Annotated in this window: 30 protein-coding genes; 14 read left to right on the plus strand and 16 right to left on the minus strand. The window is 42.7% G+C overall.

Annotation, left to right across the window (positions count from 1 at the left end; all coding sequences use genetic code 11):
• Positions 1-80 precede the first annotated feature (80 nt).
• Positions 81-857: a S1/P1 nuclease gene (locus B3O12_RS13960; protein ID WP_286756719.1), complete on the minus strand. Its 777-nt coding sequence runs from the start codon at positions 855-857 to the stop codon at positions 81-83.
• 283 nt (positions 858-1,140) lie between these two features.
• On the opposite strand from B3O12_RS13960, the gene B3O12_RS13965 reads away from it, so the two are divergent.
• Entirely contained in the window at positions 1,141-1,830 is a 690-nt protein-coding gene (locus B3O12_RS13965; RefSeq protein ID WP_286756720.1) for a YciI family protein, read from the plus strand.
• Between the two features lie 71 nt (positions 1,831-1,901).
• Here B3O12_RS13965 and B3O12_RS13970 read toward each other — a convergent pair whose 3' ends face one another.
• On the minus strand, positions 1,902-2,879 hold the full coding sequence (locus B3O12_RS13970; RefSeq protein WP_286756721.1) for an NADPH:quinone oxidoreductase family protein: 978 nt from the start codon (positions 2,877-2,879) through the stop codon (positions 1,902-1,904).
• A 101-nt stretch (positions 2,880-2,980) separates the two neighbouring features.
• Between B3O12_RS13970 and B3O12_RS13975 the strand changes: the two genes are divergently transcribed.
• Both B3O12_RS13975 and B3O12_RS13980 read left to right on the plus strand, forming a co-directional pair.
• Positions 2,981-3,355, plus strand: coding sequence for a hypothetical protein (locus B3O12_RS13975; RefSeq protein WP_189631251.1), 375 nt, complete (start codon positions 2,981-2,983; stop codon positions 3,353-3,355).
• An 88-nt stretch (positions 3,356-3,443) separates the two neighbouring features.
• The gene (locus B3O12_RS13980; protein WP_286756722.1) at positions 3,444-3,833 is read left to right on the plus strand and encodes a hypothetical protein; all 390 of its coding nucleotides are present in this window, start codon (positions 3,444-3,446) and stop codon (positions 3,831-3,833) included.
• A 3-nt stretch (positions 3,834-3,836) separates the two neighbouring features.
• On the opposite strand, the gene B3O12_RS13985 is transcribed toward B3O12_RS13980, so the two are convergent.
• The 13 genes from B3O12_RS13985 to B3O12_RS14045 form a co-directional block, all read right to left on the minus strand.
• Positions 3,837-4,703 carry an ABC transporter ATP-binding protein gene (locus B3O12_RS13985; protein ID WP_286756723.1) on the minus strand — a complete coding sequence of 289 codons (867 nt, stop codon included), beginning with the start codon at positions 4,701-4,703 and terminating at the stop codon, positions 3,837-3,839.
• The gene (gene modB, locus B3O12_RS13990; protein ID WP_286756724.1) at positions 4,696-5,370 is read right to left on the minus strand and encodes a molybdate ABC transporter permease subunit; all 675 of its coding nucleotides are present in this window, start codon (positions 5,368-5,370) and stop codon (positions 4,696-4,698) included. The genes B3O12_RS13985 and modB overlap by 8 nt, the downstream gene beginning before the upstream one ends.
• On the minus strand, positions 5,367-5,768 hold the full coding sequence (locus tag B3O12_RS13995) for a TOBE domain-containing protein (RefSeq protein WP_189631255.1): 402 nt from the start codon (positions 5,766-5,768) through the stop codon (positions 5,367-5,369). The genes modB and B3O12_RS13995 overlap by 4 nt, the downstream gene beginning before the upstream one ends.
• A gap of 368 nt (positions 5,769-6,136) precedes the next feature.
• Positions 6,137-6,925, minus strand: a complete 789-nt coding sequence (gene modA, locus B3O12_RS14000) for a molybdate ABC transporter substrate-binding protein (protein ID WP_286756725.1) — start codon at positions 6,923-6,925, stop codon at positions 6,137-6,139.
• Positions 6,922-8,022: a hypothetical protein gene (locus B3O12_RS14005; protein ID WP_286756726.1), complete on the minus strand. Its 1,101-nt coding sequence runs from the start codon at positions 8,020-8,022 to the stop codon at positions 6,922-6,924. The genes modA and B3O12_RS14005 overlap by 4 nt, the downstream gene beginning before the upstream one ends.
• Positions 8,019-10,946, minus strand: a complete 2,928-nt coding sequence (locus B3O12_RS14010; protein ID WP_286756727.1) for an FAD-binding and (Fe-S)-binding domain-containing protein — start codon at positions 10,944-10,946, stop codon at positions 8,019-8,021. The genes B3O12_RS14005 and B3O12_RS14010 overlap by 4 nt, the downstream gene beginning before the upstream one ends.
• Positions 10,947-11,085: 139 nt before the next feature.
• The gene (locus B3O12_RS14015; protein ID WP_286756728.1) at positions 11,086-11,472 is read right to left on the minus strand and encodes a type II toxin-antitoxin system VapC family toxin; all 387 of its coding nucleotides are present in this window, start codon (positions 11,470-11,472) and stop codon (positions 11,086-11,088) included.
• A gap of 5 nt (positions 11,473-11,477) precedes the next feature.
• Positions 11,478-11,684, minus strand: a complete 207-nt coding sequence (locus B3O12_RS14020; RefSeq protein WP_286756729.1) for a type II toxin-antitoxin system VapB family antitoxin — start codon at positions 11,682-11,684, stop codon at positions 11,478-11,480.
• A gap of 106 nt (positions 11,685-11,790) precedes the next feature.
• The gene (locus B3O12_RS14025; RefSeq protein WP_286756730.1) at positions 11,791-12,459 is read right to left on the minus strand and encodes a competence protein CoiA family protein; all 669 of its coding nucleotides are present in this window, start codon (positions 12,457-12,459) and stop codon (positions 11,791-11,793) included.
• A gap of 77 nt (positions 12,460-12,536) precedes the next feature.
• Positions 12,537-13,121 carry a hypothetical protein gene (locus B3O12_RS14030; protein WP_286756731.1) on the minus strand — a complete coding sequence of 195 codons (585 nt, stop codon included), beginning with the start codon at positions 13,119-13,121 and terminating at the stop codon, positions 12,537-12,539.
• Positions 13,122-13,141: 20 nt separating this feature from the next.
• Entirely contained in the window at positions 13,142-14,479 is a 1,338-nt protein-coding gene (locus tag B3O12_RS14035; protein ID WP_286756732.1) for a sensor histidine kinase, read from the minus strand.
• Positions 14,469-15,845 carry a sigma-54-dependent transcriptional regulator gene (locus B3O12_RS14040; protein WP_286756733.1) on the minus strand — a complete coding sequence of 459 codons (1,377 nt, stop codon included), beginning with the start codon at positions 15,843-15,845 and terminating at the stop codon, positions 14,469-14,471. The genes B3O12_RS14035 and B3O12_RS14040 overlap by 11 nt, the downstream gene beginning before the upstream one ends.
• Positions 15,846-16,169: 324 nt before the next feature.
• Complete coding sequence (locus tag B3O12_RS14045) at positions 16,170-16,541, minus strand: endonuclease domain-containing protein (protein ID WP_286756734.1); 372 nt, start codon at positions 16,539-16,541, stop codon at positions 16,170-16,172.
• Between the two features lie 530 nt (positions 16,542-17,071).
• Here B3O12_RS14045 and B3O12_RS14050 point away from each other — a divergent pair.
• The 11 genes from B3O12_RS14050 to B3O12_RS14100 all read left to right on the plus strand — a co-directional run bounded on the left by B3O12_RS14050 (position 17,072) and on the right by B3O12_RS14100 (position 38,389).
• Complete coding sequence (locus B3O12_RS14050; RefSeq protein WP_286756736.1) at positions 17,072-19,435, plus strand: ABC transporter permease; 2,364 nt, start codon at positions 17,072-17,074, stop codon at positions 19,433-19,435.
• Between the two features lie 79 nt (positions 19,436-19,514).
• On the plus strand, positions 19,515-21,905 hold the full coding sequence (locus B3O12_RS14055) for an FtsX-like permease family protein (RefSeq protein ID WP_286756738.1): 2,391 nt from the start codon (positions 19,515-19,517) through the stop codon (positions 21,903-21,905).
• A gap of 136 nt (positions 21,906-22,041) precedes the next feature.
• Positions 22,042-24,408: an ABC transporter permease gene (locus B3O12_RS14060; RefSeq protein ID WP_286756739.1), complete on the plus strand. Its 2,367-nt coding sequence runs from the start codon at positions 22,042-22,044 to the stop codon at positions 24,406-24,408.
• 82 nt (positions 24,409-24,490) lie between these two features.
• A complete protein-coding gene (locus B3O12_RS14065; protein WP_286756741.1) occupies positions 24,491-26,905 on the plus strand; it encodes an ABC transporter permease in 2,415 nt (804 codons plus the stop codon).
• Positions 26,906-27,007: 102 nt separating this feature from the next.
• A complete protein-coding gene (locus B3O12_RS14070) occupies positions 27,008-29,365 on the plus strand; it encodes an ABC transporter permease (RefSeq protein WP_286756742.1) in 2,358 nt (785 codons plus the stop codon).
• A 101-nt stretch (positions 29,366-29,466) separates the two neighbouring features.
• Positions 29,467-30,141 (plus strand): DUF2064 domain-containing protein, encoded by a 675-nt coding sequence (locus B3O12_RS14075; protein ID WP_286756744.1) that lies wholly within the window; start codon positions 29,467-29,469, stop codon positions 30,139-30,141.
• A 48-nt stretch (positions 30,142-30,189) separates the two neighbouring features.
• Entirely contained in the window at positions 30,190-33,390 is a 3,201-nt protein-coding gene (locus B3O12_RS14080; RefSeq protein ID WP_286756746.1) for a SusC/RagA family TonB-linked outer membrane protein, read from the plus strand.
• A 10-nt stretch (positions 33,391-33,400) separates the two neighbouring features.
• Positions 33,401-34,843, plus strand: coding sequence for a SusD/RagB family nutrient-binding outer membrane lipoprotein (locus tag B3O12_RS14085; protein ID WP_286756747.1), 1,443 nt, complete (start codon positions 33,401-33,403; stop codon positions 34,841-34,843).
• 250 nt (positions 34,844-35,093) lie between these two features.
• Positions 35,094-36,452, plus strand: a complete 1,359-nt coding sequence (locus tag B3O12_RS14090) for a sodium:solute symporter family transporter (RefSeq protein ID WP_286756748.1) — start codon at positions 35,094-35,096, stop codon at positions 36,450-36,452.
• Complete coding sequence (locus B3O12_RS14095) at positions 36,436-37,266, plus strand: metallophosphoesterase family protein (protein WP_286756749.1); 831 nt, start codon at positions 36,436-36,438, stop codon at positions 37,264-37,266. Before B3O12_RS14090 ends, B3O12_RS14095 begins: the two co-directional genes overlap by 17 nt.
• 79 nt (positions 37,267-37,345) lie before the next feature.
• Positions 37,346-38,389, plus strand: coding sequence for a hypothetical protein (locus B3O12_RS14100; RefSeq protein ID WP_286756750.1), 1,044 nt, complete (start codon positions 37,346-37,348; stop codon positions 38,387-38,389).
• Positions 38,390-38,756: 367 nt separating this feature from the next.
• Here B3O12_RS14100 and hrpB read toward each other — a convergent pair whose 3' ends face one another.
• Positions 38,757-41,240 (minus strand): ATP-dependent helicase HrpB, encoded by a 2,484-nt coding sequence (gene hrpB, locus B3O12_RS14105; protein ID WP_286756751.1) that lies wholly within the window; start codon positions 41,238-41,240, stop codon positions 38,757-38,759.
• Between the last annotated feature and the right edge of the window lie 244 nt (positions 41,241-41,484).

Raw genomic sequence — 41,484 nt, forward strand, 5'->3', positions numbered from 1 at the left:
TTAGGGGCTTCAAATGCCCATCAGTGTTTCATGCCATGAACTCTGAAGAATTCGGTGAACGAAAGATGTAACCTCTTGAGTTACTCATAAATTTCGTTGATCACACCAGCTAAGCGTACGCCAGCTTGAAGCACCCTAAGCTTAATAATGTCGAAGTACTTATAGCCATATTCATAGCTTATTCGCCCGTCTTCAGGAATATCATAAACCTGTTTACGGTAAGACATAGACTCATATGCCCATTCTCGCACCGTAGCCGATTGCCATTCCTTAATTTGAGTTTTAGAAGCATGATTTACCCAATCGGCAAATTCGGTATAGCTCAATTGTTTGCCATCAATCATGCGGCTGTCCCATACGCTATGCAGATTAGTGTTACTTCCAAAGTACTGAACTCGAACATCATTTCCGCCTCTATCTTCACCATTCCCCACATGCAAAGGCTGATGAATATCGCCAACCAGATGTACTAAAAACTTGAGTTTAGTGGCTTCTTCTTGGGCCGAAAGTTGCCCGGCCTTTAACTCTTCGATAATGGTTTCAATGGCCCAAATTACATCACCTCCTTCTTGCTCGGGTGCTTCCTCATATGTCATGCCATCGGGTATTGTGCAATAATGCCAGGTATTGGCATAATCGTAGGAGCGATCCGACCTTATTTCATCCATCCATGTGCTCACTTCGGCCAATGTTTCTGAGCCCAGAACACGTTGCACCTGCTTTCTGGCTTTTTTACTCAGCATACCATCGGCAATATGTCCTATAGTTCGATGTCCGGTTTGACCCCAGAAATAACTACTTGAAGTCATGGAAACGGTAGCCACCAGGATTAAGGAAAGAGCAAGGAGTTTTCTCATGTTGTAAATTTTGTGCTAAGATAAGGATGTATTGATTTGGAAACAGCGTTTAGGATGTAGCTTATGTGAATTATACTTTACGGTTTGATGAACCAGGTTTTAACAGGCTCTCTATCTCCGGTAGAGTCTCTCAAAGAGAACTTAGATGCCGTTTAGTTCTATGCTCGGTGTGCCCTGCAGGAGAAAAGCTGGTCGAGTGAAAATTTCTGTGGACATCCTTCAGACTCATAACTTCTAAACTTCCAAAAACCTTATTACTTTCATTATTCATTAGTCTATTGATATGAAACTCAAAATAACCTGGCTGACACTATTCTTAATGGTTGCCACGCAATCTTACGGGCAATATGGAGATGGTAGGTATACCTTCGTTTTCCTGAACACGAATCCAGACAGGGCTGAGCTACCCAAGGAGCAAGTAGATAGCCTTCAAGCGGGACATTTAGCCAACATTAACCGATTGGTGAAGGAAAAGAAGATGATCGCTGCGGGGCCCTTCTACACGGGCGGTGGAATTTTTCTATTCGATACCAATATGGCTGATACGGAAGCAATTTTGAATTCTGATCCGGCCATTTCTGCCGGACGTTTTAAGCTGGAAGTCTACCCGTTTGATCTGATGGAAGGGAAATTATGTACACTTTGGCACAAGGATGAAGCCGATGTAGAAATGACTACCTACTATTTTGTGCGTTTTGAGCCAAATAAGGATAATGAGAATATTGTTGGGGTAAAAACTAATCGTTTTACTGAAAATTTGCTGAAAGAGCTAAAGGGAAAGTACAAAGACAAAGCTGAGTTAGTCGGAGCCATTAATCTCAATACCAACGAGGGTCAGATTATTATATATAAATCAGGTCAGGAGGGAGGAATTGAAGAGCTTTTCGCCAACCATGAATTGGTGAAAAAGGGCTTAATGACCTATTATCACAGACAGATTTATTTCCCGAAGGGTATTTTCTGTGAAGATTAAGCCCGGTTATTGTCGAGCTGGATTCGGCATAGATATGGCTCAGTTGGAGGGGAGCACGGTATACCTTAACTCTAATCAATAATCACCACATTCTTACCGATTACTTTTCTGTCCATAAGGTCTCGAATAGCTTGAGCGCCTCGCTTTAAGGGATATTCTTTATGGATATGCTGTTTCACTTTTCCTTCTTGAATCCATTGAAGAATCTGCTCGAAGTTCCTCTTGCTTTCTTTGGGTTGCTTTTGAGCAAAAGCCCCCCAGAAAACACCTACAATGGAAGCTCCTTTGAGCAGAGGCAGGTTCATTCTGATGGCAGAAGGAGCACCAGCGGCAAAACCTACTACTAAATACCTTCCGCCCCAAGCCAAAGAGCGAACTGCGGGTTCAGCATATTGATCTCCAACAGGGTCGTATATTACGTCAAAGCCATCTCCATTCGTCATGGCTTTGGCTTTTTCCTTGAGATTTTGTTCTGAGTAGTTGAGGGTTTCATCGGCTCCGGCTTGCAGGCAGATTTCTAGCTTTTCTTCAGAACTTGCAGCGGCCATCACATGCGCGCCCATTTGCTTGCCAATCTGAACTGCGGCTAGTCCAACTCCACCAGAAGCCCCCAAAACCAGCAGCTTTTCGCCTTTTTTTAATTGTGCTCGCTGTTTTAGAGCATAAAGCGATGTGCCAAAATTATACATGGTTGTTGCAGCAGTAATCATGTCCATGCCCTCAGGAACAGGCATACATTTGTGCGATTCAGCCACCACGTACTCAGCCATGCCTCCCCAGCCGGTGAGAGCAAAAACCAAGTCGCCCTGGCTTAGGTGTTTCACTTCACTACCCACTTCCACCACCCGACCGGCCACTTCGCCACCGGGAGCAAAAGGGAGCTGAGGTTTGAATTGGTACTTGTTCTGAATAATCAGCGCATCAGGGAAGTTCACTCCACAGGCATGCACTTCGATAAGCACCTGTTGCTCATTGGGCACGGGGAGTGGAAGCGTTTTCACAGAAAGGTTTTCCGGTAGCCCGAATTGTTCGCACACTAATGCTTTCATGCTTACAAACTCATATCTATCCATTAGAAAAGCAACTCTCTCTGCACTAAATTCCAACCTTTTTTGGTCGAGTATGGTCTAACCACACAAACACTAGAATCATGAAGAAATTGAGTATTGCTTTGGCGTTCATTGCTCTGGTAAGTCTTTCATCTTGCGAAAACGAAGGTGAAACCTGTTTGGAGGTGAAAATAGTAGCCGAACTTTGCGGAAATGCGGTTGTTCAGGTTGTTTCGGGCAATGCGGGCATTCCAGTAACTGAAAGTTGGACAGACCATAACAACGTTACGTACGATAATGTCTTCAGTACCTTTCTCGATCCATGCGATAGTTATTTACCGGCCCGGGGAGAAACTGTTTTAATGAAGATTACGAAGGAACGAAAAGAGACTGATTGTGCAGTTTGCCTGGCCTTACCGGCCAATAGTCCCAAGCAGTTCTACTATACCGAAATAGTTACTGACTGTGGTATGTAGAATCGTTACTAAACAATATAAGAGGTGGAATACTAAAAGCTACCATAGCCAATGGAGTTCTTTGGTTCTGTAAACACAAATAATTAAGATGAAAAGACTTAGCATTATTCTTTCCTTATTGACTGCATTGGTCATTAGCTCATGTGACAATCAACCTACTGTTGATTGTGTTCAGGTAAAAATTATCGATCAGATATGCGGCAATGCAATTTTCCAAGTGATAGGGGGAGCCGTACCTGACGATGTCGCCAATACGTGGACGGATAGTAGCGGTACAACTTATGAGAATGTGTTTACAACTATGGTGAGTCCATGTGACAGTGGTGTCCAAATTGGCGACATACTGTTTGTGAAAATTGTTGACCAAAGACCTGCCTCCGACTGTTTGGTTTGTACTGCCATGTTGGCCGATACACCTAAACCGTTCTTACATACGGTAATTTCCAAAGAGTGTGAGGTTGGAGGAGGTGATTTTTAGAAGCTAAACTTTCTTAATTATAGGGTTGAAAGCCTTCGATGCAACGATTACTTCATCACCAATTCGAAGGCTTTTTTGTTCCACATCACTAATCACCACTTTGATCAGTTGATTACCCACTAACACTGAAGCAATAGCCAATAATTCTTCCTCCTGAATGTCTATTACCGTTCCGGTAAATTGAAACTTTCCGCTGAGACTCTTATTTCCGAATACCTCAGTGGGTTTGCCTTCTCGAACAACTTTTCCCTCTTCAATCTCAATAATTCTATCAGCTAGCTTAAGTGCTTCTGAGGGGTCGTGGGTAACCATTATGGTTGTGAGTTTATACTTTTTATGAACTTCCTTTAGATACTCCTGAAGCCTGATTCTCATCGGTCTGTCCAAGGCCGAAAGGGGCTCGTCCAGAAGTAATAGCCCTGGCTTTTGCACTAGAGTTCTGGCCAAAGCAACCCGTTGTTGCTGCCCGCCCGATAGTATAGTCGGTTTCTGATTTCTCAAACCCTTTATTTCCATAATGTCGAGCAACTCCTCCATATCAGATTCCGACTGGCCGCCCCTTAAGGCGTATTTTAAATTACCTTCTACCGTCATATTAGGAAAGAGGGAATACTGCTGGAAAACTAGCCCACAGTCCCGTTCTTGTGGCTTCAGGTTGATTTTTGGGCCGAACCAAGTTTGATCATTGAACTGAATTTTTCCGGAATCAGGATTCATCAACCCGGCAATCATTCGGAGTAATGAGGTCTTTCCGGCTCCTGATTGGCCCGAAATCACTAAAAACTCACCGGGGCGACATTGAAATTCTAAGTCAAGTTCAAGCCTGCCACGGGCTGCTTCCAATCGCTTAATCACTTTTACTTCAAGCATGCTTTCCGGTAAGGTTAGTTTTCTTGTTCAAGCTGTAAACGGTCACCAAAATACTGAAACTGATAAGCAGCAGAACCAGCGCATATTGATGTGCTGCGGCATAGTTCAGCGACTCCACCTCATCGTAAATGGCAATGGAAGCCACTTTAGTAACTCCGGGTATATTGCCACCAATCATTAAAACCACTCCAAATTCGCCCATCGTATGGGCAAAGGAAAGTACTATGGCGGTTAGAATAGAGGGTTTGATGTTTGGTAAAAGAACGTGAAGTAAGGTCGTGAACTTAGATTGACCTAAAACATATGAAGACTCTTTCATGTTTAATGAAAGGCTGGTGAGCCCCGACTGAATGGGCTGTACCATAAACGGAAGACTGTAGATCATGGAAGCAAGCACAAGCCCGGGAAAAGAGAAAAGTAGTTGAACACCAATCGTTTCCTGCAACCAGTTGCCAAAGGCATTGTTCGGACTGAAGGCCACCAATAGATAAAAGCCAAGTACGGTAGGAGGTAGCACCAATGGTAAGCTGATCATTGATTCAACTACTGGTTTTATCTTCGATTTAGTTTCAGCCAGCCAATTGGCTAGAGGAACAGAAACCACAAACAACAGTATAGTGGTTACCAAAGCCAACTCTAAGGACAATATGATGGGGGACCAGTTCATTCCCTGGAAAGCATTAATTCGTTGGTTTTGATTAGGGCAAAAACCTCTTGCCCCACAGTTAGTTCCAGTTCATCAGCCGATACAGCAGTGATGATGGAGGTGATTGGGCCAACTTGAGTCTGCAGAGTGATCCGGGCCAAGAGTTCACCTTTTTGAAGAGCAATGATGGAGCCGGGAATCTGATTTTGCAAGCTGATGGGTAAGTTGGGCGTTGTTGCCACTGAAACCTCAAGTTCTTTAAAAATCACGCTTACTTCCTGATTTATTTGCAGATAATCGGCTGTTTGAGGCGTATCAATTACAATACTTTTCAGCTTTAAGCCAATGGCCTCTAAGCTCACTAATGAAAAGCTACCGGAGGTTTTGATGTCTATGATTTTGGCTTTGAAAGAGTTCAATTCAGAGTATTGTTGATAATTTCAAAAGTTAGACCCGTCACCCTGAAACGTACCTGTGGCAAAGACAGGTTTCAGGGTCTTTTAAATTCTGAATCAAGTTGCTATCAGATCCTAAAATAAATTCAGCTAGATTCTGAAATAAATTCAGCTAGATTCTGAAATGAATTCAACTAGATTCTGAAATGAATTCAGAATGACGTTACCCAATGTTTTGAGTTAGTCAGCTTAAATTTGCTAAGAAAATCCATGTATTCTTCATAGAAGGTGGTTTTTCTAAGGTTAGAAGTTGACTGTGCCTCCAACCCATCTGCCTGGAGGGATCTTTGGACACTGCTGGTTTAGAATTAAGCTGTAACAACGAGCAGGCACTAAAGCCTTTCTTCGGTGGGGAAAGGTTTGGATGGGGGAGTCTTATAACCAAACTTCTGCAATAGGGCTTTACCCTTCTCAGAAAGCACAAATTCCATAAAACGCTGGGCTTCATCAGTCATGCTTCGTTCATTTCTGAGTATAACCATAGCCTGATTGATAGGGGCGTGTAGGCTATCGGGTATTGTAATCCAATTCCCTTTACTCGACATATTGGGAGAAAGCACAACTGACTTTGCGGTGAAGCCGTATTCTGCTGCGCCTGAAAGAACAAATTGATTGACTTGAGAAATGCTTTCACCATAGACCAGTTTGCTATTGACCATGTCATATAAATCTAAGTTCCTTAGCACCTGCATGGCAGCCTCCCCATAAGGGGCTGTTTTAGGATTGGCCAAGGCGATATGATTAGTCTCTTTTCTGGTGATCTCAATTACTCTATGAAGTGGAGATTTTCGGCTTGTCCAAAGTACCAACTGACCTTGGGCATAGATTATGGGTTCACCAATGGTATTACCGGTAGCCTTGAGCGCTTCCGGGAATTTCATATCTGCTGAGAAGAAAAGATCGTAAGGTGCACCTTCTTGAATTTGTGCTGTGAGCTTACCGGATGAGCCAAGGATGATCTCACATTCGGTTCCCGTTTCGGCTTCATACGCTTCCACCAAGGCATTCATAGCAAACTGCATATTGGCAGCTGTGGCGATGGCGAGTTTGTCGGTTTGGTCAGAACAGGCGGAAAGGAAACTGACGATGCCAAGAGATAATATCTGGAGTAGGTTCTTCATAAGCAAGCACAACCAAACTGATCCGTAGTATTTACTAAAATAGGAATGAAGGTTTCTTCAACTCTCAATATGAGCATTAGACCAGGAGTTTCCCCGCTTGAAGCATAAGCAAAATAGAGATGATCAGAACCTGCAAGCTTGGCAAACACATTGAAATTACTACTTGGACAATCACCACATCTATTGATATTGATCTGTTGATCAATTCGTTCATCTCTGTAAGCCTCCAAATCAAAATCTAACATTGAGCCCATTTTAAGGTGCTTAGTCAAATTTTCTCTATTAGAAACCTGATAGAAATACTCCGTTTCACACTCCGAAGTAGCAGTGCCAAATGCTGTGAGGTTTATATCTGTTTTTATTGACTCAGAGTATCCATAGAATTTGGAATTTTGAAACACAGAGATGGTGTCAAGGACACCCTCATTAAATCTGATAGGAATATTATTCTCCTGCTCAAAAGTCCATTCTTGACTATTTTCGTACTTTTTCACCAATAATCGATCCTTATCTATCACCTGATAGTTATTCTTTACCTTAAGATGATGTTGAGTACTGTATGTGCCAGATGGAGCATTAGATAAATGGACGATGGCAAAAATGATTGATTCGGGAGCATACCTTTCCGCATGCTTTTCAACTGATGAATTCAGCTCTTTTGCTAATCGATTTATGAATGCCTTATTTTTTTGACTTATACCTGAATCCTTCTTGGAAGGTTCGAGGACGAATAAATTGAAATAATCTAGACTGAGTTTTCTAACTGCGGAAAGTTGTCTCCAGTATTCCCTACAGAAAGGCCACCAGTCCTCACCTTCAAAATTGATAGTATCAGAAAAATTAACTGGATTTTCTTCTAACGCTTCTTTGTAAAGTTGAAGCAGTCTGGCTTGCTTATCTTCCAGCTTTTCAAAATCCGGTTCTTTAGATATAGGCTTAATAGAAGACTCAAACTGCTTTGGAGTCAACTTTTCAATGGTTTGAATTTCACTTTTATCAGGTGACTCCTCAGACTCCTTTAAAGAATCCTTCCTCTCTGCTTCACAGGAAAGAACTAGGCAAAGTATAAAGAGGTATCTAGTGTGTGCCCTCATCATAAATTACCTTGTAGATTCGAAAACAAGATCTCCACCACATGCAGCGCTTTTCTTCCCGTTCCATCTTTGATCTGATGACGGCAGCTGGTGCCTGAAGCAGCTATAATTACTTCTTCCGGTTGTTTTCTCACAGTAGGGAAGAGCACCAATTCTCCAATCTTCATGGAGAGTTTATAATGTTCCTTTTCGTAGCCGAAAGAGCCAGCCATTCCACAGCATCCTGAGGGAATCATATGCACTTCAAAGTTCTTCGGCAGACTCAGTATCTTCTTAGTAGGCGTCATACTGGAAAGCGACTTCTGGTGACAATGTCCATGCACTTTGATCAGTTTCTTTTCTGCAGAAAACTGCTCCGCTTTGATATAACCTCGATCAATTTCTCTGGCTAAAAACTCTTCTATAGTAAAGACATGCTTGGCTAGATTACGCGCTTTTTCCTGCAGCTCGCCCCGTGTTAGGCCTATAAACTCATCTCTGAAAGTGAGGATAGCGGAAGGCTCTATGCCCACTAAAGGCACTTCTTCCGAGACTATATCCGCAAACAGCTTCACATTGGCTTCGGCCAGTTCTTTGGCTTCGTCCAACAGTCCTTTGGAGAGTTGAGGCCTGCCACAATCCGGGTGATCTACAAAGGTGACTTCATAGCCGAGTTTATCGAGTAGCAAGACGGCCTTCTTACCAATTTCAGCATCGTTGTAATTGGTGAATTCATCGCAATAGAAGTAAACTCTTTTGTCTTTCTTTTCAGGTCGGAATTCTTTGTTTAGCCAACGTTTAAGTGGTTTCTTGGCCAGTTCAGGCATACTGCGTTCCTTGGCAAAACCAGCAATGGACTTGGCCAAATTTCCTGTGAGCTGATTGCTGAAAATCATATCATAAGCCCAGGGTACTCTGCTGGCCAACTTCATGCTTTTGGAGAAATGGGCAATGCGTTTGGCTCTTGTAGGAACTCCCTTTTCCTTATAATACTGATACTGCCATTCAGCCTTGAGTTTAGCCATATCGACATTAGAGGGACATTCAGAAGAACAGCCTTTGCAGCTTAGGCAAAGGTCCATTACTTCCTTAATTTCTTCATGAGCGAAAGGATTGGCTTTGTCTGAACGGGTCAGCATTTCTCTCAAAATATTGGCCCTGGCTCTGGTGGTCTCTTTCTCGTTTCGGGTAGCCATATAGCTGGGACACATGGTGCCACCACTCAGCTCCGATTTGCGGCAGTCACCCGATCCATTGCAAAGTTCAGCACTTCTGAGAATCCCCTGGTTTTCAGAGAAATCGAACATGGTGTCGAACTCTCTGGTCTCCTGATCTACATCGTAGCGAAGGAAACTGTCCATTGGAGGGGTGTCTACTATTTTGCCCGGATTGAAGATATTCTGAGGATCCCAGATTTGCTTCATCTGCTTGATTAGCTCATAGTTGTGTTCACCCACCATTTGAGGAATAAACTCGCCTCTAAGTCTTCCATCACCATGTTCTCCTGAAAGTGAACCTTTATATTTCTTAACCAGCGTAGCAATTTCTTCGGCTATGATTCTGAATTGCTTTTGTCCTTCGGCCGTTTTCAGATTTAGAATTGGCCGCAAGTGTAATTCACCAGAACCGGCATGGGCATAATGCACAGAGTATAAGCCATGTTTTTCGAGAATTTGATTGAATTCTGCGATATAGGCGGGGAAATCCTGTACATCTACAGCCGTGTCTTCAATAACCGGTGCAGGCTTGGCATCGCCAGGAACATTAGAGAGCAGCCCGAGTCCGGCTTTTCTGAGGTTCCACACGGATTTGATCTGTTCCCCCTGAATAACCGGATAGGCATATCCTCTTCCTTCAGCTTTTAGGTTGGAGATTAGATCAGTGACTTTTTGGTCGGCTTCTTCAGGTGTTTCGCCATTCAATTCGACCACCAGAATGGCTTGTGGATCACCTTCTACGAAGAATCGCAGTTCGCGATACATTGGGTTGCGTTTGGTGGCTTGCAAAATGTAATCGTCCATTAGTTCGCAGGCCGATGGCGCATATTTCAACGCCACCAAATTAGCTTTAAGGCTATCGTCAATAGTTTCTGAGTGGATACATACCAGTCGTTTGTTGTTGGGCGGAAGAGGAGTGAGCTTAATCTTCGCTTTGGTCACCATACAGAGTGTACCTTCAGAACCGGCAATAAGGCTACAGAAATTGAATGGAGTGCCTCCTTCGGTAAATGGTTCATGCCTGAGCAACATATCTAATGCATAACCGGTATTTCTTCTGGGGATATCGGCTTTTGGAAAGTGCTCTACAATTTCCTTTTGATTTGCCTCATTGCTCAACATCTCTCTTGTTTTATAGTAGATGTTGTTATGCAATAAACCTGTAGTAGAAAGCCCATTACATCGGCTCAGAAATTCACCGGAGTCCATGGGGCCAAACCAGGCTTCTGAACCATCGGACAGAATGGTTTCAACTTCTAGTAAATGTTCACGAGTACTTCCATAAACCACTGAATTAGAGCCGCATGAGTTGTTTCCAATCATGCCGCCAATCATAGCCCTGTTAGCCGTTGAGGTCTCAGGCGCGAAGAAGAATCCATGGTCAGCCAGGTGCTTATTGAGGTCATCTCGAACAATGCCCGGCTCCACCCAGGCATAGCCTTCCTGAGCATTCACTTCCAGGATTTGGCTATAGTTTTTGGAGAGGTCTACTACAATGCCACCGCCCACTACCTGACCGGCCAGAGAGGTTCCTGCTGTTCGGGGAATCAGTGAAGTATTATTCTCTGAAGCGAATTTGACTAATGCAATAAGGTCTTGTTTGCCCTTTGGAACGGCTACAGCAAGAGGTAATTCTCTGTAGGCCGAAGCATCGGTGGCATAGAGCCTTCTGTGGGTTTCGTCAGTATATAAATCTCCACTGAGGGAGCTAAGTAATGGCTGCCAATTCATTGAGAGGCAAAATAGCCGATGTGAGTTTTTAAAGGAAGGGGAAGAGGGGAATTATTTGTGCAATCGTGGTAGAGCAGCTAGTCTTAGGGTCTCCCTAAGACTTCAAATAGACGGTCTAAGCGAGACAGTACCACTAGTACTACCAAAGAATTTCTAAATTCTTGTACCCTTTGAAATTTCCGTCTTTTGTAATTACAGAAATATTCTCTGTTTTAGCTGTTGATATGATTATCCGATCGAATGGGTCTCTATGTGCTTCCTCCAAGTCAAGCAGATTACAAATATGCTCAAATGTAATCGGTAAGATTTCAATATCGTTTTGGTGAAGTAGGTCAGAGAGTTCTTTAAATCTTGTGTCAATTGAAAGCTTGTCAAGCTTAATCTTAATAGCTATTTCCCATAGTGAAGCGATGCTTACATAGCATTTGTTCTTTCTGTCAAGGATGATATGTTTGGCCTTTTTAGAAATAGAGTTGTTACCTGATAGAAACCAGAGTAGTGTGTGCGTGTCTAGTAAAAATCCCATGAGGTTTACATGTATTCCTTAAAGTCTGCTAGTGGTTCATCAAAATCTTTGGACATGGAAATCTTTCCTTTTAACACACCGAATTGGCGATTCTTTGGAGTTTCCTCATCCTTCTTAGTTTTCTTTTTGAGAGATTCCACAAAATCACGAACCTCCTGCTTTACATGCGCTGGGAGATTATTGATTAGAGTATAAAGACTTAGATTTTCCATAATCGTAATTATTCAAAGATAACGAAATGAAGTGAATTGGGTTCAATTTGTCTAGTCATAGTAATGTAGGTAACGGTTAAAATCGTATTACTTATTTTTTGTTGTGTTATTCATTTTTGTGGTCTATATAATATTGATAATCTCCACCATATTTATCTATGAAGCCTTTCTTATTTATCATCTTTCCGGTTCCTCTAGGAGTTCCTAATCCTGATTTTATCCAGAATAACGTATCATCACCGAAGTCTACAAACACATGTCTCTTAGACGTTTTCCAGCATTTTCGGGCATAACTCCATTCATAACAAATATGAGCTTCTTCAAATGTTCGTTCATAATCACTCAAATACCAATCAGGATGTCTTTTGGGAAATGGAATAGGTCGAAAATTTTCCTTAAAACTGTTTCCATTTATTACCCAAATCATTCTTTCCCCGTAAAATAGCTCTCTTTCTTCAATTACACTTTTGGCTATTGGGGAGTTTTGAAGTTCTATAACCACATTGCTATCGGTAAGTATGTCTGCAGTATGCCAAGCTTTACCCTTCTTGACGATTCTCTCTGAATGCTCAACTCCAAAAGTTAGTTTCCAGTGCTTATGCCAATATGTTTCTGGTTCATAACAAGAGTCACAAGCATCGTTATTTTTATGTGCCCAATGCCAAATATAAATGTCTCCACATTTTGAGTAAACTTGCTCTTTACAATGTGGACATAAGCCCATCTGTGATGGTTCGGCTAATTTCTTTTTATGATTAATAAAAGCCCAAATCATAGGAGATATTTCAAGTATTATGGGGTCCCAAGAGCACGTTGGGACATCTCTCTACCGTGTTATTTTGTTCATTTTGATTAACCTATTTGGTATTCATTAAGGTCGGTAACGAATAACTTCAAAATATCACCTCGTTTGAGGTCTTTATTTTTATGTCCAATATCTCTTCTAATTTCAAACAACAAATCCTCTAATAGCACTAGAACTTCCAGACTCTCTAGCGTTGAATGTTTATGCATTTTGGAATACTCAGCTGAAAGTTTTTTCCACTTTACATAAGCTTTAAGAGATCTATCTGATAGCCATAAAGTGGATTTCTTGTTCATTGACCAAAAGTCCTTTTGCAGATCCTCGGAATTTAACTTGGCATCATTGCTTGCTGTTTCAAATACCTTGAAAATAAAGTTAATGAACTCTTGATAAGTAGGCAGTTTCTGTTCCCTTATTTGGCGCTCAATCTCTTTCTTCTTCTCAAAATATCTAGTTATGTAATACCCTATAATTGTGACAAGGCCAGCAATAACAGTCGCTAATATGTTTGTATCAATTCGCTCAAAGTTTCTTGCAAGAAAGACACCCCCCTTATAGACCATTAGAAATGAAAATAGAAGAATGAGTATGGCCAGAATAAGACCTATAATTTGTGTGTATTTGGAATTCATGAGATTGTTGAATAAGTATTTTAAAAACTAAGTATAAATATAGCACCTTTTCCAATCTCACTTTCTACTCTTAGGTCACCACCATGGAGCTGCATGATTTGTTTGGATAGACTTAGCCCAATACCTGAACCACGCTTTTTGGTGGAGTAGAAGGGCATGAAAATCTTCTCTTTGGCTTCATCGGTAATGCCCGGGCCATTGTCCTGAATTGAGACAGTGGTTTTGCCGTCACGGAAGTCAACTTTTACCTCAACTTTTCCATCTGGCTGATTTTCAATGGCTTCTCTGGCATTCTTAATCAGGTTGATGAGCACTTGTTCAATTAACTGGTCGTCTAAGGAGACGATGGTTTCGCGCTTGAGAGTTTTCAATACCAATTGACCCTCAGTGAACTCATTTCTCATCAAAGCCACAGAGCTTTCCACCACTCTGTTAATGTCGCGCTTTTGGAGATTGGGTTCCGGTAGGTTCGTATAGTCGCGATAGGCATTGATAAAGTTGATGAGCCCATCAGATCGACCTGATATGGTGCGCAGACCTTCTTCAAGATCGTCCAGGCTATCATCAGAAATGAGGTTGGCATTGGGGGAGCGTTGTACATCTTCGGCTATCACTTCCTTCAGGGTGGAGGTGAGGGATGAAATAGGCGCAATGGAGTTCATAATCTCATGCCGCAACACTTTGGTAAGGTTCTGCCAGGCTTCTAACTCACGCGATTGAAGTTCAGCCTTAATGTCTTGGAAGGCTAACAATCGAAATGATTCATTGCTCAATTTGTATCGCGTAATAAACACCGCCAACTCGCTGCCATTCTTGGTCTTATAAATAATTCTTGAATGACTGCCCAGTTCCTTCAAAATCTCCCTGATTTCTGGATAAGAACGGTTGATGGAGACATTTCGGTCATTATTGAGGTTAAGCAGGTTCAGGGCTGATCGGTTAATGAACTTCACCTTGTTTTCCTCATCGATGGACACTATGCCCGAGGCTATGTTTTCAACCACTACTTGTAATTCCTGAAAGAACTCCTCACGTTTCTGGCGTTCCAGCAAAATGGCATCAATCACCTCTTTGAAAGCCATATTGAGCTCCTTGAAAGTCTTTCCCAGCTTATTATCATGGGTGAAGCTCATGTTGAAGTCGTTGTACTTGATGGCATCGAAAAAGCGCCTGAGCTTCTTGTTGGTACTTTCTATGTAGTTGAAGAGCTCAAAGACTTCGAAGATGATCAGGAAGCCGGTTACCACAGTGGTCACGTACTTCTCATCGAAGAATATCAGGTAAACAAAGGCCGAAACGGTGATGAATAGAATAATCACTCGCAGTAGCACAAATAAGCGGAAACGGTTAAAGCCCATACTTCTCTAGTCTTCGGTACAAAGATGAACGTGTAAGTCCCAGTTCCTGAGCGGCATGGGTAATGTTTCCGTTGTGTTTGGCCAAAACCTTACGGATCAGAATTCGCTCTACATCTTCCAGATTATACTGCTCCAGGTTGATTTCACTCTGGTCTTTTGGCTGATTTGAAGAATTAAAGAAGAAGTCTTCCGGCTGCAGAATGTTGTCTCTGCTCATAATTACAGCCCTTTCTACAGCATGTTGAAGCTCACGCACATTGCCCGGCCAGTGATACTTTTCCAGTCGCTTTATTGTGGCCTCCGAGAACTTATAAATGTCCTTGTTGTACTTCTTAGCAAACTGCTCCAAGTAATGCTCTGCCAGTAGGCGAATATCTTCATGTCGCTCTTTTAGTGATGGCAAGGTTACTTCAATAGTGTTGATTCGGTACAATAAATCTTGCCTGAACTCTCCCTTTTGCACCATTTCATAAAGCGGCATGTTGGTGGCGCAGATCAAGCGAATGTCTACATCCAGCACCTTATTCGAACCAACTCGTGAAATGCGCTTATTCTGCAAGGCTGTCAATAGTTTGGCCTGTAGCGCAGGAGAGAGGTTGCCGATTTCATCGAGGAAAAGGGTTCCGCCATTGGCCACCTCAAAGCGTCCTGCACGATCGGTTTTGGCATCGGTAAAAGCACCGCGTACATGCCCAAATAACTCCGATTCGAAGAGGGTCTCGGTGATAGCACCTAAATCTACAGTCACAAAAGGCTTGTCTGCTCTATTGGAGTTTCGGTGAATTGCACGGGCTATCAGTTCTTTTCCGGTTCCGTTTTCACCTAAAACCAGTACGTTGGCATCGGTTCCGGCTACTCGATCAATGGTATCAAACACCTTGATCATCGCTTGAGATTGACCGATAATATCTTTGAACTTATGATCTAACTCTTCTCTCATAAGTTCCTGTTGGTCTTTGAGTTGCTGAACTTCTGCTTTGGATGACCTAAGCTTGATTGCCGAGAGCATGGTAGCCAGCAGCTTCTCATTTTCCCAAGGCTTCATCACAAAGTCTGTAGCTCCAGCTTTAATGGCTCTAACAGCCATATCTACTGAGCCAAAAGCAGTGATCAATACCACCACAGCAGAGGGATCAATCTCCAGAATTTTATCCAGCCAATGAAAGCCTTCCTGACCCGAATTTACATCCTGCGTGAAGTTCATATCCAGCAGAATCACATCGTACGATTCATTCTTGAGCAGGTCAGGAATTAGGGTGGGGTCCTTCTCCAGATCAATCTGCCCGAAATGGCGTTTCAGGAAAATACGAGCTGCTTTGAGCAGGTCTTCGTTGTCGTCTATAATGAGTATGCGTCCTGTTTTCATGTTTGAGTTTCTGTGCTTTTAATCCTTATAACTCTCTTTTCAAAAGGTAAATTACTAGCAGATAAACATCTATGGAATTGATCGGAATGATGTTTGCAAGGATACTCCTCCTTGGCGAAGGAGGTTGGGATGATTGACCTAAAAGTAGTCTCTAATCCCCCAGCCCCCTTTTCAAAAAGGGGGAAGGTTTGTGCTAGAATCTTGTTTCTCATCTGTAGCGGCTTTTGTGGTTCACCATGTTTTTATAATGTCTTTAAGTTATGTACTCCCGTTTTTCCCTTTGGCGAAGTCTGCCTGCAAAGGCAAGGGGTGGGGGGATTGGCTCTATTTGTTTCTATCTAAAATCTCTTTTGGCACAAATCTCTTCAGGTAATGATAGACCGCAGTTACATCATCTATTACCAACTTTTCAGGTATTCTAATCACCTGATATCCAAGTTCCTTCAGTCTATTGTCTCGAATTTCATCTTCTCTTGTAATTTGATCGTGATATTTTCCATCCAATTCAATGATCAATTTCAATTCCCGACAGATAAAGTCGACTATATAGTTTTCGATAATGAATTGCCTGTTGAATTGAAGTCTATAAAAACCTTTGCCTCTGAGAACGTATTTCCAGAGTATTGTTTCACCTGGTGTCGACTCATTTCTGAGTCTTCTGGCGTTTTGTTTTAAGTGTTTATTGTAGGTGTTCATAATGTGTTTATCATTTCTAATCCCCCTGGCCCCCCTTTTCAAAAAGGGGGAGTGTTTGTGCTAGAATCGTGTATTTCATCTATTTCGACTTTAGCAGTTCTAAACTTTTTTAAGTTCTGGCCTTTTACCATTGCTTGATTAACCGTCATTCCCGTGAAAACGGGAATCCCTATCTGGCCTTTAGGTTTTAATAGAGATTCCCGCCTGCGCGGGAATAACGTTCTAGTAAAATTCTTTCCCCTAAATCCCCTAAAGGGGACTTGGCCTTCGATGAAACTAGTCTTTATCCCCAACTTCTGCCTTTACCAGCGGGCAGGCTTTAGGTTTAAGGTAAAAGCTGGACAAATCAACCCACCTCCAACAATATACACAAATACTACCGTCCGTCAGCGGACGGTAAAGTTCGCTAGCGAATAGTGTTGAATAGCTGAGGTGTGTTTATTTACTGAAAATCAATTAGTTAAGTTTGGCATATTGCTTGGAAAGAAGTTGACGGGTATGAGCCCAACGGTCAAAATACTTCAACAATTATGTTTAAAAACTACCTCAAGACGGCCAGCCGCTATCTTCTCAAAAACAAAGGTTATACCTTCATCAATGTATTTGGCTTGTCCATTGGGCTTGCTGCCTTTATTCTCCTAAGCTTGTTCGTAAAAGTTGAGTTTAGCTATGATGAGCACCTAAGCCAAAAAGATTTGATTTATCAGGTGTACCTTAAAGATACTACTAACAAGACACCTCGATTTGCCATGCAAACTATGGCCCCCGTTGGCCCATTAATGGTAGAACAGGTTCCTGAAATTGTTGAAAGTACCCGCTTTGGTTCCATGAGTAAGAAAGTGCTTAAAATGAACAATCAGCGCTTTTTGACAGACGGTCTTCGATACACAGATCCTGAAACACTGAATTTCTTCGATCTCACCCCGGCAGAGGGTTCAGGTAGTTTGAGATTGGAAAAATCCGATATCATACTCGCAGAAAGTGAAGCGATTAAAGTTTATGGCTCTGTTCGGTCCGCTATTGGTCAAACGATTGAGATTGTAGGGCTGAAATCCTTTCAAGTTGCTGGTATTTTTAAGGACTTACCAGATAATACACATGTTAGTTTTAAATATCTCATCTCCTTCGAAAACGCTAATGATGCTTTCTTTTCAGGAATCAACTTTGTTATGCAAAAGACGATTTTTGATTGGGGTGTGGTTTCTGCCTTCCCCTTGTATGTAAAGCTAAATTCAGCGGATTTAGACTTAGAAGCCATTGAGCAAAAAATGAATGAAGCTCTCCAGCCTCATCAAGAGAACCATGTAGCTAAGCTTCTACCGGTTACTGAAGTGTATTTTTCAGAATTGAATCGTGGTTACTTCGGAAAGAAGGGAGAAAAAGATAAGGTCCAACTTTATCTAATCATTGCCATTGTTATTCTCAGTGTAGCCATTATCAACTATATGAACCTGGCCACAGCACGCTATTCCAAACGATCGAGGGAAGTGGGTATTCGCAAGACCGTTGGTGGGCATAAAATGCAATTGGCAAGACAGTTTTTGACAGAGTCATTCGTCATAACTTTCGTAGGATTAATCTTGGCCATATGTATTGTAGAGATATGTTCGCCTGCCCTGAGCAATTTTGTAGGCAAATCCATAGGGATAGATTATAGTACCTATCAAACCTATTTGGTACTAATTCTCATTGTAGTTTTAGTAAGCTTTCTGGCAGGAATTTATCCGGCATCATTCCTTTCCCGATTCAATGCCATAGAGGTTCTATCAGGAAGGGCAACCGGTGGTAAAAAGGGGTCTAAATTCAGAACTGCCCTAGTCGGTTTTCAGGTTTTCATTTGTCTCGGTCTCATCTCTGTTACCATGATAGTCTTACAACAGTTCAAATACATGTCGAATTTGGATTTAGGATTTGATCATGATCAAATAGTGGGTGTCTCTATGGCCGACAAAGGGATAGCCGAAAATTATGAGACATTCAAAAATGAACTGCTTAAAAATGCGTCTATTGAGTCTGTAACAGGAGCTTCTTTTTCTGTTTTTGATGGCAGTGCAAGTTTTTTTATGACACCGGAAGGAATGGAAGAGGATGTTCCTATAACTTTTATGAATGTTGAGCGAAATTTTGTTCAGCAATTAGGAATTACCATTGACGATGGCTCCGATTTTCCTAAGGAAGGAGAATTAAATACCAGGGAAATTCTCATCAATCGAACCGCACAAGAAAAGTTTGGTTGGGATTCATCCATAGGTAAAACAATAGGTGAGTATAAGGTCTTAGGACAAGTTGAAGACTTCATTTATGGCTCGGCCAGGGAAACCATTAAACCCTTAATGATTGTGCCTTCTAAAAGTGGCTTTACCTATGCTTATGTGAAGATTTCTGGTGGAAATGTAAGGGCGGCTATGGATCATCTGCAAGCCACCTTTGAAAGCATGGCTAGTGACTATCCTTTTGATTATAACTTTCTGGACGATGTTTTTGCAAAGAAGTACGAGCAGGAGGAGAAGCTTTCCAGAGTGTTTTCAACCTTCACCATACTGGCCATAATTGTTGCCGGGCTGGGAATTTTGGGACTGTCTATTTTCATTGCCGAATCGCGCATCAAAGAAGTGGGCATCAGGAAAATACTTGGAGCCAACATCGGCCAGCTCATTTGGCTATTGAACAGTGGCATTACCAAACTAATTCTCCTTGTAGCCTTAATCACTCTGCCTTTGGTTTATCATTTTATGTCTGAATGGCTCGATGGTTTTGTCTACAATATTTCCATTAGTGTATTTACCATGCTCACTCCGCTAATCGCTTTGATTGCAGTGGTGTGGACAATACTCATATTTCAGTCACTAAAATCGGCAAACGCAAACCCGGTAAACGCACTGAGAACGGAATAAAAGGGTCGGTTCAAAGTGCTAAGTTCCAAGTGCAATGCGGCTTGACTTAAACTTTGAACATTAAACATAAAACTGAAAAATGCTCAAAAACTATATCAACATAGCACTTAGGTCGCTCAAAAGACAAAAGAGCTACTCCATCATCAACATTGCAGGACTCTCTGTAGGCATAATGGCCTGTATTATCATTATGCTTTATGTGAAGGCCGAAGCTTCTTATGAACGCTTCTATCCTGAATCTGAGAAAATATACAGGCTGAGCAGCGTGTTTACTACCAACGGAAACAGAGAAGATTTGGCGGTTACTCCGGCCAGAATTACAGCTATTTCAGACCAAAATTTTCCTGAAATCGAAGAAATCACTTTCGTTTATGATTGGTCAATTGGCCGTGAGCTGTTAGTGGAACATGGTGAAAATCGGTTCATTGAGTCGGAGGTATACTTTGCCGACACCAGTTATTTCAAAGTGTTTCAACATATGTTTTTAGAGGGCAATGCGGCTACCGCTCTAGACGATCCTAATGCTTTGGTAATGACAGAGTCTACCGCCTTGAAGTATTTTGGCCGAACAACCGATGTGGTTGGCACCACTCTAAAAATCAATAATCAAGACGCTATAATTACAGGGGTTATCCAGGATTTTCAGGGCAATACCTCACTGCATTTCGACCTGGTCATGTCTATGTCTACCGTGGGCGAACCGCCCTCTAACCGATGGTTTCCCATGAACTACTTCACCTATGTGAAAGTAGCTGATGAAAGTGCAGCACAAGCCTATTTGAATAAATTGAATACATATATCGATGATGAAGTAGGGGAGTCGTTCAGGGCGGCAGGTATTGAAATGGCCTTTGACATTCAGCCCATTACAGAAATGCACTTTGATACTGCCAAAGGGAGCGACTACCCGGAAAAAATTTCCAGAAACCTACTGTACTCATTGGTGGCTATAGCCTTGTTCATTTTGCTGATCGCCTGTATCAACTATATCAATCTTAGCACTGCTAAATCGGAAAAAAGGGCCAAAGAAGTAGGGGTAAGAAAAGTTTTGGGAGCCTATAGAGCCCAACTTATTTGGCAGTTTTATGGCGAAACCTTTCTGATTACCCTTTTTGCCGTGATTATTGGTGTGGTAATGGCCGAGTTACTCTTGCCTTTTTTCAACACCATGGCGGGCACCAGTCTGAGTATTGATTTACTAGGCGATAATTACTTCATCCCAAGTCTTTTGGCCATTGTTCTGTTAGTTAGCCTTATTTCAGGAAGTTACCCGGCCAGTTTTCTCTCTTCGTTTCAGCCTTCCAAAGTATTGAAAAGCACTTTCAGCCAGAAAGGGGGCAATACCTTTAGAAGGGTGCTGGTCACTATTCAGTTTTGCGTCAGTGTGTTTCTCATCACAGGAACATTGATTATCTACAATCAACTTCAATTTGTTCAGAGCAAAGAGATAGGCTACGACCAGAGTCAGTTGGTTTACATGCAGCTTTCCGATACTCCTGCGCGCAATGCCTACAATTCGCTTAAAAATGGTTTTAAAGCCATTACAGGAGTAGAAAATGTATCGGGCTCTAATAACCTTATTACCAATGTGGTTTCCGGATGGGGTGCTGTACTCGAAGGCAGACCAGCCGATTTTCAGGTTTCCTTTAGAGGCATGAATGGTGACCTTGACTTTTTAGAAACTTTTGGTCTAAAGCTTTTGAGTGGTGAATCATTTCAGTCCAGGTCTGATTGGGATTCTACCGTATACTACCTGGTCAATAAAACGGGTATAGATGCCCTGGGACTGACTCAGGAAAATGCCATAGGTAAGAAGTTTGGACTTGATGAAAGCATGATGGGCACCATAGTAGGGGTGGTCGAAGATTTTCACCTCGCCAGCTTACATCAGAAAATAGAGCCACTAGCTGTTTTTACCGGGCCTCAACGATTTAAGAGCCTTATGTATGCCCGTGTAAACATGGAGCGTATAGAGCAGGTAAAAGCAGAAATGGCCGAGGTTTGGTCTGAGCTTGTACCACACCGTCCCTTCGACCTGAAGTTTGTAGATGATTCTGTGCGATCACTGTATGAGAAGGATAAACAGCTGGGGGAAATAGTATTGTCTTTTACTTCTCTAGCCATTGTAATAGGCTGTTTGGGGCTGTTTGGGCTGGCTTCATATCTGGCTGAAAAACGCACTAAAGAAATTGGTATAAGAAAAGTATTGGGAGCAGATGTGAGCAAGATTGTTATGCTTCTTTCACAGGAATATCTCAAGATTGTTTTAATCGCCAATGTTATAGGCTGGCCTTTGGCTTACTATTTCATGGATAAATGGCTGAATGGATTTGCCTATAGAATTGATATCGGCTGGTATTTCTTTGCCATTTCAGGTCTGGCAACCGTTATGGTGGCTTTAATTACTGTGTCCTACCAGTCTATTAAAGCGGCTATTTCCAATCCTATTAAGGCTTTGAGGTATGAGTAGTTTGGTTCAATGTTTAAGGTTTAATGTTCATTGTTGAACCAACATGAAACATAAAACTTAGAACATAAAACTTTAAACACCCCATGTACTGAGGAATAATTGGAAAATACATTAATGAAAACTAGCAGCGGAAGTAATGAATAAACTTACACAATTCCTTAAAAGTGGCATCAAGTCGTTGAAAAGAGAGCGCTACTATGCACTGCTCAACATTCTTGGGCTTGGTTTAGGTATTTTCTGTTTTCTGCTCACTTCGCTCTATGTAAAGGATGAGTTGACCCACGATAAGTGGCATAAGAATGCAGAGAATATCTATAAGCCGCAAAGAACTCTCGAAACCCCAACCGGTTCTATGACTCTGCAGCCTGCTTTTCCCTTGGGAGAGGCTTTGGTTAAAGAAAGTCCAGGCGTTAAGGAGGCTGTTAACATAAGCTATTCACAGATTGCAAAGTATACTGTGAAGGGAGAGGAGTTTGATACAAAACTGCTACATAACACCACCGGCTCTTTGTTCAAAATATTTGATTTTGATTTAGCGATTGGCGATCCCCAAAAAGCACTTTCTGTGCCCGATGGAGTCGTTATTTCTCATGAATTAGCTGAAAGGCATTTCAGAAATGAAAACCCAATGGGCGAAATCATCGAAATTGAGAATCATGGAAATTACCGTGTCACTGGAGTACTTAAGCCAATACCGGGAAACTCACATCTTCAGTTTGACCTCCTTATTCCAATCGATTTTACTAAGGGTCATTATGTGAATATCGAAGGTAATTGGCGCTTTGGTATGGGGGTGCAATATCTATTGGTTGAAGAAGGGTATGACCTGGAAAAACTCGAGGAAGAGGCCAGTGAAATTATGAGAAAAAATACTGGAGATGATGTGGCATTAACTTTTTCGTTTGGCAAATTCAGTGAGCTTTACCTATCTGGGGAAACCTCCAGACCAATAGGAGGAATGTTTGGTGGTCAGGAAAAATACATCGTAATCTTCAGTGTGGTTGGAACCCTTATGTTGTTGGTAGCTTCATTCAATTACATCAACCTCACAACTTCCAGGTCGTTTGCCAGGGCCAAGGATTTTGCCATCAGAAAGGTTGTTGGTGCTTCCAGAAGCAGATTGGTTGCCAATCAATTAGGAGAAACTTTTTTCGTTGCACTATTGGCTCTCACAGTGGCAATTATAGGCATTGAACTCGTTTTGCCCGGATTTAATGAGCTAATTGATAAAAGACTTTCATTAGATATTGTTTCAGACCCTTCTGCTTTAGCACTTCTCATTGGAGTTCTTCTTCTAGTAGTTGTCATTTCTGGTTTATACCCAGCACTGATGGGTAGTCGGTTTCATCTTTCCAGAATTCTTAAGGGTAACCTCCCTAATTCAAAGGGATCGATAGTGAGAAAAGCCTTGATTGTTATTCAATTTACCATTTGCACCGGAGTATTGGCGAGCGCACTAATCATTCGTTTTCAGGCTAATCATATGATCAATATGGATTTAGGGTATAATTCTCAAAACATTCTCAGTATTGAAATGAGGACAGGTGGGATGTATAATAACCGAGAGGTATTTCGAAATGAGCTAGCCAGATCTACAGCAATTGAAATGGTTTCTGCAGGACCAATTCCCAAGACTAGCAGCGTAATGATTATAGAGCTTGGCGAAGGAGAAAACAGAAGAAACGAAATTTTTACAATTGGGAATGCGGAAAAGAACTTTCTAGAAATAGCAGGACTTGAGCTGTTGGCTGGTGATACCTTCTTATCCCTTCCGGAAGCTAGTTTGAATAATGGTGTGATAATTAATAAAACTGCAGTAGAGGCTCTCGGATTCTCCCCGAAAGAAGCCATTGGAGAGAAAATTAAAGGTACAGATTTAAGGATTGTGGGAGTGGTTAAAGACTTTCATATCAGTGCTACCAAGTCTAAAATAAAGCCATTGATGATAAGTTATAAGCCTGATCAGGTATTTAATACTTTGCTGAGGTATAAGGCTGGAGATCAGGAGAAGGTTATCGCCTATGCAGAATCTGTTTGGAAGGATTTAGGAGCGAGTGAACCAATGGGTTATGATATCATAGAAAACTACTTTGATGATGCTTTCAAAAGTGAAGAAGCTCTGATTTCTATTTTCAATGGATTGACCATTATGCTGATTACTGTTGCCGGACTTGGGCTTTTTGCTCTGGCGGTCTTCGAGAGTCAGATTCGGGAGAAAGAGCTGTGTATCCGAAAAGTGCTGGGAGCCGGCTTATGGGATTTGTTAAAGAACCTAAATCTACGCTTTGTATTGCTTATTGCATTGGCCATGGTTATTGCCGTTCCGGTAACGCAATATCTGATTAAAGGCTGGCTCGAGGGCTTCCCATATCGCATTAATTCAACCAATCTTTACTTTGTTCTATCCTCTGGTGTTGTACTGCTGTTGGCTGTAGCCATGCTTACCCTTCAGGGAGTGAATAGTGTGAGAAAAAACCCGGCTGAAGTACTTAGAAATGAATAAAAACCAGTTCAAAGTTCAATGTTTTAAGTTCCAAGTTGGGGCATCTAACCACGAGCTATGAACCTTAAATAATGAACGAGTTATGCTAAAAAACTACCTGAAAATCGCTATCAGAAACCTCAGTAAGCACAAAGGGTACTCTTTCATAAACATTTTTGGCCTGGCTGTGGGCATTTGTTGCTGCCTGCTCATTTTTCTCTATGTGAAAGATGAACTGACTTACGATAGATTTCAATCAAAGGCCAACCGTATTTACCGAATAAACTCTGTGATCGACTGGTTCGGCAATAAAGATACCATGGGGGCCACTAACAGGGTAGAAGCCTTCGAGTATACCCAGCGCATACCAGAAATAGTAGACTTTACGAGGTTTTCTTCTGCCACTATTGTGGTTCAGAAAAATGAGGAATGGGTGCAAGAATATGGCTCGTTTTATACAGACCCCGGTACATTCCGCATATTCGACTTTAGGGTGTTGGATGGCTCTTTAGAAGAGGCACTCTCCAACATCAACTCTGTGGTGATTAATCGGACTATGGCCGAGAAGTATTTTGGCTCGGTAAAGGTGGCTGGCAGACAACTAAACATTAAACTGGAAGGAAATGTAGAGAAGTACGTGATTGATGCCGTTTTTGAAGACTTACCTCACAATAGTTCTTTATATGGACAGGCCTATTTTTCATGGCAGAAGTTTGAGCGAGTTCGTCCACTCAGAAACCCGACAAGGGCATGGTCAAATATTGGCTATACTTCGGTGGTCCTATTAGATAAGGAAAATGTCGACATTCAGCTTCTTGAGCAAAAATTAAAAGAAGTTCGGCTTACACTAAACCCCGATGAAAAAGAAGGTGAATGGGCAAGAAACATAGATAGTAAGCTTCAGGCTTTTACCTCCATTCATCTCGATAAGGAAATCTCCAGCTCGGCAGGATTGAGAAGTTCCAGCAACCCCACCTATTCTTACATACTATCAGGCATTGGTTTTCTAATTTTGCTACTGGCCTGCATCAATTTTGCCAACCTATCAGTAGCACGTTCAATACCACGCGCCAAAGAAATTGGTATTCGAAAAGTACTGGGCGCGCGCAAAAAGCAAGTGGCCTGGCAATTTTTAGGAGAGGCCTTGTACATATCTATCATAGCCTTTGTTCTGGGACTCATTCTGGCCGAACTTTTCTTACCCACCTTTAGCCAATTAACCAATAAATCATTCTCTTCAGGCATTATTCAAGATGCCTATCTTGTATTGGCCTGCCTGGGAGTAGTTGCATTAAGTGCTTTGTTGGCAGGGGCTTATCCAGCCTTTGTGGTGGCACGTTTTCAGATACTTAAAAGCCTGAGTGGAAAAGTTAAGCTGCAAGGGCGTCAATACCTTACCAAAGGACTTGTGCTCTTTCAGTTTGCTATAGCAGCTATTCTGGTTATTGGCACCCTGGCCATGAATAGGCAGATTTCCTTTCTGCTGAATACGGATTTGGGCTATGAAGATAAAAATATGGCTGTAATGCAGTTGGGTGGTAATCGGTCGCAGGCCGGTGTGATAATGTCCGAGCTTTTAAAGAACCCAAATATTTCTATGACCTCATATTCCGATGGCTTTGGATCGGCCACTTCGTTGGGTTATAACAATAAAGAATTTTTCTCGGCCTACACAGAAGTGGATACCAATTTCATTCATCTGATGGACCTTGATCTGGTAGCTGGAAGAAACCTGAAACCCTTGCGCGATGTGTACCCTAAAGGGACAGATACATTGACCAACCTAATTGTGACCGAAAACTTTATTGAAAAAGCAGGAATAGAAGGTGACGCTGTAGGCACATTTTTAACTGGGGGCGGGGGTGATGATGCCAAAGATCAGTACAGGATTGTTGGAGTGGTAAAGGACTTCATTTATTCTTCTGCCAAGAATGGAGTATCTCCTGTAGTAATGATTGCCGGCAACCCCGACAATGGAGACTTTGGGTCTATTAGCATGCGCTACCAACCGGAATACAGTACTCAATTAGAGGCAACACTAAACGAAATATGGAGAAAGGTTGATCCTTACACCCCTTTGCAATTCTTCTTTCAGGAAGAAATTAACCGAAATAGTTATGGAGAAGAAAAACGTTGGAAATCGATAATTACAACAGCATCAGTAATTGCCATCATTATTTCTTGTCTTGGCCTTTTCGGAATGGCCCATCTTTCTGCTCAACAACGACAAAAAGAAATAGGGGTACGAAAAGTACTAGGAGCTACTGTAGGTCAGTTAGTCTACATGCTTAACCTCAGTTTTACCAAACTGGTGCTTTTGGCTTCACTAGTGGCTATACCTGTAGCTTATTATTTTCTGGATGATTGGTTGTCGAATTTTGCGTTTCGAATAAACCTGGGGGCTTTGTTGTTTTTAGCGCCTACACTGCTTACTCTGTCCATAGCCTTACTAACGGTAACGGTGCAATCGTTCAGGACAGCTAGTGCCAACCCTGTAGACTCATTGAGAGATGAATAGAATAGATCAGTTCAAAGTTCCATGTTTTAGGTTCATAGAGTACCGTACCATCATGAACTATGAACCATAAACAATGAACCACTCCACTTAAACTAAAAACACATGATTAAGAATTACCTCAAAACTGCCATTAGAAATATTAGAAGAAACAAGCTTTGTGCAGGACTCAATATTCTAGGGTTGAGCATTGGCTTGGGTTCATTCTTTATCATTTATCTGTTTTTGCAAAATGAGCTGGCTTATGATCAGTTCCATGAAAAAAAGGACAGGATTTATCGGGTTGTTCATGCTCTCAACAATGTGGGTTCACATAAATATGGTGCGGGAATTACACCTGCTTTAGGGCCTGCAATCAGAGAAGAAGTACCTGAGATAGAGGCTTACAGTAGATTAGATAATTGGAATAAATCAGTGATTATTCCAGGCATAGCCGATTCTACAGATAATGTGCAAACCGCTTCAGTTGACCCTGAATTCCTCGACTTCTTTCACTTGGAAATACTGGCTGGAAGCAAAGAAAATGCCTTGGATAACGATGCCGGAGTACTGCTGAATGAGTCGAAAGCTATTCGGTATTTTGGGTCACCACAAGCAGCCTTGGGGCAAACTCTTATGGTAAGCCGTTCTAAACCGCTTCTGGTAAAGGGAGTGTTTAAGGATTTACCGAAAACCACTTCCATTAAAGCAGAATTGATTGTTCCCATTATGGCGGTTAATTCCTACCGGGGAGACAATATGACTAAGTGGAACCTTAGTTATGGTGATCAATTATATGTTCTGTTAGCCTTTGGAGTAGATCCAAATTTGGTATCTGAAAAGATACTTAAGGTAGGGAAGGAAAAGAGTAAAGGTAAGGGAGTTGAGTTTAAAGACGTTCAACTTCAGCCTTTGAGAGATGTTCATTTTTCCTTAACCACTGCTGGCCCTGTACAGGAGAAAACGGACAAGCAGTACATATTCATTTTCACCCTAGTGGCCATATTCATATTGGTTTGTGCAGTATTCAACTATATCAGTTTGGCACTTTCGCAATCTGTTGAGCGAACCAAGGAGATTGGCATTAGAAAAGTGGCCGGAGCAGTTCGGTTTCAACTCTTCAGACAGTTCATCACTGAGTCCTTTTTGCATGTGACACTCAGCTTTCTGGTGGCCATTATTTTAGTTGAATTACTAACGCCTGAATTGGAAAACCTGATTGGAAGGGATTTAGAGTTTAGTGTATTAGGCGAACCCGTTTTGTTGATTGAGAGCATCGTTTTCTCAATGGTAGTGGCTGTGCTTTGTGCGCTTTACCCAGCCTATTTGAGTACAAGATTGAGTGTGGTTCAAATATTCAGGAGTGGAAGAGGAAGCTTTTCCACTAAGAGACTCATTAACGCGGTAAGCGTCTTCCAGATAGTAGTCTTTGTGGTGCTGATCTGTGTGGCGGTTACGGCCAATAAACAGATGTACTTTATGAGAAATGAGAACCTTGGTTTCGATAAAGAGACTCAAGTGGTCATCTCCAGGTTTTCTCGTGAAGCAAGTACAAAGGTTGAGCTTATTAAAAATGAATTACTTGCCGTTCCCGGAGTTGTGAGCGCCTCATTTGCCTCCTCGGTCCCTTCTCGGGTAATGGGGTCAATGGCTTATTCTGAATACCCATTTACATGGCATGCTTTCGAGATTGATGAAAACTATCTGGATGTATTGGGTATCAAACTGAAAGAGGGAAGAAACTTTCTACCTGAAGATTCAGATTCTGCCAATGTGGTCTTGATCAATGAAACAGCGGCCAAAAACCTTGATTTTGAAGGTGGAGCCATTGGGAAGACCTTGCACTTGGGAAAAGATATGCGAATTGTTGGTATTGTTGAAGACTTTCATTTCAACTCAAAGAAGGAACCCATTGAGGCAACACTTTTTAAACCTATTCAAGGCCCGTTCTATAGGTTGGTGCTAAAACTAGCTCCACAGAAAATAGGCACCACGATGGATGCTATAAAGGCTAAATACAGATCGGTTACCGGAGGAGATGAAATGAATTTTTTCTTTTTGGAAGACCAGATTAATTCACAGTACAAACAAGAAAACGTAATGATCACCTTGATCAATACTTTTGTAGTGGTGGCAGGAGTAGTGGCTTTCATAGGTCTCTTTGGGATTTCCGGCTATTCGGCCCGAAGAAGACTCAAAGAAATGAGTATCAGAAAAGTGTTGGGAGCGAGTTTTATGGCTATACAGAAAACCCTTAATTGGAGTGGTTTCATGAGGCTGGCTTTAGCTACTTTAATCGCCATTCCTGTGGTGTATTACTGGATGGACTCCTGGCTTTCTTCATTTGCTTACCGCATTGAACTACCCATTGGCCTTATTATTCTGGCCATACTAATAGCCTCTGTAATTGTCCTTAGTACTGCTATGCTCCATAGTATCAGGGCTTATTTGATTAACCCGGTAGATGTGCTCAAGGAAGAATAGGTCAGTTCACTCAGTACTTTTGACCGCCAGATTACACATTAGAGGATAAATCCAAAACATAGTGGGGTTACGTAGGTTAGTGATGTAACTTGACCCCGCCAATGGAAACTTCTTCACCGACAACGGCCATTATCTTCTTTGCTTTTTCAGCATCTCGCGAAACGAGTCGTAAAAAGCTGGTGAATGAAAGCAAAGCTAACACTGCTCTGCTGGAGGCTCTTCGTGCTCAAAGCCTGCAAAAAGCCATGGCTACTCAGTTTCCTGTTTTTGAGTTCAACGAACACAATCAAAGAGGCGCTAATTTTGGAGAAAGGCTCCAATCAGCTTTTGACAGTGTTTTTAGCCAAAACTTTGAGAGGGTTATCTGTATTGGTGCCGATTGCCCCGAGCTAACCTCTGAAGATTTGACCACAGCGGCCAATGCCCTTAGCGAAACAGATATTGTTATTGGCCCCGATTTGAGAAAAGGAATGTTTTTACTGGCCATGAATCGTTTTGGCTATGAGGAGCTTTCATTCGAAGCTTTAGCCTGGCAAAGCCCACAATTAATCGAGAGCATCCACACTCATTGCCAACAGCTATCCATTTTCTTTCTCAACCCTAAGTTCGATCTGAATAAAGCCTTCGATCTCTGTGCTCAAAGTAACTCAACCGTTCTTAAAAAACTGCTCAAGGTCATTCGGCCAACTCTTAACACAGCCACCTACCATTTCAATTTTCTTTGCAGTATTCTCATCAACTCACAACTTCCCCAGCGTGCTCCGCCCATGCAGTAATCGGTTCATGCACACATAAACATTCATCTACCACCTTATAAATTACATATGAAAACGCTTCTTTTAGGGCTGTTCGGGCAGTTCCTTTTTCTGTCTGTTATGGCACAGTCGTCTGTGACCGGTGTTGTGACCGACATAGGCAAAAATCCATTGCCTGGAGTAACCATTGCTATAGAAGGCACCACAAAAGGCACCATTACGAATGCTCAGGGTCAATTTCAGATAAACACTGAAAGCGGTGAAGTACTGGTGTTCTCATCGGTTGGCTTTCAAACCCTCAAAATTGTAGTGGACGGACAAACACCACTGAATATAACTATGCAAGAAAGCTTAGGCTCTCTGGGAGATGTTGTGGTCACAGCCCTTGGCATAGAGCGGCAAACTCAAGATCTTGGCTATAATGTTCAACGACTTGAGCCTAAAGCCATAGGAGAGGTAAAAGCTGCCAACTTTGTAGATAATCTGGCCGGTAAACTAGCCGGTGTTACTGTAACCCAGGGGGCTACAGGCGTTGGATCTACTTCTAAAATCACTATTAGGGGAGAAGCTTCATTTACCAACAATAATCCTTTGTTTGTGGTAGATGGCACTCCAGTAAATAATAATTCGGTAGTAAACTTTACCAACGATGCAGCTGCCGGTTTTCAGGAAGTAGATTTTGGCAACGGAGCCATGGAAATCAACGCTGACGATGTAGCATCAGTTTCTGTGTTGAAAGGCCCCGCAGCCTCGGCTCTATATGGCACCCGGGCGTCTAACGGAGTTATAATCATTACCACCAAAGACGGCCGTAGTGCACAAGGAATGGGACTCAGCTTCAACAGTAGCACCTTTTTCGATCGAGCCTTTCAACTGCCCCGGTTTCAAAACAGCTATGGTCAAGGCAACTCCGGTCAGTTTGAGTTTGTAGACGGCCTGGGTGGGGGGATTAATGACAATATCTCTTACAGTTGGGGGCCAAGACTAGATGCCGGGCTTCTTATACCTCAATACGATAGTCCTGTAACTTTGCCCGATGGAAGGGTGGTAAGGGGAGGCGATGTGGCCGTACATGGCGGCAGAGCCATTACACCTACTCCCTTTGTTTCTCATCCTGATAACCTTAAAAACTTCTATCAAACGGGAATTACAGCCATTAATAATCTTGCCGTAGCCTCAGGCACTGAAAAAGGCGATGTAAGAATCTCCTTTACCGATCTTAGAAGCAAGTCTATTATACCGGGAGTTAACCTGGATCGTACCACTCTTTCGGCCAGGCTGAATCTCAGGCCTAACCCAAAGCTTAAAATTTCAAGCTTTATCACTTATTCCAATGCTCAATCAGACAATCGGCCTTCCAGTGGCTATGGATCGGAAAACGTCAACTATGCTTTGGTAGCCTGGGGGCCACGATCTTTAAACATTGCCCCTATGAAAAACTACTGGCAACCCGGACTGGAAAACACGCAGCAATACTCTTTTAACTATACTTTTTTTGACAATCCCTTCTTCACTTTGTTGGAGAATCGCAACTCATTGAACCGGGACAGACTCTTTGGCAACCTGATGGCCCGCTACATTTTGTCGGACTATTGGAGTGTGAGTTTGCGCAGTGGCATGGATTATTCCTCCGAACAACGCCAATTTAGGAGAGCATTTAGTTCTAACCGGTTTAGAAATGGTGCCTATGCCGTGCACGATGTATTGTTTAGGGAACACAATACCGATGTTCTAATCAATTATGTAAGGGAATTCGGGTCTTTCAGCTTTGAAGGCTCTGTCGGAGCCAATCGAATGGATCAGCGGGCATCTACCCTGCAATCACAAGCACTTTCACTGGCTCAGCCGGGAGTGTTTAGACTCTCCAATGCGGCCTCACCTCTGGAGGTTTTTGAGTTTCTATCTAAAAAACGAATTAACAGTGTCTATGCTTGGGCAAAATTGGGTTATCATGATTTTCTCTTTCTTGAACTTACGGGCCGAAATGACTGGTCCAGTGCCCTGGCAAGCCCTACGTCTACCGAAAACGTGAGCTTCTTTTATCCATCCGTTTCAGGATCGTTCGTAGCCTCAAACCTATGGAGAATGCCCACTTCCGTAGACTTTCTAAAACTAAGAGCTTCTTATGCGCAGGTGGGCAACGATACCGATCCCTACCAGACTGCCGGTGTTTTTAATGCACAAACACCCTATAGAGGCCAGCCCACATTCAGTGAGCAATCTACCATTGCCAATCCCAATCTTCTTCCGGAAAGAACCCGGTCTTTTGAAATTGGGAGCGAGGCCCGAATGCTCAACAGTCGCATACATGTGGACCTCACATACTACAATGCCATTACCAGCAACCAGATAATTTCGCTTCCTGTCTCCATCACTTCGGGCTATACAGAACGAGTAGTGAATGGTGGCCGCGTGAGATCGGAAGGAGTAGAGGCTATTGTTGGAGTTAACTGGATGTCGCGAGGCCAAATGAGCTGGTCAGGTACCTTTAATTTTAGCCGTAACATAACCACCGTACTCGATCTTCCCAATGGTGTAGACCGACTTACGCTGGCTTATAGCCGTATTTACGATAACGTAAATCAAACTGTATTCTTTCAGGTGAAAGAAGGCGGAAGAGTTGGTGATATGTATGGAACAGGTTACCTGAAAACCGAAGAAGGCCGATTTATAGTGGGTGAAAATGGCTTGTACATTCCTGACAATCGCTTACAAAAACTGGGCAACTATAACCCCGATTTTATACTGGGTTATACTAATGAAATTCGATTTAACAATTGGAATTTCAATTTTGTATTTGACTGGCGTCAGGGTGGAGAATTGGTATCCCGAACACTGGCCCTGGCCGCAGTAGGAGGTCAGTTAGAAGAAACCGCTTATCGACCCGAGGCAGGTATTGTGGCTAATGGTGTAGTCAACACCGGCTCTGCCGACAACCCTGTGTATGTAGAAAATACCAAAGCAGTATCTGCTGAAGCCTACTATCGCAATTTTTACGATAGAAACCATGAAGAAAACAATACTTACAATGCCAGCTTTCTCAAACTACGTCAGCTATCCGTTGGCTATCGTTTTAGTGGTTCCTTCTTTCAAAAGGGTAAAAGTTTAGATGTAGCCCTTATTGGCAGAAATCTTTTTGCAATCTCTGAAATACCTCATTTCGATCCGGAACAACTGGCCGTACAAGGACAACAGTTTGTAAGTGGTGTTGAAGATATGTCTTATGCCACCACCAGAAGCATAGGGTTTAAACTAGGGTTCAATTTTTAAAAGAAGTCAGATGAATACTTTATATAAGAACTATATACTTCTGTTAATCAGTATGTTATTCGTATCTTGTTCGGATGGTTTTGAAGAAATCAATACCAATCCGAATGCGCCCATAGAGGTGCAGCCAGAGTTGCTTTTCCGTCAGGTGATTTATGACTATGGAGAACAAATGTCGTACGAAGGTTTCGTGGCGGGTAATCTACTGAGTCAGCATTTTACCATGGTCGATTTCAATCTGTTCGATCGGCACGACCTAAGCTCACCACAGTTGGGCGGCAATCCATGGCCCATTATTTATCGCAATTTGCGAGATAATGAACTGGTATTAGAGGCTGCCGGAAAGAGCCCAGTTTATGAGGTATACGAAGGGCCTGCTCTTATTCTGAAGGCTTATATGGCTGCTGCCCTCACTGATATTTATGGAGATGTACCCTATTTCAATGCTTTAAACGGTAAGCAAGGCCACATTACCCCGGCATATGATGCTCAAGAAGATATCTATCTGGCTTCCGGAGGCATTTTAGACAATCTGGAAAAGGCCGTTGTCGCCATTAAAAATTATTCTGGGTCGCAAACATTAAAGGGAGACCTCCTGTACAACGGTAGGCTTCAGGCCTGGATAAATTTAGCCAACTCGCTGAGGATTAAGTATCTCATGAGAATTTCTGATAGGGTTGATGTAGCCCAGGCACTTCAGGCCATAGTCAATGAAGGTGAGTATATTCAAAACAATGCAGACAACGCCACGTTCGATTTTACCAACTCTCAGCCCAATACATTCAGAATGGCCGTATTGCGCTCTGGTGATTTTAATCTTTTTGTTCAATCAGAAACCTTAGAAGAGGTTTTGGAAAACCTTAACGATCCCCGGCAGCGGGTTTTCTTCAGACCTTCTGAAGCCACAGGAAATTATGAAGGACTAAGAAATGGACCTGATGCTTCGAACACTTCCATTTCTGTAGCCAATTACTCGCTCACCGGCACCATTTTCAGAGAGAATACGGGGGGGCTTGATGCCAATTTTATGACGGCCTGGGAAACGTACTTCTTATTGGCAGAAGCTGCGGAAAAAGGTCTTATTTCACAGAATGCTCAAGCTTATTATGAAATGGGGGTGCAACTGGCTTTTGAATACTGGCAAAGCGAAATGCCTTCCACTTATCTGACAACTGGAAATGCGGCTTATGGAGCAAATGGAGCTGATCCGCTGGAGCAAATCATTACTCAAAAGTGGATTGCAAACACCATCAATGGCTACGAGGGATGGATTGAATTCAGAAGGACTGGATTTCCTCAACTGAAAAATGTAGCGGCCAGCCTGAACAATGGTCTCATTCCGGTAAGAATGCCATACCCTGCTGATGAAGCTGCTTTGAATGCGGTGAACTATCAGGCAGCGACAGCCAACAATAAAAATAGTGTGAATAGTAAGGTTTGGTGGGATGCGAATTAAATCCGTCTTTGTCATTCCCGCTCAGGAGGGAATCTCCGTATTTAATGATCAAATGAGATTCCGGACATTTTTCTTCATTTTGAAACTTATGAAGAAAAATTCCGGAATGACGATAGTATGGAGTGCAGCAAACATAAGAAATGCAAAATAGCCTCCATCCGAACCTTCCGTTTGTGCGGAAAAATTTCACAATGGCAGGCTGCCATGTCCCCCGCTGGCGGGGGTTAGGGGGTGGAAAAGTAATCAGGAAATGACCACGCAAAACATAACCCTCTGGCAATGGATACTAGTCATCGCATCTAGTTTGGTGCTGATTGCCATTTCCCCATGGGCAAAAACCAAGAGTGACTTTTTCCAAGCAACCAGAAAAGACAACCAAAAGCCCGGACTATGGCTGCTCACCAGCAGCTTGGTCATTAGCTGGATTTTTGCCAAAAGCATTACCAATGCGGCCAATCTAGGCCTTTCTTATGGCATTGTGGGAGGTGTGGCTTATGCCACCTATTACCTGTCGTTCCTTTTTGCTGGCATCATCATTTTCAAGCTGCGCGTGAAGGGAGGTTTTCAGAGCATTCACCAGTTTCTCAGTTCCAAATACGGAAGGGGAGCTGTGATTCTCTTCTCTATTCTCATTGCTTTCAGGCTCTTCAATGAAGTCTGGTCCAACACCATAGTGATTGGCAGTTACTTCGGAGAAGTGGGTTCTAAGCCCTATTATTTGGCTATTCTGGTCTTTACCTTGCTCACTTTGCTCTATTCACTCAAAGGAGGGCTCAGCAGTTCTATGCTGACTGATGCCATACAAATGGTGCTGTTTGCCGTACTGTTATGCGTAATTCTTGGGGTAATCCTGCCAGATTCAAATGGTGTCTCCAGCTACCTGAGTTCAGGGGATTGGAGTCTGACCGGTGGGGTAGACCTGCTGCTGGTGGCACTCATTCAATCCATTAGCTACCCATTTCATGATCCTGTGATGACGGATAGGGGTTTTATTACCGATCCACAGACCATGAAGAAGGCCTTCTATTGGGCGGTTCCTATTGGCTTTATCTGTATTGTGCTCTTCAGTTTTATAGGCGTCTATGCCACTCAAAAGGGCATGGAAGGTGAAGCTGCAGTTGAAGTAGCACAATCACTTGGAATCATTAGCATGTTGGTAATCAACTTGATCATGATTACATCAGCCTCGTCTACGCTGGACTCTGCCTTTGCCTCCTTTTCAAAGTTGATGGCCGTTGACCTAAAGATTGGCAATGCCAGCGTCAGTTCTGGCCGCTTGATTATGGTGTTGATTGCTGTTCTCGGTACCATTCCAGTGTTTTTCAATCCCACGGTGTTGTCGGCTACCACCATTTCCGGCACTATGGTTATAGGTTTGGCACCTGTCTTTATCTTCTGGCGCTGGAAGGTCCATCGGCTGGCATTTGTGTTGACGGTGTTAACAGGAACGGCCTTCGGTATCTGGTTTGCCACAGGAGCTTATCCCAAAGAATGGGTGTTCTTTCCGGGAAGTTATGGCGATTTACTTAGTGTAAACCTATTGGGTACCGCGGCCTGTTTTTTAGTATTTATCTTCATGAAAAGAAAAGGAAATGCATTGGTTGGATAAGGTGAAGGACATAGGAACACTCAGTGGCGAAGTGTTGGTATTTGGTGGTGTGTACAGTAACCTTCAGGCACTGGAAGCTTTGCATGAGATAGCCGGGGAGAAGGAAATTCCGGCATCCAATATCATCTGTACGGGTGATATGGTGGGCTATTGTGCTCAGCCGGTGGAAGTAATGGACTTCATCAGAAACTGGGGCATTCATGCCATTCTGGGCAATGTGGAGATACAGCTCAAAGATGGGGAAGAGGACTGCGGTTGTAACTTCAATGATGGATCGCGTTGCGATCTGTTTTCCAGGCAATGGTATCCTTTTGCGCAATCGCAGGTAAGGTCTGAACAGATTGAATGGCTACGGGAATTACCGGAATTTATCCGCTTTCAATTTGCCGGAAAAAGCTGCTTTGTGCTGCATGGAGGCCTTGAAAACACCTCAGAGTATATTTTTGAGTCTACCCCAGACGAACGCAAGCGTGCCATTTTAGATCAGACGCAGTCAGACATTATCCTGGCCGGACATTGCGGTTTACCCTTTAATAGCCCTGTAGAAGACAAGCTTTGGCTCAATCCCGGAGTCATCGGCATGCCCGCCAATGACGGCACCCCAAGGGTTTGGTATATGTTGTTGAACGACCGAAACGGATTCTCCTTTCAACACCAGTCCTTTACCTACAATCACGATCTCGCCAACCAGTTAATGTTGGAAAAAGGTCTCCCCAAAACCTATGCCGCCACCCTCAAGTCAGGCATCTGGGATAATTGTGAGACTTTGCCGGAGGTAGAGGCTGGGAGGCAGGGGGTTAAATTGGTATTCTAATTAGTACTGGTATATTACCCTTTCTCGAATATTCTAAAAATTGTTTTATTTTCGCGTTGATTTTTTATTAAAGCACACTATGTCAGCTTTGCAAAGCCTTGTAGAGGAAGTTTCAAATTCCTTACCCTATATCCCGTCTAGTCAAAATTTTTGGTTGAATCGTACTAATGATGGTGCGTACTACGACCTCTTCAAAGAAAAGAAAATTGTAGGCCTAAAAATTGATGAAATTACTTTGTTCGAATTGAGTCAAATTCGTGATAGGAATTTGCTGAGAAATGGACGCCCTAATCGAGATGTCATTCAAATTGAAATCAAAAATATTGTTCATGAAAAGAATAAAAAACGTCTTCTTAAGATTGTAGACAAATCAAAAAGAAGTGCTGAGCTCGCTCGATTGACAATGACGGCAAACCAGATATTCCACTTTGCATTTGGTATTAAAAAGGGCGATTTTGTGGTTATCCCTTCAGCAAGTTCTACTGAAATATCTATTGGTAGGATAGATGATGGGTATTTGGATGACAATCAATTTTTACCACTTCAAAGAAAGGTTACCTGGTTGGGTTCTTATCCAAAGATAACTTTAGACCCCAATTTTTATAGGTTATTTTTTAGTCAGCAAGCTCTAACTGAGATAAACAAATACAAGGATGTGGTTCTTAGAACATTATATGACTTTTATTTTGATGATGAATATGGGCATTTAGTATTTAATGTAGGAACTCTCAGCAAGATAAATGCTGTTGATGAAGCTGCGTTTAATTTTTACTTTCTACAGCTTCTCGATGGTTTTATAAAAGAGAATAATTTGCCATATGACGTGACATCATTAAATACAATCGTTAACTTAAATTCACCAGGAAAGAGAAAGCTATTTGGCCCGAGAACAACAATTTTCTTAGCAGCATGTTTACTGCTAATGACGGTCGGGGGTGGACTTGAACATAAAAAAGGCACCTTTAGTCTAAAGACCGAGGGAATACTTCAAGGCTGGAGCGAATATCTGAACCAAAAAAAGAGGCGAGAAATTGTCGATGAGGTGATTAATAAATCTGACTCCTTGTCAATTGAAAAACAAAAACTGTTTTTAGAACTTTTAGAAACGTTAGATTCAAAGTAATGTCAATATTTTTAAACACACTGTCGATTTTGGCAACGGCAATAGTTTTTGTCGGAATATATTATATTTTTCTGGACTGGATTATTGGTCGATTGAAGGTGCTTAATTTGAAGTTCTATAGAGGAATTAAGTATAAAGACGTTGTTTTTGTTTCAACAGGGGTGTTTTTTCAACTTTACTTTTTCGATTTTTTTCTTCCTTATTAATAATCTCCCAATCCTAGTGCAAAACCCATGGAGATTCTTCGGTCGGACTCCCTCTGACTGACGCTTACCGAGGCAGCTGAGGTTAATTAATGCACCAATGACTATTGACCAATGACCAGTTCACCAATTCCCTAATTCCCCAATTCCCGCTCAACCAATCACTAATTCCTCCTTTTAACCCCACGAATAGCCGGTTCATTCCACGGATCATCAGGCCAGACATGTTTAGGATAACGTCTTTTGAGTTCTTTACGAACTTCGAAATAGGCGTCTGACCAGAAGCTTTTGAGGTCGGAGGTAATCTGTACGGGTTTAAAACCGGGAGAGAGAAGGTGCACCAGCACGCCTTGTTTTCCGGCATTGATCTTAGGGGTTTCGGCCATACCGAAGACTTCCTGTATGCGGACGGCTAAAATAGGGGCTTCAGCATTGTCTCGATAAGCGAGGCGAATTTGTGAACCACTCGGCACTTCAATTTTTTCCGGGGCCAGGTCATTCAGTTTGCTTTGCTGGTCAAAACTCAAACTGTGGTGTAAAATGTCTTTAAGCTTAAGCTTTTTGAGGTCTTCCGGCTTGCGGATGTTATTGAGATAAGGAGCCAGCCAGTCACCACAGGTTTGGAGTAGGGAAGAAGTACTTACTTCCGGCCATTGTTCTTCAGGGTTCCATTTCCTGAGCGATAACACACGGCTTTGCCATTGATTTACCTCCTCATTAAAGTCGAGCAAACGTTCGCCTTCTTTCTTTATGGCATCTACTATGGCATTCACTAAATGGGCTGGATCCGGATCGGGCAAGGGAGTGCTTCTTAGCACAATGCTACCGATGCACAGATTTTTGGAAGCAATAAGCCCTCCATCTTCTGTATCCCAGGTAATTACGTCTTTTTCTTTTACTAAAGGAGCCAGATCTCTGGGGTTGAGAGGGGAGGCCATATGAATTTTACCCATACCGTCTCGAGCATCGATATGGCAAACGGCCAACCAAGGTTCAGCAGCCAAATCATCTCGATGACCGGCCATGGCATAGCGACCGTTAGACAATTGGAATTGGGCATTATTACCAGGACGAGCACAAGCAATGCGTTCCGGATAGGCGTGGGTGAGCAAAACACCAGTTTCATATGGATCGACAGAGTCGTTTTCTGCCTCAATCTGAAACAGTTTGCGGTATTGCTCGGCTATTTTTTCTATCCGTTGCAGCTTTTTACCATCGCGATTTTCTCTTCGGTGAGTTCTCAAGGCTTCTATGCGCGTATTAATGTCTATTCCTGCCTCTTTGCCGAGCGGATCGCGCTCTTCAAGCAAAGCGGCAATATCCGTAGCCAAAGCCAATTGATCGTGCTCCTCTGCCAACAAGAGCATATGAGCTATTCGCGGATGGCAAGGTAACCTGAGCATCTTTTTGCCATGCTCTGTTATCTTTCCATTTTCCAAAGCCTCCAGTTGGTGTAACAGGTCTCTGGCTTGCGCTAATGGACCGGCAGGAGGGGGCGTAAGCCATGTCATTTGTTGTGGATCTATGATACCCCATTGGGCCATATCGAGTACCAGTGAAGCCAGGTCGGCTTCCATAATCTCCGGTACAATGTGCTCAGTCATTCTTTGGTGTGTAACTGGGCTCCACATGCGATAGCAATGGCCTGCACTTAAACGCCCGGCCCGGCCGGCTCGCTGATCGGCTGAGTCTCTGGAAATACGGACTGTTTCTAAACGAGACAGGCCGGAGTTCGGATCGAACCTAGAAGTGCGTCCAAAACCACTATCAATAACCACTTTAATCCCTTCAATGGTCAAGCTGGTTTCGGCAATATTGGTAGCCAGAACTACTTTTCGCTTACCGCTACGATCGGGCATAATGGCGGCCTGTTGCTTATGAGGCGGTAAACTTCCGTAGAGCTGATGAATGGCCATTCCTTTTAAGCTTCCTCTCAACAGGTCGGCCGTTTTCTGAATTTCTCTTTGACCGGGAAGAAACACCAGAATATCTCCATCGTGAAGCCTGGCCGCTTTGCTGATGGTCTTGGAGATTAGCTCAGGAATTAAAAATTCATCGATATCTCCTTCATAAATTATTTCTACGGGGTATTGCCGGCCTTCACTGACTACCGCAGGAGCTTTTAAGAGGCTGGTTAACTGCGGCATATTTAAGGTAGCAGACATAATCATAATGCGCAGGTCGGGCCGAAGCACTTGTTGAGCTTCTCTACAAAGTGCCAGAGCTACATCTGCATGGATGCTACGCTCATGAAATTCATCGAAAATGACCATTCCAATACCGGAAAGCTCATTGTCTGACTGAATCATACGGGTGAGTATGCCCTCAGTAACTACTTCAATCTTGGTTTTATCTGAAACCCGATTGTCAAACCGAATACGGTAGCCAACAGTCTCGCCAACCTTTTCCTCAAGGAAGTAAGCCATGCGCTCCGCAATGGTACGAGCAGCCAGCCTGCGTGGTTCCAGCATGATGATCTTCTGACCCTTGAGCCAAGGTTCGTCTATCAAAGTAAGTGGTAAAAGCGTACTTTTTCCTGCGCCCGGAGGCGCATTAACGATTAGCGTATTCTTTTCAGCGAGATGCTTTCTGGTATCGAGAACAACTTCCTTGACGGGGAGGTCTATATGTTGGTATTGAAAACTCATAGGGTAATTGAGCTGCGAAGGTAAGGACTAAAGTATTGCGATGCGTGATATACTTAGTGCGAAATGGGTTTTAGAACTGAAGAGACTATGGTCTACTCGGGGTTGAGAGGAATAAAATCATTGCTCTGAACAAAAATAATTCAGACTTGAAGTCTTTTAGGTCGCATTTGTTATATCCAGTATACTAGCCACAAGCTGTGTCCTCACAGCGTCTTTTAACAGCCATTTGTGAAGACACAAATGG

Source organism: Roseivirga sp. UBA838, from assembly GCF_002296035.1.
Taxonomy (GTDB): Bacteria; Bacteroidota; Bacteroidia; order Cytophagales; family Cyclobacteriaceae; genus Roseivirga; species Roseivirga thermotolerans.

What these genes read in the sequence shown, in the direction of transcription:
- B3O12_RS13960 (WP_286756719.1), bottom strand. Translation starts at nt 857, where the DNA reads ATGAGAAAACTCCTTGCTCTTTCCTTAATCCTGGTGGCTACCGTTTCC.
- B3O12_RS13965 (WP_286756720.1), top strand. Translation starts at nt 1,141, where the DNA reads ATGAAACTCAAAATAACCTGGCTGACACTATTCTTAATGGTTGCCACG.
- B3O12_RS13970 (WP_286756721.1), bottom strand. Translation starts at nt 2,879, where the DNA reads ATGAAAGCATTAGTGTGCGAACAATTCGGGCTACCGGAAAACCTTTCT.
- B3O12_RS13975 (WP_189631251.1), top strand. Translation starts at nt 2,981, where the DNA reads ATGAAGAAATTGAGTATTGCTTTGGCGTTCATTGCTCTGGTAAGTCTT.
- B3O12_RS13980 (WP_286756722.1), top strand. Translation starts at nt 3,444, where the DNA reads ATGAAAAGACTTAGCATTATTCTTTCCTTATTGACTGCATTGGTCATT.
- B3O12_RS13985 (WP_286756723.1), bottom strand. Translation starts at nt 4,703, where the DNA reads ATGCTTGAAGTAAAAGTGATTAAGCGATTGGAAGCAGCCCGTGGCAGG.
- modB (WP_286756724.1), bottom strand. Translation starts at nt 5,370, where the DNA reads ATGAACTGGTCCCCCATCATATTGTCCTTAGAGTTGGCTTTGGTAACC.
- modA (WP_286756725.1), bottom strand. Translation starts at nt 6,925, where the DNA reads ATGAAGAACCTACTCCAGATATTATCTCTTGGCATCGTCAGTTTCCTT.
- B3O12_RS14005 (WP_286756726.1), bottom strand. Translation starts at nt 8,022, where the DNA reads ATGATGAGGGCACACACTAGATACCTCTTTATACTTTGCCTAGTTCTT.
- B3O12_RS14010 (WP_286756727.1), bottom strand. Translation starts at nt 10,946, where the DNA reads ATGAATTGGCAGCCATTACTTAGCTCCCTCAGTGGAGATTTATATACT.
- B3O12_RS14015 (WP_286756728.1), bottom strand. Translation starts at nt 11,472, where the DNA reads ATGGGATTTTTACTAGACACGCACACACTACTCTGGTTTCTATCAGGT.
- B3O12_RS14020 (WP_286756729.1), bottom strand. Translation starts at nt 11,684, where the DNA reads ATGGAAAATCTAAGTCTTTATACTCTAATCAATAATCTCCCAGCGCAT.
- B3O12_RS14025 (WP_286756730.1), bottom strand. Translation starts at nt 12,459, where the DNA reads ATGATTTGGGCTTTTATTAATCATAAAAAGAAATTAGCCGAACCATCA.
- B3O12_RS14030 (WP_286756731.1), bottom strand. Translation starts at nt 13,121, where the DNA reads ATGAATTCCAAATACACACAAATTATAGGTCTTATTCTGGCCATACTC.
- B3O12_RS14035 (WP_286756732.1), bottom strand. Translation starts at nt 14,479, where the DNA reads ATGGGCTTTAACCGTTTCCGCTTATTTGTGCTACTGCGAGTGATTATT.
- B3O12_RS14040 (WP_286756733.1), bottom strand. Translation starts at nt 15,845, where the DNA reads ATGAAAACAGGACGCATACTCATTATAGACGACAACGAAGACCTGCTC.
- B3O12_RS14045 (WP_286756734.1), bottom strand. Translation starts at nt 16,541, where the DNA reads ATGAACACCTACAATAAACACTTAAAACAAAACGCCAGAAGACTCAGA.
- B3O12_RS14050 (WP_286756736.1), top strand. Translation starts at nt 17,072, where the DNA reads ATGTTTAAAAACTACCTCAAGACGGCCAGCCGCTATCTTCTCAAAAAC.
- B3O12_RS14055 (WP_286756738.1), top strand. Translation starts at nt 19,515, where the DNA reads ATGCTCAAAAACTATATCAACATAGCACTTAGGTCGCTCAAAAGACAA.
- B3O12_RS14060 (WP_286756739.1), top strand. Translation starts at nt 22,042, where the DNA reads ATGAATAAACTTACACAATTCCTTAAAAGTGGCATCAAGTCGTTGAAA.
- B3O12_RS14065 (WP_286756741.1), top strand. Translation starts at nt 24,491, where the DNA reads ATGCTAAAAAACTACCTGAAAATCGCTATCAGAAACCTCAGTAAGCAC.
- B3O12_RS14070 (WP_286756742.1), top strand. Translation starts at nt 27,008, where the DNA reads ATGATTAAGAATTACCTCAAAACTGCCATTAGAAATATTAGAAGAAAC.
- B3O12_RS14075 (WP_286756744.1), top strand. Translation starts at nt 29,467, where the DNA reads ATGGAAACTTCTTCACCGACAACGGCCATTATCTTCTTTGCTTTTTCA.
- B3O12_RS14080 (WP_286756746.1), top strand. Translation starts at nt 30,190, where the DNA reads ATGAAAACGCTTCTTTTAGGGCTGTTCGGGCAGTTCCTTTTTCTGTCT.
- B3O12_RS14085 (WP_286756747.1), top strand. Translation starts at nt 33,401, where the DNA reads ATGAATACTTTATATAAGAACTATATACTTCTGTTAATCAGTATGTTA.
- B3O12_RS14090 (WP_286756748.1), top strand. Translation starts at nt 35,094, where the DNA reads ATGACCACGCAAAACATAACCCTCTGGCAATGGATACTAGTCATCGCA.
- B3O12_RS14095 (WP_286756749.1), top strand. Translation starts at nt 36,436, where the DNA reads ATGCATTGGTTGGATAAGGTGAAGGACATAGGAACACTCAGTGGCGAA.
- B3O12_RS14100 (WP_286756750.1), top strand. Translation starts at nt 37,346, where the DNA reads ATGTCAGCTTTGCAAAGCCTTGTAGAGGAAGTTTCAAATTCCTTACCC.
- hrpB (WP_286756751.1), bottom strand. Translation starts at nt 41,240, where the DNA reads ATGAGTTTTCAATACCAACATATAGACCTCCCCGTCAAGGAAGTTGTT.